At 59.9% G+C, this 57,671-nt stretch carries 50 protein-coding genes (2 of these 50 cut by a window edge); 42 read left to right on the forward strand and 8 right to left on the reverse strand.

Annotated features, from left to right (window positions below; translation table 11 throughout):
• The 4 genes from efeO to lpxO form a co-directional block, all read left to right on the forward strand.
• On the forward strand, positions 1-2 hold a 2-nt sliver of the coding sequence (gene efeO / locus ACYF6X_RS05695) for an iron uptake system protein EfeO (RefSeq protein WP_063990241.1). 1,135 nt of this gene lie to the left of the window's left edge; only 2 of the gene's 1,137 nt are visible here; its start codon lies beyond the left edge, outside the window; the stop codon is cut by the window's left edge — 2 of its three bases fall inside, at positions 1-2.
• An 11-nt stretch (positions 3-13) separates the two neighbouring features.
• Positions 14-1,312 carry an iron uptake transporter deferrochelatase/peroxidase subunit gene (gene efeB / locus ACYF6X_RS05700; protein WP_130018233.1) on the forward strand — a complete coding sequence of 433 codons (1,299 nt, stop codon included), beginning with the start codon at positions 14-16 and terminating at the stop codon, positions 1,310-1,312.
• Between the two features lie 718 nt (positions 1,313-2,030).
• Entirely contained in the window at positions 2,031-2,819 is a 789-nt protein-coding gene (phoH, locus tag ACYF6X_RS05705; protein ID WP_015378226.1) for a phosphate starvation-inducible protein PhoH, read from the forward strand.
• Positions 2,820-3,053: 234 nt separating this feature from the next.
• Complete coding sequence (gene lpxO, locus ACYF6X_RS05710; RefSeq protein ID WP_063990238.1) at positions 3,054-3,956, forward strand: lipid A hydroxylase LpxO; 903 nt, start codon at positions 3,054-3,056, stop codon at positions 3,954-3,956.
• Between the two features lie 37 nt (positions 3,957-3,993).
• On the opposite strand, the gene chaA is transcribed toward lpxO, so the two are convergent.
• Together chaA and ACYF6X_RS05720 are read right to left on the reverse strand one after the other, a co-directional pair.
• Complete coding sequence (chaA, locus tag ACYF6X_RS05715) at positions 3,994-5,097, reverse strand: sodium-potassium/proton antiporter ChaA (RefSeq protein WP_063990237.1); 1,104 nt, start codon at positions 5,095-5,097, stop codon at positions 3,994-3,996.
• A 294-nt stretch (positions 5,098-5,391) separates the two neighbouring features.
• Positions 5,392-6,210, reverse strand: coding sequence for a siderophore-interacting protein (locus ACYF6X_RS05720; RefSeq protein ID WP_063990236.1), 819 nt, complete (start codon positions 6,208-6,210; stop codon positions 5,392-5,394).
• A 130-nt stretch (positions 6,211-6,340) separates the two neighbouring features.
• On the opposite strand from ACYF6X_RS05720, the gene chaB reads away from it, so the two are divergent.
• The 10 genes from chaB to ACYF6X_RS05770 all read left to right on the forward strand — a co-directional run bounded on the left by chaB (position 6,341) and on the right by ACYF6X_RS05770 (position 17,474).
• Entirely contained in the window at positions 6,341-6,568 is a 228-nt protein-coding gene (gene chaB, locus ACYF6X_RS05725; protein ID WP_130018234.1) for a putative cation transport regulator ChaB, read from the forward strand.
• A 251-nt stretch (positions 6,569-6,819) separates the two neighbouring features.
• Positions 6,820-7,515: a gamma-glutamylcyclotransferase gene (locus tag ACYF6X_RS05730; protein WP_063990234.1), complete on the forward strand. Its 696-nt coding sequence runs from the start codon at positions 6,820-6,822 to the stop codon at positions 7,513-7,515.
• Between the two features lie 301 nt (positions 7,516-7,816).
• Entirely contained in the window at positions 7,817-8,770 is a 954-nt protein-coding gene (gene cbl, locus ACYF6X_RS05735) for an HTH-type transcriptional regulator Cbl (RefSeq protein WP_033634950.1), read from the forward strand.
• Between the two features lie 176 nt (positions 8,771-8,946).
• A complete protein-coding gene (locus tag ACYF6X_RS05740) occupies positions 8,947-10,515 on the forward strand; it encodes an ABC transporter substrate-binding protein (RefSeq protein ID WP_130018235.1) in 1,569 nt (522 codons plus the stop codon).
• Complete coding sequence (locus tag ACYF6X_RS05745; RefSeq protein WP_130018236.1) at positions 10,515-11,570, forward strand: ABC transporter permease; 1,056 nt, start codon at positions 10,515-10,517, stop codon at positions 11,568-11,570. Before ACYF6X_RS05740 ends, ACYF6X_RS05745 begins: the two co-directional genes overlap by 1 nt.
• Entirely contained in the window at positions 11,567-12,436 is an 870-nt protein-coding gene (locus tag ACYF6X_RS05750; RefSeq protein ID WP_049202024.1) for an ABC transporter permease, read from the forward strand. The genes ACYF6X_RS05745 and ACYF6X_RS05750 overlap by 4 nt, the downstream gene beginning before the upstream one ends.
• Positions 12,426-13,268 (forward strand): ABC transporter ATP-binding protein, encoded by an 843-nt coding sequence (locus tag ACYF6X_RS05755; protein ID WP_130018237.1) that lies wholly within the window; start codon positions 12,426-12,428, stop codon positions 13,266-13,268. The genes ACYF6X_RS05750 and ACYF6X_RS05755 overlap by 11 nt, the downstream gene beginning before the upstream one ends.
• Entirely contained in the window at positions 13,265-13,936 is a 672-nt protein-coding gene (locus ACYF6X_RS05760; RefSeq protein ID WP_063990230.1) for an ABC transporter ATP-binding protein, read from the forward strand. The genes ACYF6X_RS05755 and ACYF6X_RS05760 overlap by 4 nt, the downstream gene beginning before the upstream one ends.
• Before the next feature lie 132 nt (positions 13,937-14,068).
• Positions 14,069-15,643: an ABC transporter substrate-binding protein gene (locus ACYF6X_RS05765; protein WP_130018238.1), complete on the forward strand. Its 1,575-nt coding sequence runs from the start codon at positions 14,069-14,071 to the stop codon at positions 15,641-15,643.
• Between the two features lie 220 nt (positions 15,644-15,863).
• Positions 15,864-17,474 carry a hypothetical protein gene (locus tag ACYF6X_RS05770; RefSeq protein ID WP_130018239.1) on the forward strand — a complete coding sequence of 537 codons (1,611 nt, stop codon included), beginning with the start codon at positions 15,864-15,866 and terminating at the stop codon, positions 17,472-17,474.
• Here ACYF6X_RS05770 and ACYF6X_RS05775 read toward each other — a convergent pair.
• On the reverse strand, positions 17,471-18,139 hold the full coding sequence (locus tag ACYF6X_RS05775; protein WP_107226363.1) for a prepilin peptidase: 669 nt from the start codon (positions 18,137-18,139) through the stop codon (positions 17,471-17,473). The two genes, ACYF6X_RS05770 and ACYF6X_RS05775, sit on opposite strands and share 4 nt — an antisense overlap.
• 429 nt (positions 18,140-18,568) lie before the next feature.
• Between ACYF6X_RS05775 and ACYF6X_RS05780 the strand changes: the two genes are divergently transcribed.
• Positions 18,569-20,080: a YchO/YchP family invasin gene (locus ACYF6X_RS05780; RefSeq protein ID WP_130018240.1), complete on the forward strand. Its 1,512-nt coding sequence runs from the start codon at positions 18,569-18,571 to the stop codon at positions 20,078-20,080.
• Here the strand turns inward: ACYF6X_RS05780 and narL are convergent.
• Both narL and narX read right to left on the reverse strand, forming a co-directional pair.
• Positions 20,077-20,727 (reverse strand): two-component system response regulator NarL, encoded by a 651-nt coding sequence (gene narL / locus ACYF6X_RS05785; RefSeq protein WP_016927346.1) that lies wholly within the window; start codon positions 20,725-20,727, stop codon positions 20,077-20,079. The genes ACYF6X_RS05780 and narL overlap by 4 nt on opposite strands.
• A gap of 10 nt (positions 20,728-20,737) precedes the next feature.
• Positions 20,738-22,522: a nitrate/nitrite two-component system sensor histidine kinase NarX gene (gene narX, locus ACYF6X_RS05790; protein WP_130018241.1), complete on the reverse strand. Its 1,785-nt coding sequence runs from the start codon at positions 22,520-22,522 to the stop codon at positions 20,738-20,740.
• A gap of 350 nt (positions 22,523-22,872) precedes the next feature.
• Here narX and ACYF6X_RS05795 point away from each other — a divergent pair, with 350 nt between their 5' ends.
• The 27 genes from ACYF6X_RS05795 (at position 22,873) to ACYF6X_RS05925 (ending at position 55,438) form a co-directional block, all read left to right on the forward strand.
• A complete protein-coding gene (locus ACYF6X_RS05795; RefSeq protein WP_130018242.1) occupies positions 22,873-24,267 on the forward strand; it encodes a NarK family nitrate/nitrite MFS transporter in 1,395 nt (464 codons plus the stop codon).
• Positions 24,268-25,038: 771 nt separating this feature from the next.
• Positions 25,039-25,938 carry a winged helix-turn-helix domain-containing protein gene (locus ACYF6X_RS05800; protein ID WP_063990225.1) on the forward strand — a complete coding sequence of 300 codons (900 nt, stop codon included), beginning with the start codon at positions 25,039-25,041 and terminating at the stop codon, positions 25,936-25,938.
• Between the two features lie 180 nt (positions 25,939-26,118).
• A complete protein-coding gene (locus tag ACYF6X_RS05805; protein WP_063990224.1) occupies positions 26,119-27,081 on the forward strand; it encodes an NAD-dependent epimerase/dehydratase family protein in 963 nt (320 codons plus the stop codon).
• A gap of 174 nt (positions 27,082-27,255) precedes the next feature.
• On the forward strand, positions 27,256-28,305 hold the full coding sequence (gene wecA, locus ACYF6X_RS05810) for a UDP-N-acetylglucosamine--undecaprenyl-phosphate N-acetylglucosaminephosphotransferase (RefSeq protein ID WP_130018756.1): 1,050 nt from the start codon (positions 27,256-27,258) through the stop codon (positions 28,303-28,305).
• 45 nt (positions 28,306-28,350) lie between these two features.
• Positions 28,351-29,484, forward strand: coding sequence for a polysaccharide export protein (locus tag ACYF6X_RS05815; protein WP_130018757.1), 1,134 nt, complete (start codon positions 28,351-28,353; stop codon positions 29,482-29,484).
• A gap of 27 nt (positions 29,485-29,511) precedes the next feature.
• The gene (locus ACYF6X_RS05820) at positions 29,512-31,692 is read left to right on the forward strand and encodes a polysaccharide biosynthesis tyrosine autokinase (protein ID WP_063990221.1); all 2,181 of its coding nucleotides are present in this window, start codon (positions 29,512-29,514) and stop codon (positions 31,690-31,692) included.
• Between the two features lie 4 nt (positions 31,693-31,696).
• On the forward strand, positions 31,697-32,995 hold the full coding sequence (locus ACYF6X_RS05825; RefSeq protein ID WP_107226359.1) for a flippase: 1,299 nt from the start codon (positions 31,697-31,699) through the stop codon (positions 32,993-32,995).
• Positions 32,976-33,824 (forward strand): ATP-grasp fold amidoligase family protein, encoded by an 849-nt coding sequence (locus tag ACYF6X_RS05830; RefSeq protein WP_063990219.1) that lies wholly within the window; start codon positions 32,976-32,978, stop codon positions 33,822-33,824. The genes ACYF6X_RS05825 and ACYF6X_RS05830 overlap by 20 nt, the downstream gene beginning before the upstream one ends.
• 6 nt (positions 33,825-33,830) lie before the next feature.
• The gene (locus ACYF6X_RS05835; RefSeq protein ID WP_130018758.1) at positions 33,831-34,985 is read left to right on the forward strand and encodes a hypothetical protein; all 1,155 of its coding nucleotides are present in this window, start codon (positions 33,831-33,833) and stop codon (positions 34,983-34,985) included.
• A 3-nt stretch (positions 34,986-34,988) separates the two neighbouring features.
• Positions 34,989-35,894 carry a glycosyltransferase family 2 protein gene (locus ACYF6X_RS05840; protein ID WP_063990217.1) on the forward strand — a complete coding sequence of 302 codons (906 nt, stop codon included), beginning with the start codon at positions 34,989-34,991 and terminating at the stop codon, positions 35,892-35,894.
• Position 35,895: 1 nt separating this feature from the next.
• Positions 35,896-36,951 (forward strand): glycosyltransferase family 4 protein, encoded by a 1,056-nt coding sequence (locus ACYF6X_RS05845; RefSeq protein WP_063990216.1) that lies wholly within the window; start codon positions 35,896-35,898, stop codon positions 36,949-36,951.
• A 7-nt stretch (positions 36,952-36,958) separates the two neighbouring features.
• Positions 36,959-37,702, forward strand: coding sequence for a glycosyltransferase family 2 protein (locus ACYF6X_RS05850; protein ID WP_063990215.1), 744 nt, complete (start codon positions 36,959-36,961; stop codon positions 37,700-37,702).
• 11 nt (positions 37,703-37,713) lie between these two features.
• Positions 37,714-39,573 (forward strand): carbohydrate binding domain-containing protein, encoded by a 1,860-nt coding sequence (locus tag ACYF6X_RS05855; protein WP_130018769.1) that lies wholly within the window; start codon positions 37,714-37,716, stop codon positions 39,571-39,573.
• Positions 39,574-39,865: 292 nt separating this feature from the next.
• Complete coding sequence (locus ACYF6X_RS05860) at positions 39,866-43,627, forward strand: nitrate reductase subunit alpha (RefSeq protein ID WP_107226356.1); 3,762 nt, start codon at positions 39,866-39,868, stop codon at positions 43,625-43,627.
• The gene (gene narH, locus ACYF6X_RS05865) at positions 43,624-45,168 is read left to right on the forward strand and encodes a nitrate reductase subunit beta (protein ID WP_130018759.1); all 1,545 of its coding nucleotides are present in this window, start codon (positions 43,624-43,626) and stop codon (positions 45,166-45,168) included. Before ACYF6X_RS05860 ends, narH begins: the two co-directional genes overlap by 4 nt.
• Positions 45,165-45,887 (forward strand): nitrate reductase molybdenum cofactor assembly chaperone, encoded by a 723-nt coding sequence (gene narJ / locus ACYF6X_RS05870; protein ID WP_063990212.1) that lies wholly within the window; start codon positions 45,165-45,167, stop codon positions 45,885-45,887. Before narH ends, narJ begins: the two co-directional genes overlap by 4 nt.
• Before the next feature lie 2 nt (positions 45,888-45,889).
• Positions 45,890-46,567: a respiratory nitrate reductase subunit gamma gene (gene narI / locus ACYF6X_RS05875; protein WP_025303199.1), complete on the forward strand. Its 678-nt coding sequence runs from the start codon at positions 45,890-45,892 to the stop codon at positions 46,565-46,567.
• Between the two features lie 273 nt (positions 46,568-46,840).
• Complete coding sequence (locus tag ACYF6X_RS05880; RefSeq protein ID WP_130018760.1) at positions 46,841-47,848, forward strand: 3-oxoacyl-[acyl-carrier-protein] synthase III C-terminal domain-containing protein; 1,008 nt, start codon at positions 46,841-46,843, stop codon at positions 47,846-47,848.
• Positions 47,845-48,861, forward strand: coding sequence for an NAD-dependent epimerase/dehydratase family protein (locus ACYF6X_RS05885; RefSeq protein ID WP_130018761.1), 1,017 nt, complete (start codon positions 47,845-47,847; stop codon positions 48,859-48,861). Before ACYF6X_RS05880 ends, ACYF6X_RS05885 begins: the two co-directional genes overlap by 4 nt.
• Complete coding sequence (locus ACYF6X_RS05890; RefSeq protein ID WP_130018762.1) at positions 48,854-49,660, forward strand: MBL fold metallo-hydrolase; 807 nt, start codon at positions 48,854-48,856, stop codon at positions 49,658-49,660. Before ACYF6X_RS05885 ends, ACYF6X_RS05890 begins: the two co-directional genes overlap by 8 nt.
• On the forward strand, positions 49,657-50,943 hold the full coding sequence (locus tag ACYF6X_RS05895; RefSeq protein WP_130018763.1) for a F390 synthetase-related protein: 1,287 nt from the start codon (positions 49,657-49,659) through the stop codon (positions 50,941-50,943). Before ACYF6X_RS05890 ends, ACYF6X_RS05895 begins: the two co-directional genes overlap by 4 nt.
• On the forward strand, positions 50,940-51,557 hold the full coding sequence (locus ACYF6X_RS05900; RefSeq protein ID WP_063990207.1) for a phosphatase PAP2 family protein: 618 nt from the start codon (positions 50,940-50,942) through the stop codon (positions 51,555-51,557). Before ACYF6X_RS05895 ends, ACYF6X_RS05900 begins: the two co-directional genes overlap by 4 nt.
• Positions 51,554-52,687, forward strand: a complete 1,134-nt coding sequence (locus ACYF6X_RS05905; protein ID WP_130018764.1) for a sterol desaturase family protein — start codon at positions 51,554-51,556, stop codon at positions 52,685-52,687. Before ACYF6X_RS05900 ends, ACYF6X_RS05905 begins: the two co-directional genes overlap by 4 nt.
• Positions 52,680-53,762 carry a fatty acid desaturase family protein gene (locus tag ACYF6X_RS05910; protein ID WP_130018765.1) on the forward strand — a complete coding sequence of 361 codons (1,083 nt, stop codon included), beginning with the start codon at positions 52,680-52,682 and terminating at the stop codon, positions 53,760-53,762. Before ACYF6X_RS05905 ends, ACYF6X_RS05910 begins: the two co-directional genes overlap by 8 nt.
• Positions 53,759-54,844 (forward strand): fatty acid desaturase family protein, encoded by a 1,086-nt coding sequence (locus ACYF6X_RS05915; RefSeq protein ID WP_130018766.1) that lies wholly within the window; start codon positions 53,759-53,761, stop codon positions 54,842-54,844. Before ACYF6X_RS05910 ends, ACYF6X_RS05915 begins: the two co-directional genes overlap by 4 nt.
• A gap of 106 nt (positions 54,845-54,950) precedes the next feature.
• Complete coding sequence (locus ACYF6X_RS05920; protein WP_025303190.1) at positions 54,951-55,175, forward strand: hypothetical protein; 225 nt, start codon at positions 54,951-54,953, stop codon at positions 55,173-55,175.
• Positions 55,172-55,438, forward strand: coding sequence for a hypothetical protein (locus ACYF6X_RS05925; RefSeq protein WP_055313318.1), 267 nt, complete (start codon positions 55,172-55,174; stop codon positions 55,436-55,438). The genes ACYF6X_RS05920 and ACYF6X_RS05925 overlap by 4 nt, the downstream gene beginning before the upstream one ends.
• Before the next feature lie 9 nt (positions 55,439-55,447).
• Here ACYF6X_RS05925 and ACYF6X_RS05930 read toward each other — a convergent pair whose 3' ends face one another.
• The 3 genes in view from ACYF6X_RS05930 to ACYF6X_RS05940 are tightly spaced (at most 14 nt apart) and all read right to left on the reverse strand, a layout consistent with a single transcriptional unit that may run on beyond the window.
• Positions 55,448-55,600 (reverse strand): DUF2474 domain-containing protein, encoded by a 153-nt coding sequence (locus ACYF6X_RS05930; RefSeq protein ID WP_071605360.1) that lies wholly within the window; start codon positions 55,598-55,600, stop codon positions 55,448-55,450.
• 14 nt (positions 55,601-55,614) lie between these two features.
• The gene (gene cydB / locus ACYF6X_RS05935; RefSeq protein ID WP_406879990.1) at positions 55,615-56,622 is read right to left on the reverse strand and encodes a cytochrome d ubiquinol oxidase subunit II; all 1,008 of its coding nucleotides are present in this window, start codon (positions 56,620-56,622) and stop codon (positions 55,615-55,617) included.
• A gap of 2 nt (positions 56,623-56,624) precedes the next feature.
• A protein-coding gene (locus ACYF6X_RS05940) for a cytochrome ubiquinol oxidase subunit I (protein ID WP_130018768.1) crosses the window boundary here: on the reverse strand, positions 56,625-57,671 show its 3' portion. 354 nt of this gene lie beyond the right edge of the window; only the last 1,047 of its 1,401 coding nucleotides appear in the window; its start codon lies off the right edge, out of view — the gene reads right to left on this strand; the stop codon is at positions 56,625-56,627.

The following is a 57,671-nucleotide window of genomic DNA, read 5'->3' on the forward strand; positions in this document are numbered from 1 at the left end:
GAGGCATACGGTTATGAGCAACAAGGCAGGCCCGCACAGCGGGCCGCATCCGCAATCGCAGGGGGCGGCATCGCCTTCGCGGCGCCGTTTGCTGCAGGGGCTGGGGCTGGGCGCACTGGCGCTGGGCGGCAGCCGCCTGGCGCAGGCGGCGGGCAACACAGCGGAGCCGTTGGCGACGCCGCAGGATGAGCGCTGGCAGAAACAGCCGTTTTATGGCCGCCATCAGGCCGGGGTGCTGACGCCGCAACAGGCGGCGATGATGCTGGTGGCGTTCGACGTGCTGGCGACCAATAAAGCGGAGCTGGAGCGGCTGTTCCGGCTGTTGACCGATCGCATCGCCTTCCTGACCCACGGCGGCAAGGCGCCGGAGGTGGATGCCAAGCTACCGCCGCTCGATTCCGGCATCATGGGGCCGGAGATTTACCCGGACAACCTGACCATCACCGTCTCAGTCGGCGCATCGCTGTTCGACGAACGCTTTGGCCTGCAGGCGCAAAAGCCGCTGCGGTTGCAGAAAATGACCCGCTTCCCCAACGATGCGTTGGACGCCGCGCTGTGCCACGGCGACCTGTTGCTGCAGATTTGCGCCAACACCAATGAAACCGCTCTCCATGCGCTGCGCGATATCATCAAGCACTCGCCGGATCTGCTCAGCGTGCGCTGGAAGCGGGAAGGGTTTATCTCCGCGCATGCGGCACGCAGCAAAGGCAAAGAGACGCCGATTAATCTGCTGGGCTTCAAAGACGGCACCGCCAACCCGAAAACCGACGACAAACCGCTGATGGATAAGGTGGTGTGGGTCGGTGACAACGTGGGTGAACCTGCGTGGACGGCCGGCGGCAGCTACCAGGTGGCGCGCATTATTCGCTTCCGCGTGGAGTTTTGGGATCGCACGCCGCTGCAGGAGCAGGAAACTATTTTCGGTCGCGAAAAGCACAGCGGCGCGCCGTTAGGCATGAAGCATGAACATGACGAGCCGAACTACGCGAACGATCCCGACGGCAAGGTGATACCGATGGACGCGCACATCCGGTTGGCTAACCCCCGCACGCCGGAAAGCCAAAGCAACCTGATGCTGCGGCGGGGCTACAGCTATTCCCTTGGCGTTTCCAATGCCGGGCAGCTGGAAATGGGGCTGTTGTTCGTCTGCTATCAGGCCGATCTGGAAAAAGGCTTCCTGACGGTGCAAAAAAGGCTCAACGGCGAAGCGCTGGAAGAATACATCAAGCCGATCGGCGGCGGATATTTCTTCGTATTGCCGGGCGTAAAAGAGGGCGGCGACTATCTGGCCAGCGGCCTGCTCAAGGCCTGAGTGCGCAATGACGAGGCGGGATCTTCCGCCTCGTTTTACTTTGGCTTGCCTATTGCGCGGGACATTAAGCGACGGAGTTCAATTCAATCCTTCGCCTGCAGATTAAAAAATCTGAACGGCCCGCCGACTTTGAGTTGTGCAAATTTTAATCGGGAAACCAAAGTGTCATTCACGGTTTTTAATTTTAATTTATTGATATTTGTATGAATAAAATTTTTATGGAATGACGTGACGAGCGTGATATAGTGTTTTTGCGCTAACTGAAAACAAAAGATATAAAATTTTTTTACATTTTAGTAACGCGACAGGATTGAATGTCATTATACTGTAATCATCTGGCGGTAGTTTTCACACGGTGCACAGCTTGAAGCTGTAAATATCACTGCGGGGATCGCTAATGGTAAAGTCCTTGGCTGGGCTGGAAAGAAAAAATAACACATCTCCCCTGATTTCTCGTTGTAACGAGGGTTCTCTCTCCGACTCTCTTTTACCGGCAACTCCGCACCCTTATCGCTACCGAATCTCATCACTTTTTACTCCACGTTTATTGATGCAGTCCGCGTTGTCCCGTGAAAAAACGGCGCTTAAGCGTTGCCGTCGATTCACGTTGTCCCTTGGCTCTTATTGGCTCGGAGGAGGCCAAAACCTAATACGTGTGTGAAACATAATCGCGCGGCCTGGCCGTTGCGGTAGGTGAAACAAACTGTAAGGTGCCACTATGGGTAGACAGAAAGCAGTGATCAAAGCACGTCGTGAAGCGAAACGCGTTATTCGTCGTGACGCTCGTAGTCATCGCCAGCTGGAAGAAGAGTCTGTGACCTCGCTGGTGCAAATGGGGGGAGTCGAGTCTATCGGCATGGCGCGAGACAAGCGCGATAGCTCACCCATCGAGGCTAGAACCGAAGCTCAGGGTCATTACTTATCAGCCATAGAGAATAAGCAGCTGATCTTCGCCACCGGCGAAGCCGGCTGTGGCAAAACATTCATCAGCGCCGCCAAGGCGGCGGAGGCGCTGATCCATAAAGAGGTGGATCGGATTATCGTTACCCGTCCTGTTTTGCAGGCGGACGAAGACCTCGGTTTCTTGCCGGGGGATATCTCCGAGAAGTTCGCCCCTTATTTCCGCCCGGTGTATGACATTCTGGTACGTCGTTTAGGCTCTTCCTTTATGCAGTACTGCCTGCGCCCGGAAATCGGTAAGGTAGAAATTGCGCCGTTCGCTTATATGCGCGGACGCACCTTCGAAAATGCGGTCGTTATCCTGGATGAAGCCCAGAACGTGACCGCCAGCCAAATGAAAATGTTCCTGACCCGCCTGGGCGAAAACGTGACGGTTATCGTTAACGGCGACGTGACCCAGTGCGACTTGCCACGCGGCGTGAAATCCGGTCTCAGCGACGCGCTGGAGCGCTTCGAAGAGGACGAGATGATCGGCGTTATCCGCTTTGAAAAACAGGACTGCGTGCGTTCCGCTTTGTGCCAGCGCACGCTCAACGCTTACAGTTAACCTATCCGCTAATGGAAAGGCCGCTTCTGCGGCCTTTTTTATCTCCGCAATTTCCCCTCTCGTTTAACCTTTGTGTAAATTATTGTGGTTTTTTGTATAGATTTTCGTTGAGTTAGCGTTAATGATTAATGGGTTCCAGATTGGCGTGCAATTTGCCTGCGGCGCCAAAAGGACATTATCTGGGGTGTGCGCCGCGCGGCGCATAGCGTGTAGGTTCTTTGATGCGATTCAAACATGAAATACATCATTCTGATTTTGCTTATTTTATGCGTCGTCTATGTGCATTACCGCGGACGGGTGCGCTACAACGTGTGGCGGCAGCTGTCTGACCATTCCACCTTTACCGCACCGTTGAACGTTTTCATGTATCTGTTTTCCCGTGTGCCGACCACGCCGTATCTGAGGCCGGAGCAGTTTCCTGAGCTGGCGGTGTTGAGAGATAACTGGGAGACCATCCGCGACGAAGGACAGAAGCTGATGGAGATCCAGCAGATCAAGGCGTCCGATCAATTCAACGACGCCGGTTTCAACTCGTTTTTCAAGACCGGTTGGAAGCGCTTTTACCTGAAATGGTATGAGGACAGTCATCCTTCGGCCATGACCCTGTGCCCGCAGACCACGGAACTGCTGCGCCGCCTGCCTTCGGTCAAGGCGGCGATGTTCGCCGAACTGCCGGACGGCAGCCGTTTGCCGCGCCACCGCGATCCTTACGCCGGTTCGCTGCGTTATCACCTGGGGCTGATGACCCCCAACGATGACCGCTGCTTTATTGAAGTGGACGGCGAGCGCTACAGCTGGCGCGATGGGGAAGGCGTGATGTTCGATGAAACCTATCTGCACTACGCGGAAAACCAGAGTGGGCAGAACCGTCTGATCCTGTTCTGCGACATCGAACGGCCGATGCGTTATCGCTGGGCGCAGGCGGTTAACCACTGGCTGGGGCGTAATCTGATGAGCGCCGCCACCGCGCCGAACGAAGAGGGCGATCGCACCGGCGGCGTCAACAAGATGTTCAAATACATCTATGCGATACGCCGGGTGGGGAAACGCCTGAAGGCCTGGAACCGCACCGGCTATTACATCATCAAGTGGATTTTGTTCGGGGGGATCGCCGCGGCGATATTCTTCTCGGTATAAACGAAGACAGGGGCGCACGGTGTGCGCCCCTTTTTGATCAGGCGAAGATAGTCATCATGTAGGCGGCGAACAGCGCCAGGTGGGCGGTGCCGTTCAGCACGTTGGTACGGCCGGTCGAGAACGACAGCTGGCACAGCAGCAGCACCGTCAGCATCACCACGATATGCGGCGTCTGCAGGCCGAAGATCAGCGTTTGCCCGGTCAGGGTGGCGATGATGGTGACCGCCGGTACCGTCAGGGAGATGGTCGCCAGCACCGAGCCGAAGAACAGGTTCATGGCGCGTTGCACCTGGTTGTTCAACACGGCGCGCAGCGCCCCCAGGCCTTCAGGCGACAGGATCAGCAGCGCCACCAGGAAACCGGTGAACTGCGCCGGCGCGTTCATCTTGGTCAGCAGGCCTTCCAGCGGATTGGCGTTGAACTTGGTGACGGCGATAACCGCGATCAGGTGTACGACGAGCCAGGCGGCATGCCAGGCACTGCTGTGGGAAGAGGGCTTGCCGTGATGCGGGTCGCCATCGTCGTCTTCATGCTCGTACACGAACAGACTCTGGTGAGTTTTGGTCTGGATCACCAGGAACACGCCATACATGGCGGCGGAGATCAGCGCGACCAACAGCGCTTGCCCGGTGCTGAAGTTGCCGCCCGGCAGCGCGCTCGGGAACACCAGCACGATCACCGCCAGCGGGAAAATCGCCATCAGATACTGTTTGATGCCGCCCAGGTTGACGTACTGGGTGGCGAACTTGCGCCCGCCGAGCAGCAGCGCGAACCCGACCAGGCCGGCGGAAACGATCATGATGATGGAGTACAGCGTGTCGCGCATCAGCGCCGGTGCGGCGTCGCCGGTGGCCATCAGCGCCGAGATCAGGCTGACCTCGAGGATCACCACCGACAGGCTGAGGATCAGCGAGCCGTAGGGTTCGCCCAACCGGTGGGCGAGCACGTCGGCGTGGCGCACCACGCTGAAGGCGCTGCTGAGGATCCCCACCAGCGCGAGAATGTTGATGCCGACGATCAGCGGAAAGTGAGTGGTGCTGCTCCACAGATTCAACACCACCAGCGCGGCGATGGGGAAGATCAGCGAGTATTCGGTATGGCGAGACTTGGTGGATCGGCCAGGATCGTGTTGCGACTTCATGAGGGTGGCACTCCTTCTCAAACAGCGTAGCCCGTCAGCGCCGGTCGCCGTGATGCGGCAACTCTGCGTTTCCAGTAGGTATTTTATATTAGGATACACCCACGGCGCCGGTGTGATGTTGTTTTTATCTGAGAAAGCAATTGCTTGCTTTATGTGATCAGGGTAACAAAAAAACCGCACGGGGTGCGGTTTTATTTACTTACTTTTACGCAGTAACGCCAATTTTTAACGTTAGATTTGAGAAAAGTCGTGTTTACTCATTTACCACTTGGTTAATCAAGGAAAATGAGACCGTCAGTCATCAATGTTATCCATGATTTCATGCCGTTTATTGTGGTAACCCTCTTCATTTAGCCCTTCACGCCAGTAAGGTACGGCATAAAGGCGATTGCGATCGCATTGGCGTTCACGGCGCAGGTATCGACGCAACCCCACCACCAGGCGATCTTCACCGGCGAGCCAGAAGTGCGCTTCGCCCTGCGGCAGGGACTGCGCGCGGAACTGAGCGATCAGTTCCTCGGTTTTCTCCGTGCTGCCGACGATCCAATTGACTTCAACATCGGCGGGTTTTTTCAAGTCAATCACGTCAGCGGTGCTGTCGACGCGGACGAAAGCGCGTCCGGCGCTGTGCGGCGGCAGGTTTTCCAGCAGCGCGGCCAACGCAGGCAGCGAGGAAGGATCGCCCGCCAGGCAGTAGAAATCGGCCGCCGGCAGCATCGGTTTGGGGCCGCCCGGGTTGCTGATGCCGATTTTATCGCCGGCTTTCGCCTGGCGCGCAAAATCGACCGCCGGTCCCTGGTGATCGTGAATCGCGAATTCGATGTCCACTTCCGCCTGTTCCGGGCGCACCGCGCGAATGGAATAGGTGCGTACGATCGGGCGCACGGCGTCCGCGGCCCAGCGCGGACCGTTTTCGGTCAGCGTCGGCAGATCCGGCTGGGTTTGGCCGGCGAGCGGCAAAAAGACCTTGATGTGCGCAGCGGCGGCGTTGGCCGGGTAGTAGCGCAGATCGGGCGCGGTAAAGGTGATGCGGCGCAGGTGCGGCGTAATGTCCTGTACGGCGCTGACGGCGATCAGGTAGGGGGCGCGTGAGCGAGGGGCTTCGGTAGTCACGGGGATCTCCTTATAGTTCGTTTGGCGGTGAGTATATCATGCCGTTTGATAATGAGAATTGTTTGCTCATTGAGGCGCAACTGCGTGTGAGCTAGGCTTAAGGTTCACGGAATACGCACGGGAGGACGTGATGCCCTATCAAGACACGAACGACTTGCCGGACAATGTGAAGCATGTGCTGCCGTCCCATGCGCAGGCGATCTATAAAGAGGCGTTCAACAGCGCCTGGCAACAATACCGGGATCCTGAAGACCGACGCGGTGACGACAGCCGGGAGGAGACGGCGCACAAGGTGGCCTGGGCGGCGGTCAAGCAAAGCTATCGCAAGGGCGACGATGAGCGTTGGCACAAAAAGTAACGCCTTTATGGCCTGCTAAAATCGCACAGACGTTATGCTGACCTCGGCAATTAATATTATTGCTGCTCAGTACAAATACTTTTCCACGTTAACGCCGCTTTGCAACTTGATTGCGCGGTGGGAAAAGAATATGGTCATTATTAATCGGCGCGGTTATTGAATTAATAAAATTCCGCACCAAAAAATAAAATTGCAAAGGTTCAGTAGTGGCGAGGGAGGACGAGAAATCGTATTCCCGGGAGGTTGTAACAGTGTTAACGCGAGATTTTCTGCAAAAAGCGGATTGCAAAACCGCCTTTGGCGCTATTGAGGAATCGCTGTTGCTGACGCCTGAGCAGCGCGCAGCCTCGTTGGAGTGCACGTTATCGCGTAGGCCGAATCACAGCCCGGTATGGGTGTTTGGTTACGGTTCGCTGATGTGGAATCCGGTTTTCGAATCGGAAGAAGTGCGGCCTGCCATGCTGCAGGGCTGGCATCGGGCGTTCTGCATGCGTTTGACCGCCGGGCGTGGCACGCTGCATCAGCCGGGGCGCATGCTGGCGCTGAAAGAGGGCGGCCAGACCACCGGATTGGCGTTTCGTCTGCCGGAAGGCAAGCTGCGCGAAGAGCTGGAGCTGCTGTGGAAGCGCGAGATGATCACCGATTGCTATGTGCCGACCTGGTGTGAACTGCAGTTGGATGGCGGAGAGACCGTTACGGCGCTGGTGTTCGTGATGAACGCGCAGCATCCGCTGTTTGAAGCAGACACCAGCCACCAGGTGATCGCGCCCTTGATCGCCAGCGCCAGCGGCCCGCTGGGCACCAACGCGCAATACCTGTTTGCGCTGGATAACGAGCTGAAGCACCACGGCATGCAGGATGATTGCATTGGCGATCTGGTGCGCTATGTACAGCAATGGTTGCAGCAGAACCGCCCCGGCGCTTTCGGAGCCGAGGCCACGGCCTGAGGCGTTGGTAATGTGGCAGGCAGTAAAGGGCTCAGCATGTTGAGCCCTTTTTCATATATCTAATACCTCTATTTAATAACTTTATACTGCATGATTATTTAAGGCTTCTTTTTTGTATGGTTATTTATCTCGTTATTTTTAAAGCCATTCATCATTTTCCTCCGTCTTCCCACCCCGAGAGTCACGATAAATAATTCACTTAGTATTAAATTGCATAACTAAAGGTTATTTCTTATTTGTTCAGCCCCGTGGGACTCCGTATCAATAGGGCGACGCTACCGCAAGAAACAGGGAGACGGGGATGAACTTTCAACAATTAAAAATTATTCGCGAATCGGCGCGCTGCAACTACAACCTGACCGAGGTCGCCAATACCTTATTTACTTCGCAGTCCGGCGTCAGTCGGCATATTCGCGAGCTGGAAGAAGAGCTGGGCATTGAAATATTCATTCGCCGCGGTAAGCGGCTGCTGGGCATGACCGAACCCGGCAAAGAGCTGCTGGTGGTGGCGGAACGCATTCTCAACGACGCCAACAACATCCGTCGCCTGGCGGACGTCTTCAGCAGCAACGATTCGGGGCAGCTGCATATCGCGACGACGCACACCCAGGCGCGCTACAGCCTGCCGGGGGTCATCAAAGAGTTTCGCGCGCTTTACCCGCGGGTGCGGGTGGTGCTCAATCAGGGCAGCCCGGAGGAGATCGTCTCGATGCTGGCCGCCGGCGAAGCCGATATCGGTATCGCCAGCGAACGGCTGATGAGCGACGAATCGCTGGCGGCGTTCCCTTACTATCGCTGGCATCACACCATTTTGGTACCGGAAGGGCACGAGTTGACGCGCCAGCCGCAGGTGACGCTGGAGATGCTCAGCACCTTGCCGCTGATCACTTACCGCCAGGGCATTACCGGGCGCGCGAAGCTGGATGCGGCGTTCAAAGCGGCGGGCCTGACGCCGGACATCGCGCTCAGCGCGCAGGATTCCGACGTAATTAAAACCTACGTCGAACTGGGATTGGGCGTGGGCGTGCTGGCGGACATGTCGTATGAAAAAGAGCGCGATCGCGGGTTGGTGAGCCTCAACGCCGAGCACCTGTTTGAACCCAATACGGTATGGTTGGGGCTGAAACGCAGCCAGCTGCAGCGCAACTATGCCTGGCGCTTTATCCAGCTGTGCAACCCGACGCTGTCGCTGACCGAAATCAAGGACAAGGTCTTCTCGTCGCAGCTGGATGCGGTGATTGACTACCAGATTTAATCGATAAGCGGCAGGCAACGCCTGCCGCGCATTCTGCATCGTCCCCCCTAATAATCAAAATCCCATCTATATACATAAAAAGAATATCTATAGTGATTTAAGTACCTTCAGCTGCCGATCGTGCTCGCATACACTCGCGAAATTATTATAAATTCCATCCGCTTGGAGAGTTTCAGATGAAAGCGCTCGTTCCTTCTTTACTGTTTTTGGCCGTGGCGGCCGGCGTTAACGCGCAGGCGGCGACGCCGGCCAACACGCTGGTGATCGCGCAGTCTATCGATGACGTGGTCAGCTTTGACCCGGCCCAGGGATTTGAGTTAACCACGGTGCAGTCGTTCAACAGCCTGTATCAACGTCTGGTCCAGTCCGATCCGCACAACCCTATCGATCTCAAGCCGACCCTGGCCAGCAGCTGGCAGGCCGGCGCCGACAATCGCAGCCTGACTTTCAGCCTGCGCCCGGATGCCAAATTCGCCAGTGGCAATCCACTGCGGCCGGAAGACGTGATCTTCTCGCTTTCGCGGGTGGTGAAACTGAATCTGGAACCGTCGTTTATCCTGACGCAGCTGGGCTGGAACGCGAAGAATGTGGAGCAACACCTGAGCAAGGTGGATGACCACCAGGTGAAAATTAGCTGGAGTGAAAACGTCAGCCCGGCCTTCGTGCTCAGCCTGCTGTCGGCGCCGGTATCGTCGATCGTCGACGCCAAAGAGGCGCTGGCGCACCAGCAGGGCGACGATCTGGGGCACCAATGGTTGAACAGCCACTCCGCCGGCAGCGGCCCTTATAAAATCCGCACCTATGTGCCGCACGAAGTGGTGGTGCTGGACGCCAACCCCGGTTCGCCGGAAGGGGCACCGACGCTGAAAACCATCCTGATCAAAAACGTGCCCGATCCGGCCGCGCGCCGCTTGCTGATCGAACAGGGCGATGCCGATATCGCGCGCAATCTGGGGGCAGACCAGATGGCGGCCCTGAAGGGCAAGCCGGGCGTCAAACCGTTGGCCATTCCTTACGCCTCACTTTATTTCCTGCAGTTCAACGCCAAGGCGTCGCCGGCGCTCGGCAATCCGGCGTTCTGGGAGGCGGCGCGCTGGCTGTTCGATTACAAAGGCATCGCCGACGATCTGCTCAAAGGGCAGTTCCAGAGCCATCAGGCATTCCTGCCGGACGGTTATCTGGGCGCGCTCAAGGATCAGCCGTACAGCTTCAATCCACAGAAAGCCAAAGAAATACTGGCCAAAGCGGGGCTCAGCAACGTCAGTTTCCGTCTGGACGTCAACAACCAGCCGCCGTACCTGGATATCGCCCAGGCGCTGCAGGCCAGCTTTGCCCAGGGCGGCGTGAAGGTCGAACTGGTGCCGGGCATCAGTTCGCAGGTCTCTACCAAGGTGAAAGCGCTTAACTACGATGCGACGCTGACTTCCTGGGGGCCGGATTATTTCGACCCTAACACTAATGCCGCAGCCTTCGCCTACAACCCGGAAGACGGCAGCAAGACGCTGGCCTGGCGCGCCAACTGGCAGATCCCGGCGCTGAGCAAGCTGACGCTGGCCGCCACTGCGGAAAACGACACCGCCAAACGGGTGGCCGATTACCAGCAACTGCAGAAACAGGTGCAGCAAAGCTCGCCGTTCGTCATCGGCCTGCAGGCGCGCAGCCTGATTGCGGTGCGTGACAACCTCAAGGGCTATGTGCAGGGCATCAACCCTGACATGGTGTTCTACAGCAAGGTCAGCAAGTAATGGCCGCTGAAGTGTCCGCCAGCGCCGGGGCTGCCCGGCGGTATTGGCGCTGGGGCGGGCGGCTGCTCGGTGGCGCGCTGTCGCTGGCGCTGACGTTGCTTGGCCTGCTGCTGTTCACCTTCATGCTGTCGCACCTGGCGCCGATCGATCCGGCGCTGCAGGTGGCGGGCGATCACGCCAGTGAAGCCACCTATGCGCAGGTGCGGCACGAGCTGGGGTTGGATCAACCGTTGCCGGTGCAGTTTTGGCGTTACCTGGTGCACCTGGCGCACGGCGATTTGGGCATTTCGCGCATCACCGCCCAGCCGGTGTTGAGCGATCTGCTGCGTACCTTCCCGGCGACGGTGGAGCTGGCCACCTGCGCCATTATCCTCGGCGCCCTCGGCGGCATTACGCTGGCGTTTTTGGCGGTGCTCAAACCGGGCAGTTGGCTGGATAACGCGGCGCGTCTGCTGTCGCTGATCGGTTATTCGGTGCCGATTTTCTGGCTGAGCCTGCTCGGGTTGCTGCTGTTCTACGCCACGCTGCACTGGTCGGCGGGGCCGGGGCGGCTTGACGACATCTACTTGTACAGCATGGAGCCGCGCAGCGGTTTCGTGTTGATCGACAGCTGGCTGTCCGGCGATCGCGAGATGTTCTACAACGCCATCAGCCACCTGTGGCTACCGGTGGTGGCGTTGGCGTTGCTGTCGATGGCGGGCATCACCCGGCTGCTGCGGGCGGCGATGCTGGAAGAGTGCAACAAGGAATACGTGACGCTGGCGCGTTCCAAGGGCGCCGGACGCCTGCGCATTCTGCTGCGCCATGTGTTTCCCAACGTGCTGGGCACGCTGATCACCGTGCTGTCTCTCTCCTACGCCAGCCTGCTGGAGGGGGCGGTATTGACCGAAACGGTGTTCGCCTGGCCCGGCGTCGGGCGTTACCTGACCTCGGCGCTGTTTGCCGCCGACACGCCGGCGATCCTCGGCGCCACGCTGCTGATCGGCACCTGTTTCGTGCTGTTGAATGCGCTGGCCGACGCCTTGACCTATTTAGTGGATCCGCGAACCCGATGAGCCAATATCTCTCTGAACACGAACCGCAAAGCGAGCCGGCCGTCGGTTACCGCCGCGGTCGGCGCCTGACCACGCTGACGCTGGGCGCGGCGCTGGTGGCGATTCTGATCGTCACCGCGCTGCTGGCCCCGTGGCTGGCGCCTTTCGATCCCAATCTGCAGCATATCGAGCTGCGGTTATTGCCGCCTTCCGCCGTACATTGGCTGGGCACCGATGGCTTTGGCCGTGATTTGCTCTCCCGCGTGATTTACGGCGCGCGGCCGACGCTGATTCTGGTGTCGCTGATTCTGGTGTTGACCATTCCCATCGGTCTGCTGGTCGGCATTGGCGCCGGTTATCTTGGCGGCTGGGTAGAGCGCATTTTGATGCGCCTGACCGACATTTTCCTGTCGCTGCCGAGCCTGGTGATCGCGCTGGCGTTCGTGGCGGTCATGGGGCCAGGGCTGATGAACGGCGCGCTGGCGCTGGCATTGACCAGTTGGCCGGCCTTTGCCCGCCAGGCGCGGGCCGAAACCCTGGCGCTGCGCCGCAGCGACTACCTGGCGGCGGCGCGTATGCAGGGCATCAACGGGCTGCGGCTGATGGTCGGCCACATTTTGCCTTTATGCCTGCCGAGCGCGGTGGTGCGCGCGGCGCTGAGTCTGGGCGGCATCATCCTGTCCGCCGCTGGTCTGGGGTTCCTCGGCATGGGCGTCGCGCCGCCGACCGCCGAATGGGGCTCGATGGTGGCCGAAGGCAGTAAAGTCATTTTCGACCAATGGTGGGTCGCCGCCGCGCCGGGCGGGGCGATCCTGTTCGCCAGCCTGGCGTTTAACCTGCTGGGCGATGGCCTGCGCGACAAAATGGATCCTCGTCATGGGCACTGATAACACCTTATTGACCGTCGAACGGCTGGCGATCGGCGTGCCAGGGCCACAGCCGGTGGCGCTGGTGAAGAATATTTCGTTCAGCATGGGGCGGGAGCGGCTGGCGCTGGTCGGTGAGTCCGGCTCCGGCAAATCGTTGACCGCGCGTGCGCTGATGGGGCTATTGCCGACGCCGTTGCAGCTGCAGGCGCAGCGCCTGACGCTGGGCGATGAAGACTTAACGCGCCTGAGCGAGCGCCAGTGGAGCCGGCTGCGCGGCGACCGGGTGGCGATGGTGATGCAAGATCCCAAGCATGCGCTGAATCCCAATCAGCCTATCGGCCGTCAGGTGGAGGAGCCGCTGGTGCTGCATGCCAAGCTGAGTCGCGCCGAGCGGCGTGAAAAAGTGCTGGATATGTTGGCGGCGGTGGGCTTGCCCGAGCCGGCGGCGCTGTGCCGCCGCTATCCGCATCAGCTCTCCGGCGGCATGGGGCAACGGGTGATGCTGGCCATTGCATTGATCAACGATCCGCAGTTGCTGATTGCCGACGAACCGACTTCGGCACTGGATCACCAGATGCGCGATCAGGTGCTGCAGCTGATAGACAACCTGGTGGCGCAACGCAATATGGGCCTGATCCTGATCAGCCACGATTTGCAGCAGGTGGCGCGCCACTGCGAGCGGGTACTGGTGATGTACAAAGGCGAGCTGTTGGATCAACTGCCGGCGGCAGCGCTGGCGCAGGCCACGCACCCTTATACCCGCACGCTGTGGGCGTGCCGGCCGAGCCGCGAGACGCGCGGCAAACCGTTGCCGGTGCTGGATCGCGCGCTGTTGGAGACCTTGAAATGAGCGTGATTGCACTGAAAAACCTGAGCGTCAGTCACCGCCAGGGTTATGAACTGCGCACCGTGGTGCATGAGGTTAACCTGCGCATCGAACCGGGCGAGTGTTTCGGGCTGGTGGGGCCTTCCGGCTGCGGCAAGTCCTCGTTGCTGTGGGTGCTGGCCGGGCTGAATGGCAGCTGGCAGGGTGGCTTTGAGTTGCTGGGGCGGCGGCTGCAGCCGGGGCAGGCGTTTACCGGCGAACTGCGGCGCGAGGTGCAAATGGTGTTTCAAGATCCCTATGCTTCGCTACACCCGAAACACCGGCTGTTGCGTACGCTGTCGGAGCCGCTCAAACTGCTGAAGGAAAGCGACATCGAACGTAAAATCAGCGCGGGTTTTCACCAGGTGGGGTTGGATCCGCGCCTGCTGGATCGCTACCCGCATCAGCTGTCGGGCGGCCAGCGGCAGCGCGTGGCGATCGTGCGCGCATTGTTGCTGCGGCCGAAGCTGCTGTTGCTGGATGAACCGACTTCGGCGTTGGACATGTCGGTGCAGGCGGAGATCCTCAACCTGCTCAACGAGCTGAAACAGGCGGGCGATCTGACTATGGTGCTGGTCAGCCACGATGCGGACGTGATCGACCACATGTGCGATCGTTCGGTGGCGATGGCGCACGGCCGCATCATCGTTTGACCCTATGCCCGCCAACGCGGCGGGCATATCCATCGTGGTAATAAATAAAGCAATTTATCGTCGTTCTTCCGTTAATTCTTACCCCCTACACTCGACAAACAGCGCAACCGCGTGATTGTGGAGAGTGTAGCGATGAAACGGTTAATCCCAACCTTATTATATGGCGCGCTGGCGGCCGCTTCCGGTGCGCAGGCCGCTACCCCGCAGGATACCTTGGTGGTGGTCAGTTCGCTGGAGGGCATTATCAGCCTCGATCCGGCGGAGAGCTTTGAAACCGTCAGCTCGGCCAACCTGGTCAACCTCTATCAGCGCCTGGTGGCGCCGGATCGCGCCGCGCCGCAAAAGCTGGCGCCGGACGCCGCAGGCAGTTGGCAAGCGGGCGCCGATGGCCGCAGCCTGACCTTTACCCTGAAAGCGCAGCAACGCTTCGCTTCCGGCAATCCGCTACGGCCCGAAGACGTCATTTTCTCGCTGGTTCGCGCGGTGAAGCTGAACAAGGCGCCGTCGTTTATTCTCGGTGAGTTTGGCTGGACGCCGGATAACGTTGAGCAGCAGTTGAAGAAGGTGGGGGATAACCAGGTGCAACTTCGTTGGCCCGCCAACATCGGCAGCGAGCTGGCACTGCGGCTGCTGACGGCGAACGTGGCCTCGATCGTGGATGAGAAGCTGCTGAACGAGCACGCACAGCAGGGGGACTACGGCAATGCCTGGCTGCGCAGCCATTCCGCCGGCGGCGGTCCGTATCGGGTAAACAACTATGTGCCGCACGAGGCGCTGCTGTTTGGCCGCAACGACTATGCGCCGTCGCCGGCCCGGCTGAAAACGGTGTTGTTCAAGAACGTCAGCGACGCCGGTACCCGCCGCTTGCTGTTGCTGAAAGGGGATGCCGACGTGGCCTACGATCTGGGCGCCGATCAGTTCGACTCGCTGCGCAATGCGTCTGGTGTGCGCATTGAGCAGGCCGATGCGCCCCGAATCTATTACCTCGGTTTCAACACCGGCAGCAAAGACAACCCGGCGTTGAGCAATCCGGCGCTGTGGCAGGCGGCGCGTTGGCTGGTGGATTATCAGAGCATCGCCGAGCAGTTGCTGAAAGGGCAATATCGCGTGCATCAGGCCTTCTTGCCGGAGGGATTGGACGGTGCGCTCGACGATCGGCCGTTTAAGCTCGACGTGGACAAAGCCAAACAGATCCTGCGCGAGGCCGGCATTGCTGAAGGTACGCGCATTGATCTTATCGTCATCAACCAGCCGCCGTACACCGATATCGCGCAGGCGTTGCAGGCCAGCTTTGCGCAGGCCGGGCTGCGGTTGGATATCCATCCGGTGGTGGAAAGCGATCTGTGGGGCAAGATGCGCGGCCGCGATTTTCAGGCGATCTTCACCTACTGGGGCGCCGACTACCTGGATCCGAACACCAACGCCAGCGCCTTTGCCTACAACGTGCCTGGTGGGCCGAAAACCCTGGCCTGGCGCACCCAGTGGGGCATTCCCGCCATCAGCGCGGAAACGCGTGCCGCGGCCGCAGAGGGCAACAGCGCCGCGCGCAGCGCTCGTTACGTCACGTTGCAACGGGAACTGCAGGCCAGTTCGCCCTATGTGGTCGCGCTGCAGGGGCAAACGCTGGTGGCATTGCGCGACAACGTTGAAGGCGCCCGGCTGGATATCGCCAACAGCATGCTGTATCTGGACCGGGTGAGTAAGTAGCGGCAGCGCCCCGCGCCTGGCCGGGGTTTCTGGCGCGCCAAAGGCCGACAGCGTGTGAAATCGCATGCTGTTGCAACCACGAAGCGCGAGATGTTGTATCAAGGTGAAATAAAATGAAATTTCATAACGTGCTCATGTGACGGTGATAGATTGGCGCTGAAAGGCGGCGTTTCAGCGCGGTCGTTCGCAATGATGCGGACACATCACGTCAGGAGATATTATGGACAATAACGGAAACGCTTCAGTGGAGCGCGCCGCAACCTTGCTCGCCACCGGTGAGGTTGTGACGCCGGAACAGTTTTATCAGGACAGCGACGGAAGCAACTGGGGGCCGGCGATCAACAAAGCGGCGGCGGCGGCGCTGCAAGCCGGCGGTACGTTGTCCCTGGGCAAACGGGTGTATACGGTCGCCGGGCACGTACTGATTCAGACGACAACGGACATCTACGGCGGCATCGGTTTGCGGGTGGTCGGATTGGGGCGGGCGACCAAAATCGTCAAGACCGCGGACAGCAGCTATACCAATGAACAAGGCGAAACCAAGAAAGCGGTGATCGTGGTGAAAGGCTTCGCCAATCTGACGCTGCACGGCTTGACGTTGCGGGATGATACCGGCGCAGACGATACCCACGGCGTGTGGTTCAGCGATCTCAATATGACGAAGTTTGATATCCGTGACATCTACACCAAGGTTGGCGGTTATTCGCTGTTTGTCTCGGGCGACATGTTCATTAACTGGCTGGTGAACGTGCAGATGGAAGCTAACGCCAATCGCCCGGGCGATGGGGTGCTGTGGATGAACAAGTCCGGCACCACCAATTTTATCGACGGGCTCTACGCCGCTCGCGCCAAAGGCACTGCGTTCAGAATTTCAGGGTTCTACTCTACGGTCGGCTCATTGGCCGCAGATGACTGCATCGGCGATATCTACTATTTCAAAGATTTTAACGGCACGATCAATTCGTTGGGCTGCGAGAACCGCAACACGCAGCGCCCCGCCAATGTCAGCGTGTTGTCCACCAACTTTGCCCAGGGCACGATAGGCAATATCAATATCCAGGACGCGCAGAATGTGGAAAGCGGAGGTGCGCTGTGCCGATTTATCAACGAATCCCGTTGGGATATCGGTCAGTTGAATCTTTACAGCGGTTCCAAGACGCCTTTCCCGGTGGCGATTGCCACCTGCAACAACAATACCGAGGTAACCTTCAGTAACGTCTATAACGGCGGCGTCCCGGTGGCCGGCAAAAGCACCGTCGACGTTACGTCGTTTTTAAGCGGTGTCGAAGCGATGTACAGCCTGGGCGAGCGAGGAATTGCCCCTTATTCCACCAGCAATCATTTGCCGCGCAACATCTCGAAGCAGCCATCGTGGACTTTTTTAGGCACCCTGACCGCGCCGGATCGGCAACCCACAACGCACATTACGCTTCAACAGGGCGTAAGCACCAAGGTGCTGGCGTGCGATTTATATATCACGTTCGATCTGTCTTCGCAGGCGACCGCCTTTGTCGTCAATAAAGGCAGCTATAGCGCGAAAAGCGCCTTTATGTTGCGGCGCACCGGGCCGTTGAGCTGCGAAATATATTACCGTGTCGAGAAAGATTTCGGTTTTGGCAGTTATCAGGTGCAGACTACGCGCGGCAGCTACTGGCGGCCGGACGGCGCTTCGTTGAGCGCGCCCCCCTCCGATGCGTTGGAAATTCGCAGCGATGAGGTGTTATCCACGACCAGACTCGCGGTGATCCAGCCACTGGCCAATCCGGCAACGGCCAGCACGGCAGAAGTAGCCGGGTTGCTCAATCGGCTGCTCGAGACGCTGAAGACCTAACCGAACAACGTCTGCGCGTTCTGGCCGGCGTCTGTCAACAGCAGCAGCCAGCCGGCCGCCGCCAGGGCGATACCGAAAGGTTGCGGCGCTCGCCAGCCGCGGCGCTGGCGCAGGCCGCGCGCCAATGCCATGCCTAACCCGAACGCTGCCGCCAGACAGACCAACAGCGGCAACAGCGTCCAACCGAGCCAGGCGCCCAGCGCCGCCAGCAGTTTGAAATCGCCCTGGCCGATGCCGTCACGCCGCCGCACCTGACGATAAAGCGCGTTGAGTAGCCACAGCGCCCCGTAACCGGCCGCAGCGCCGATAACTGCGTCGTCCAGCGGCGCCCAGCGAGCGTCAAGATTGCACAGCAGCCCGCCCCACAGCAGCGGCTGGGTTAGCCGGTCCGGCAGCCACCGGTGGCGCCAGTCTAGCCAGGCCAGGGCGATCAGCAGCGCCGCGGCCGGCGGTAACCACAGCCGATGTGCTGTCGGCAGGTCAAAGGGCAGCGCCGCCAACGCCAAACCCAGGGCCGTCAGCAGCAGGCTGCGACGGCGCAATCTCGGCGGGCTGGCGCGCACGGCCGCCGTTCGCTCCAACCGGGTGATGAGCGCGAAGGCGACCACACCTGCCGAAATCAGCGCGGTGAAAAACAGCGCGTGCCAGAGTGAGGAAAGAAACATCAAGGCTCCGTCAGTTGTGAAACAGAGGGTTAAAATAACGGCAAAATGCGTATTTCATCGGGGTGAAATGCGGTGGGTTGTGAGGAATGCGCAGTCGTACGCATCGCCACTTTACGTGTTGCAGAGTGATACACTGCCATGCGCGGTGGCGCGCAGCAGCAGGTTGCCGTGCTTTTTATCGGCAAAATCGGTGCTAAAAAGATGTGAATTCACCTGGCGGCCGGAAGGGATCGGTAAATGGCGTAAGTGACGACGTCACTCAGGCTGATTGGGGTTTATCCTATTGTTTCTGCTCGTCAAGCCGTTAGGCTTTAAGAAAGAGGCGTCCCCGCCAGGGCGGGACGTAAGGTTTTTCAGAACTGTCGCGGGAAAGGCGATAGCAAAGCAGTGGGTTGGCGAGATCCAGGAGGGAGAAAAGCCAACGGTGTCATGAAAGACGTGATTCAGGCTGAATTTATCAAGACTCAAAAACGATTTTGGCGCCGTCGCCAAACGGTGTGGCTGGCCGGGCCGCTGATGTGGCTGGCCGGTGCAGCGCCCGTGCGCGCCGAATCCCCGCCGGCGCCGGACGCCGTTATCGTTTCTCAGCAGCAAGCCGCAGATCCGGCCGAGAACTTGCCGGAGCTGGGCGGTGCGCCCGACGATGCCGCGCGCGAGAAGCAGTGGGCCGAGATGGCCAAACAGCTGGGTGAAAAAGAGTTGAACAACGTTTCACGTCAGCAGATGCGCAGCCGCGCCGAGGATTATTTGTTGGGCCAGGCGACCGACACGCTGCAGCAGCAGGCGCAGGAACTGTTGTCGCCGCTGGGCACCGCGCGGCTATCGTTGAAAATGACCGGGGAGGGTGACTTTACCGGCAGTAACGGGCAGTTATTCAGTCCGTTGTACGACGTCGACGGATTGCTGACCTACAGCCAGATCGGCTGGCTGCAGCAAAGCGCCGGGGCGCTCGGCAATTTTGCGCTGGGGCAACGCTGGATCGCCGGCGACTGGCTGCTGGGGTACAACACGGCGCTCGACAGCGATTTCGCTCGGCAGCGCAATCGAGGCAGCGTCGGTGCGGAAGCCTGGGGTGATTACCTGCGTTTCTCCACCAACTATTACTACCCGCTGTCGGCGCTGTCGCAACAGCCCGGCGATGGGGTATTTTTCAGCCGTCCGGCGCGCGGTTACGACATCACGACGCAAGGCTACCTGCCGTTTTATCGCCAGATCGGCGGTTCGCTCAGCTATGAGCAGTATCTGGGCGATAATGTCGATCTGTTCGGCAGCGGCAAAAAACAAAACGATCCGCGCGCGATGCAGCTGGGGCTCAATTACACGCCGGTGCCGCTGGTGACGATGAAGGCGCTGCATAAGATTGGCGCGGGCGGGCAGAGTCAGGATCAGGTCGAACTGGCGCTGAGCTATCGGCTCGGGGTGCCGCTGGTGAAGCAGATTTCGCCGGAGTATGTAGCGCAAGCCAAGTCGCTGCGCGGCAGCCGCTACGATCCTATCGAACGCAAGAACGTACCGGTGCTGGAGTTCCGTCAGCGCAAGACGCTGCAGGTGTTCCTGGCCACGCCGCCGTGGAGCCTGCAGGCGGGGGAAACCGTGCCGCTGGTGCTGGAAATCAAGGCGTTGAACGGTATCGCTCACGTCAGTTGGCAGGGGGATACGCAGGCGCTGAGCCTGACGCCGCCGCATAACGCCAACGATCCGCAGGGCTGGACGGCGATCGTGCCGCCGTGGGACGACGCGCCGGGTGCCGCCAACAGCTACCGGCTATCGGTCACGCTGGAAGACGATAAACAGCAGCGCGTGACGTCCAACTGGATAGAGCTGAAAGTGGCGCCGCCGCTGACGGCGACCGCCGGTGATGATGCGGGCCTGCCGCCGATCAAAACCCTGACGCCGCCGCCGATCCCGGCGCAAACCGGGCCGCTGTACGACGGCGATTAACCGTTTTTACCCTGCAGTACCCATACGGCGGCCTCGACGCGGGATTTTAGCTTCATCTTTTTCAGCAGGTGTTTGACGTGTACCTTGACGGTGCTTTCGGTGATGGTCAGGCGGCGGGCGATCAGCTTGTTCGGCAGCCCTTGGGCGATCAGCTTCAGGATATCCCGTTCGCGCGGCGTCAGTTGCTGAATATCGCGATCGGCGCTGGGGCGGTTTTCCCGCAGGCTGGCGGCGAGGATCGGCGTCAGCGTTTCGCTCAGCACCATCTGCCCGGCCGCCGCCTGATGCAGCGCCTTCAGCAGATCCTCCGGCTCCATGTCTTTCAACAGATAGCCGTCGGCGCCGCGTTTGAGCGCGCTGACGACGTCGTCTTCATGGTTGGACACGCTGAACACCACGACGCGCCCCGACAGGTCGGTTTGGCGCAGGCGATCCAGCGTTTCCAGCCCGTTGATGCCGGGCATGTTCAGGTCGAGCAGGATCAGATCCGGATCGTGCTGCTCCGCGAGCGTGACCCCTTGTTCACCGTTGCTGGCTTCGGCGATGACCTGCAGGCGAGCGTCCATGCCAATCAGCTGTTTTACGCCGTTGCGCAGCATCGGGTGGTCGTCGATCAGTAAGATTGTGGCGGCGGTTTCTGTCGTCATGGTGTCTCCGTTAGTCGATGGCGTGGTTATCCGGCGTGAAGCTGACCCGCACCTCGGTGCCGCCGCCGCTGCGCGGTAAAATGTCGCAGCGGCCGTGCAGGCTCTTGGCGCGATCGCGCATGATGATCAAGCCGTAATGATCGGGGCGAGACGTCTCGGCCGGCAGGCCGCGTCCGTTGTCGCATACGCTCAGGGTCACTTCGCCCCGTTTATTGATGACCTGAATGCTCACCTCGCTGGCGGCGGCGTGCTTAAGGATATTGCTGAGCGCCTCGCGGGCGATCTGCAGCAGGTGAATGGCCTGGTAGGCCGGCACCGTGCGTGGCCCCAACTGGTAATCGAGGCTGATGTTCAGGCCCAGTTTGGGATTGAACTCTGCTACCGTCGATTGCAGTGCCGCCAGCAGGCCCGGTTCGGTCAGCTGCAGGCGGAAGGTGGTCAGCAGCTCGCGCAGCTGGCGATAAGCGCCGTTCAGCTCTTCGCGCATCTGCTGGACCAGCGCCTGGCTGGCGGAGGAGAGCGTTTCGCCCTGCATCTGCAGGCAGGCGATTTGCATTTTCAGGCAGGAAAGCGATTGGGCGATGGAGTCGTGCAGCTCGCGGGCTATCGCCGCCCGTTCTTCCATCAGCATCAGCTGCTGTTGGTGGTCGACCTGACGCTCGATGGCCAGCACGCTGGTCAGCTGCTCCACCAGGGTGTTGATCAGCTGGCGGTGCTCATCGTTCAGCGGCTGTTGCGGCGCATGCTGCGCCACGATCACGCCGTAGTCGCCAAGCTTGTCGCTCAGGCTCCAGCTCAGCGACGGATTGTCGGGATGCTGTCGGTCGCTGTCGTTCAGACAGGCGCTGCACACCGGATTATGGCAATGCTCCGGCCGCAACGGCTGGTTGCCGCTCAGCTGCAGCAGCGGTTCCCGGCTGTCGTTTTCATACAGCCGCACCTGAATGGCGCGCAGCGGCGTCAGGGTTTGCAGTTGGTTGAGCAGCGGCGTCAGGCGGCTGCACAGCGGCTCGCTGGCGTGCAGCAGGCGGCTGGCGCGATAGAGGAAGCTCAGCACCTGATTTTTCTGCTGCAGGTCGGCGGTTTTCTCGGCCACGCGCTGCTCCAGCCCGCTGTAGGTGGCCGACAGTTCGTCGGACATGGTGTTCAACGCGCCGCCGAGCGACGCCATTTCATCCTGGTGGCCGCGCTGCGCGAAGCGCCGGCTAAAGTCGCCGCGGCCCACCGCCAACGCCATCTCCACCAGCTGTCGCCACGGATGCAGCAACCGGCGGCGCAGGTAGCAGGTGGTGCCGATCAGCAGCAGCAGGGTCAGCGCGATGAAGCCGGCCTGCACCAGCGTCACCATCAGCAGGCGGCGCTCGGTTTGCCTGTCGATATCCGAGACCAGCTTATCCAGCAGTTGCACGAAGTGCGCCACCTGTGGCGCGGCGTCGGCCGGGCGCTGCGCGCTGCGCAGGCGCGGTTGCAGAGTCTGTTGCCAATAGTCGCGCAGGGCGTCGAAAGGTTGCGTCAACCCTTCCTGTTCCACCGAACGCTGCAGATCGGGGCTGTTTTCGTCGCGCTCCAGTTCGCGGATCAACGCTTCATGCCGTTCATCCAGCGGCACCTGCGCCAGCAGACGGTAGCTTTGCATACGCAGCGAGCCGGCCTTGTTGATGGCGTGCGCGTTGCCCTGAATGCTTTGCGACATCCAGGCGGAAATCCCCATGCCGGCCACGCCCAGAATGCCCGACAGCAACATCAACAGGGCGACCTGATTCACGATCGAAAGCGGGGCCAACAGGCGTTTCATAAGCACGGATTCCTGGCGTTTGGCACCGCTGAAGCTCAGGGGCGAAGGCGGCGACGGGATAAACAAGTAACGATTCAGCTGTATTTTTGATTATCCCTGAGCATAACCCCATACCTCGAATGAAGTACCCATTAGTTTCCGGCGGGGGGCAGGACGATAAAAGTGATGCGGATTTTATTTTTAATCCGTTGATTTCAATGTATTTAATTTTTAATTGTGGCGTACCCCTAAGGGGATGAGGGCGCTATTTGCGCCGCCAACTACTTGCATTCGGGTTGATATACATCAACTTTGCCGCCGGGGCCGCCCCCTAGGGTGTGCGGAATGATCCCCCGTGTCTGAGGTTTTTTATGTCGCAACTTGCAACGCCTTCATCAAAGAAAACCGGTGCGCTGATTCAGGACTGGCGTCCTGAAGACAGCGCCTTTTGGCAGCAGCGTGGCCATCGCATCGCCACCCGCAACCTGTGGATTTCCATTCCCTGCCTGCTGCTGGCCTTCTGCGTCTGGATGCTGTTCAGCGCCGTCGCGGTCAACCTGAACAAGGTGGGCTTCAACTTCACCACCGACCAGCTGTTCCTCCTGACGGCGTTGCCGTCGGTGTCGGGCGCTATTTTACGCGTGCCGTATTCATTCGTGATCCCGCTGTTTGGTGGCCGCCGCTGGACCGCCATCAGCACCTGCTTCCTGCTGGTGCCGTGCCTGTGGCTAGGGTTTGCGGTGCAGGACAGCAGCACGCCGTACAGCGTGTTCGTCATCATTTCTCTGCTGTGCGGTTTCGCCGGCGCCAACTTTGCCTCCAGCATGGCCAACATCAGCTTCTTCTTCCCGAAAGCGCGCCAGGGCGGTGCGTTGGGGCTCAACGGCGGGTTGGGAAATCTGGGCGTCAGCGTTATGCAGCTGGTCGCGCCGCTGGCGATTTCTTTCAGCCTGTTCGGCCTGTTTGGCGGCACGGCGCAAAATCAGGCAGAGGGGGGGCAGCTGTGGCTGGAAAACGCCGCCTGGATCTGGGTGCCGTTCCTGCTGGTTGCCACCCTCGCGGCCTGGTTCGGCATGAACGATCTGGCGGCGGCCAAGGCATCGCTGCGCCAGCAGCTGCCGGTGCTCAAGCGTGGGCATTTGTGGATGCTGAGTTTGCTGTATCTCGCGACCTTCGGTTCTTTCATCGGTTTCTCCGCCGGTTTCGCCATGCTGTCGAAGACGCAATTTCCGGACATCGTGATCCTGCATTACGCATTCTTCGGGCCGTTCCTCGGTGCGCTGGCACGGCCGGTCGGCGGCGCGCTGTCTGACCGTTTCGGCGGCGTGCGGGTGACGTTGATCAACTTTGTGGTGATGGCCGTGTTCGCCGCGTTGTTGTTCCTGACCTTACCGACGGCGGGTGAGGGCGGTTCTTTCATCGCCTTCTACGGCATCTTTATGGTGTTGTTCCTCACGGCGGGGCTGGGCAGCGGGTCGACTTTCCAAATGATCGCCGTCATTTTCCGTAAAATCACGGTCGATCGCGTGAAAGCGGCCGGCGGCAGTGATGAGAGCGCGCAGCGTGAAGCGGTGACGGACTCCGCCGCCGCATTGGGCTTTATCTCGGCGATCGGCGCTGCCGGCGGCTTCTTTATTCCCCAGGCATTCGGTACCTCGCTGGCGCTGACCGGTTCGCCGGCGGGGGCAATGAAAGTATTCCTGGTGTTTTATATCCTGTGTGTGGTCATCACCTGGGCGGTGTATGGCCGCAAGAAAAAGGCCTGAGTATCACACTGCTTTCTCAATCCCTCCCGACAGGGGAGGGATATTTCGCTCATTCCGAGTCATCTCTCCTTGCTTCCTCAGTGAAATTTTCTGTCTTTAGGTAAAATTCTCATCTCCGCTTGCCGTTTTTTTCTTTTTTTATAGCACTATCTCTCAATGTGGGAATATTTTCGCCAAAACGGATTATATTATTTGCACGCTTTTTCCGTTTTATTGAGAGTATTCTTACATTAAGGCGCTAATGTCTTTCCGAAGATTAAATGAAATTTTCGGGAGGGGAAGGCATAATTAGTGCGATTGTTATAAAATCAGTAATAGGCTTTTGTCTTAGATGCTGCACACACCGAGTGGAATGTGTCACGGGGTTAAATCAGATAACTCTCATTCTGTTTTTTTCGGCTTTTTGTAGTCTATCTGACAATCAGATTAGGTGGAAAAACACAATGAATTCACGGATAAGAATGAAATTTCACAATTTCATTCGATTAACAATTGAACGATGCCGCTAATTTTTTCTTTTTAAATCAATGAGGTGGTCATTTGAGCTTTACGGTAGCCATGAAAGAAATCCATGTTGCCAACAGGGAAAAAGAGTCATTTGGATAAACGGAACATCCTTAATAAGGCCTAATGTAAAAAATGAAATCAGAAAATTTTTATAAAGGCCAATATCCGATGAATGCAACCTGTTGAGTTTACATTTAATTTCTTGAACATTTTTTGATATTTCTATACAAAGTGTGCAGGACAGGCACGCTAAGGAAATTAAAAGTGAATCTTGATAAAAGAATAAAGATTAGGAATCTCGATGTTCTGACTCCTGCCGGGGAGAAATTTCGTCTGCGTTGGAAGGAGTATCAAATTCTTTCGCTGCTTGTCGCCAGATCACCAGAACTGGTTACCCGAACGGAAATTATAGAAAATATCTGGAAAGGAACTTACTGCTCAGATTCAACGATAAATCAAACAATTAAATCTATTCGCCAAAAAATTAGCGACACGGAACATACGCTTATCAGAACCATTCCTCGCTTGGGTTACAAGGTGGAAAATCAAGCGGCTTTTCACTTTATATCCGAGGATGAAGACTACGCTGATGATGATATATTAAATGGCGGTGAAGATATTAGCGTTGATATTCAAGCGGAACTTTCTGAAAGTGAAAGTGAGTCTTCTGAAACAAACGATGAAAAAATAGATAAGCCGCGTAAATCGACGCTGGTTGCTGCGCCTGTTGCTACGCTAGAGTCATCCCATGAACCCACTCGTGAAAAAAAGCCGACGACGGTGCGTCGCTTTTTCAGCATGCCCGCCAGTCGCGTAGTGAAATACCTGACGGTATTCGCTTCATTGCTGGTTATTTCACATTTTTCATATGTGCTCGGCAACCAAACTCGTCCGCCAGTGATCAATGACATTCAGAACAACACGCGCGTGGTGTTGACGCTGACGCTGAATAATCCTCATACCAACAGCCCGCAAACCCTGTTCTGCCTGTACCAGGGCGAGAGCATGGAGCAGGCGACCATCGAATGTGTCGACCCTAAGCAAGGGCAGCTTAAATTGCCGGTAAAATATGAGACCTCTTCGACGCCGGGCAAAGGTCGGATTAATCTCATATTGCCGAATAAAACCTTGCAATATCAAGTTGCTTACGATGTTAAAAATTAGTGCTGAATGAGGTTTTATCTTTAGCGATAATTTTACATTTGATGAAATCTTTTATTTCATTATTTGTTATTTGAAAGCCAGGTTCGATTTGTCCAGTCTGGAACTCATTACCTAACGCATATTAGCGTCCTGTTTCCATCGCGGTGACAGGAATAATGAGAACCTGCTGAGTGACAAATTATGGATAAGCGTAAAGTAGCTATTATCGGGGGTTCCGGTTTTATCGGAACACGCCTGGCGAAACGTCTCAGTGCGCGCGATGATCTGACGTTGGTCATCGTGGATAAGCAACCCAGCGCACATTTTCCGGCGCTCTATCAGTATGGCGACGTGACGCAACCCCAGACCTTGCAAGAACCGCTGGCGGGCTGCGACGCCATCATTAATCTGGCGGCGGAGCATCAGGACAACGTCGATCCCATTTCGCTCTATTACCAGGTCAATGTCGAAGGCGCACGCCATGTCTGCATGACCGCCTCCGCATTGAATATCCACCAAGTCATTTTCACGTCGTCGGTTGCCGTTTATGGGTTCGTCAAGCAGGAAACCGGCGAAGAAGGACGTTTCGAGCCTTTCAACCATTACGGCAAGTCCAAGCTCGAGGCGGAATACGTCTATGAAGCCTGGCGCAAGGCCGACGCCGAAAATAAATTGACCATCATCCGCCCGACGGTGGTGTTCGGCGAAGGCAACCGTGGCAACGTGTATAACCTGTTCCGCCAGATCGCCAGCGGACGTTTCGTGATGATTGGCAGCGGAAATAATATGAAGTCGATGGCTTACGTTGAAAATATTGCCGCGCGGCTGGAACATGCGTTGGATCAACAGTCAAGTTATCAGGTCAGCAACTACGTCGATAAACCGGACTTTACGATGAATCAACTGGTCGACGTTATTTCCTCTTCATTGGGGAGGGAAAATAAGACGATTCGCATTCCCTATGCCGTAGGCATATGCGGTGCAACCGCATTGGATGTCGTGAGTAAAATAAGTCGCAAGAAATTCCCAATCAGTCGCGTCAGGGTGCAGAAATTCTGCGCCAGAACGCAATTTAAAAGTAATGTGCAAAATAATTTCGTGGCACCGGTTGACCTTGATTCGGCAATCGAAAGAACCATTAAACATGAGTTTTCTGATAGATAACTTAACCGCACGCTGACGTTATTTAATTATTTCCGCCGACAAGCGGATAAGTCTGTATTTTTCAGGATTAATTCATGCTGACTTATATCCTGGCAGGATCAATTTTGTTTTTGTTAATAGCGCATTGGGAGCTGTAACTCAAGGGCGGTAGCGTGCTTATTCGCTGGAGGAACGATGTTATATCAACTGAGCGTGATATTTGTACTGGCGGTCGCGTGGGTCCTTATTGCCCGCCGGGCCGCCTTGACGGTGGGATTAGTGGATAAGCCCAATGCGCGCAAGCAACATCTGGGACATATTCCGCTGGTCGGCGGCATCGCCGTGTACCTGACGCTGATGCTGATGACGCTGTGGCAACCCGCCTGGCTGCCTGACAGCACCGTCTATCTGCTGTGCATCACGGCGCTGGTGGTGTTGGGCGTGCTGGATGACCGCTTTGATCTGCCCGTGGCGCCGCGCGTCATGGTGCAGGGAGGGATCGCGCTGGCGATGATGCTGGCGGCAGGGATGCAGCTTTCCTCATTGGGCTATGTTTGGGGGCATCAGGAAGTGATGCTCGGTTATGGCGCGTTGTTACTCACGCCGCTGGCGGTATGGGGAGCGATCAACGCCTACAACATGGTGGATGGCATCGACGGGCAACTGGGCGCCTTGTCCTGCGTTACCTTCGTCGCGTTGGCCATCGTGTTCGGGTTGGGCGGCCGGGAAGACCTGGCGCTGTGGTGTCTGGGCATGATCGTCGCGCTGTCGGCTTATCTGCTGTTCAACCTGAGCCTGTTCGGCGCGCGTAACAAGATCTTTATGGGGGACGCCGGCAGCATGGTGATCGGCTTCAGCGTGCTGTGGCTGGTGTTGCTGGCGACGCAGGGGCAGCAGGCGGTAATGCGCCCGGTCACCGCGCTGTGGCTGATCGCCATTCCGCTGATGGACATGGTGACCGTGATGGTGCGCCGCCTGTTGCGCCGCCAAAGCCCCTTCAAAGCGGGCCGCGATCATTTGCACCATATTCTGATGCGTCGCGGGCTCAATGCGCGTCAGGCACTGGCGATGAGCACCATGCTGGCGGTAACGCTGGCCTGCATCGGCATTTGCAGTGAAGTGTTGCAGCTGCGGGAAAGCCAGATGCTGGTGGCCTTTTTGTTCTGTTTTTGCGGTTATTTCGTCATGTTGCGCGAACCGCGTCAGGCGACGGTGTTCAGCGATAATCCGACCGTCGGCCGTTAATCCCCCCACGGGCTGCGGCGGCAGCCCGTTTATCACGGTACTTCCATGAATTTTCATTTGCCTCTTTTGATGCCGTTGGCCTTCACCTCCGCGCTGTTGAGCGGGTGTACGGTGGTCCCCGGCTCACATTTACCGACCAGCGGAAAAGCCATCGTCGTGCAGCAGGACGACGACTTCGATTTGAATGACCAGGTACAGGTCTACCGTATGTCGCCGATGCTGCTGCAGAAAATGCGGCGCGTAGAACCGGTCGCCCGACCGAATCCGGCGCTGGATCAGCGGTTGCAGAGCTATCAATACCGCATCGGCGTCGGCGACGTGTTGAATGTCACCGTCTGGGACCACCCCGAGTTGACCACGCCGGCCGGCCAGTACCGCAGCGCCAGCGACACCGGTAACTGGGTGCATGCGGATGGCACGATCTTCTATCCCTATATCGGGCGAGTGGCGGTGGTGGGCAAGACCGTCACCGAAGTGCGCAGCCTGATCGCCGGCCGTCTCGCGCAGTACGTGGAAAGCCCGCAGGTGGACGTCAGCATCGCCGCTTTCCGTTCGCAGAAGGCTTACGTGACCGGCGAAGTGAAAACCTCCGGCCAGCAGGCGATCACCAACGTGCCGTTGACCATTCTGGACGCGATCAACGCCGCCGGCGGCCTGACGGACAATGCCGACTGGCGCAACGTGGTGCTGACCCATCAGGGCAAAGAGCAGGTTATCTCGCTGCAGGCGCTGATGCAGCGCGGCGACATCAGCCAGAACGCGCTGCTGCAGCCGGGCGACATCCTCTACATCCCGCGCAATGACGAACTGAAAGTGTTCGTGATGGGCGAGGTGGGCAAGCAAGCGACGCTGAAGATGGATCGCAGCGGCATGACCCTGACCGAAGCCCTCGGATCGTCCGAAGGGATCAGCCAGACGGTGGCGGATGCGACCGGGGTGTTCGTGATCCGGCCGAGCGGCGGTAAAACGCCGCAGCGGCTGGCGACGCTGTATCAGTTCGATCTCTCCGACGCCAGCGCGCTGGCGATGGGCGCAGAATTTCAACTGCAGCCGTACGACGTCGTGTACGTCACTGCGGCGCCGGTCGCGCGCTGGAACCGTTTGATCGGTCAGCTGGTGCCGACCATCAGCAGTTTTAACGATCTCAGCGAGGCGACCTTGCGCGTGCGCAATTGGTAACTCCGCAGGGTGAATAAGGAACAGAAGATGAAAAACAATGCGCTGTCCGTGATGGTGGCCGAACAAGATGAAAAGCTGGAGTGGGAGCGTCTGATCGGGCCGCTGTGGGATAACCGTTGGCGGATCGCCGTCGTGACCGGTTTGGCCGGCGTGCTGGGCGTCGCCTATGCCCTGTTGGCGACCCCGGTGTATCAAGCCACGGCGGTGGTGCAGGTGGAGAAGCAGCTGTCTGGCGAGTCGCTGCTGCGTGAAACGCTGGACAGCTCGATGGGGCAAAATTCGGCGACGCAGGATGAGGTGACGCTGGCCAAGTCACGCTACGTGCTCGGCAAAACGGTGGACGCCCTCGGCTTGACGGTGCGCGTCAGCCCGGACTATTTCCCGGTCTTCGGCAAAGGCTTTGCCCGGCTGAGCGGCGAAAAGCCGCCGGTGCTGGACATCACTACGCTGACGACGCCGCCGGAAATGGAGGGCGAAGCGCTGACGCTGACGGTGCACGAGGGGCAGCATTACGAATTGAGCCATGACGGCGACAAACTGTTCAGCGGCGTGGTCGGGCAGCCGGTGGCACAAGGCGGATGGAACATGGCCGTCTCGGCGCTGGACGCGGCGCCGGGCGCCAGCTTTACCGTGGTCAAAGTCGCGCGTCAAGAAGCGGTGGACGATCTGCGTAAATACCTGGATGTGACACCGGGTGGCAAGGACAGCGGCATCATAACCTTTACGCTGCCGAGCGAAGATCCGCAGCGCGCCGAGGCGGTGCTGAAGAGCATCACCGACAATTACCTGCAGCAGAATGTGGATCGCAAAACGGAAGAGGCGCAGCGCATGCTGGCGTTCTTGCAAGAGCAGTTGCCGCAAACGCAAACCGCGTTGAATAACGCCGAAACCCAACTCAATCAGTTCCGCCAGCAAAACGACTCGGTAGATCTGTCGCTTGAAGCCAAATCGGTGCTGGATACCCAAGTGCAGCTCGAAGCCCAGCTCAACGAGCTGACCTTCAAGGAAGCGGAAATCTCCAAACTCTACACCCGCGCGCACCCGGCCTACCGGGCGCTGCTGGAAAAGCGCGCCACGTTGGAGGTGGAAAAGGCGCGTCTGGGTAAACAGGTGCAGACGCTGCCGAAAATGCAGCAGGAGATCCTGCGCCTTACCCGCGACGTGCAGGTGGATCAGCAGGTTTACATGCAGCTGATGAATAAGCAGCAGGAGCTGAGCATCAGCAAGGCCGGCACGGTAGGCAATGTGCGCATCATCGACGAGGCGGAAACCGCTATCCGGCCGATTAAGCCGCAAAAGGGGTTGATCGTGCTGTTGGCGCTGTTGCTGGGCGCGGCGGGCGCCGCCTCGGTGGTGCTGCTGCGCGCGGCTTTCCATCGCGGCATCAATGATATCGATACCCTGGAGAAGCGGGGCATCAACGTCTACGCCACCGTGCCGCTGTCGCCGTGGCAGGTGAAGCGCAACCGCGAGCAGCGTCATTTGCTGCCTAAATCCGGCGGCCGGCGTTTGCCGATCCTGGCGGTGGCCGAACCGACGGATCTGTCGGTGGAAGCGATCCGCAGCCTGCGCACCAGTCTGCATTTCGCCATGATGGAGGCCAAAAACAACATTCTGATGGTCTCCGGTGCCAGCCCGGAAAGCGGCAAGAGCTTTACCAGCACCAACCTGGCGGTGGTGGTGGCACAGGCCGGGCAACGGGTGCTGTTGATCGACGCCGATATGCGCAAAGGTTTCCTGCACCGCTGGCTGGCGGATGATGGGCATCAGGGCCTGTCCGATCTGCTGGTGGGCAACGTGATGACGGAACAGGCGGTGCGGAAAACCGCCATCGCCAATCTGGACTTCGTGCCGCGCGGCCAGGTGCCGCCGAACCCGTCCGAACTGCTGATGCACCGCCGTTTCGCCGATTTTCTGCGCTGGGCCGGGCAAAACTACGATCTGGTGCTGATCGATACGCCGCCGATTCTGGCGGTGACGGACGCGGCGATCGTCGGCAACCACGCGGGCACCTCGCTGCTGGTGGTGCGTTTTGAGGTCAATACCGTCAAGCAGATCGAAACCAGCATGCGCCGTTTCGAACAGAATGGGGTGACGATCAAGGGCGTGATCCTCAACGGCATGGTGAAGAAGGCGGCAACCGACATGAGCTACTACAACTTCGCCTATCCAAGCCACCGGGAAGATCGCCCGCAGGCAGGGGAATAAGCGGGTGAAGGCCATTATCACCAATGCCCTGTGGCTGATGCTCGAACGCGTTTCGCTCAGCCTGTCCGGCATCTTCGTCTCCATTTACGTTGCGCGCTATCTGGGGCCCGCGCAGTTTGGCACGCTCAACTATCTGTTGGCGACGATCGCCATCGTGGTGCCACTGGTGCAGTTGGGCGCCGACAGCATCATTTTCAACCGCGTCGCCCGCCGACAGCCGAGCGGCATTCGCCTGATGCTGGCGTCAATACGCCTGCGTCGTCGGCTGTTCCTGGTGGTGGCATTGCCGATACTGATATGGAGCTATTTCAGCCAATCGCCCGCCAGCCAACTGATGACGCTGTTGCTGCTTATCAGCGCCTATTTCTCGATTCAGGACGTGTACAAAATTTATTACGATGCCCGCCTGCAGTCGAAACGCAATACGCTGATCAACAACCTGGCGCTGCTGCTGTCGATCGGGCTACGGCTGGCGCTGGTGAGCGCCGCGCTGCCGCTGGTGTGGTTCGCGGTACCCTACATCCTCAGCAGCGCCGTACCTTACCTGGCGCGCCTCTGGTTATTCCGTGGGGAAGCTGCGGCCTCGCCGCGGGTTACGCCGCGCCAGGCCGGGCGCTACGGCCGTTATTTGCTCAAGGTGGGCCTGCCGTTGGCCATCTCCAGCCTGTCGATAGTGATCTATACCCGCATCGATCAAATCATGCTGGGCAATCTGATCGGCGAGCAGGCGGTAGGCTGGTTCAGTGCCGCCACCACCCTCAGCCAAGGCTGGGTTTTCGTGCCGATGGCGCTGATCACTTCGTTGATGCCGGGCATTGCCAGCTGTCGCGATCCGTTGGAGCAGGAGTACCGTATCCGGGTGCTTTATCTGGTGGTTCTGGGCCTGTCGTTGCCGGTGTTGCTGGGCCTGTGGTGGTTTGCCCACCCGGCCATTGCGCTGCTGTACGGTGCCGCTTTCCAACCGGCCGCCAGCATCCTGGCTATTTGTACGTTGACCTCGCTGTTCTCGGTCATGGGGACGGTTTCGTACCGCAGCATCGTGCTGTTCGCCGGCTATCGCTTTATCGCCATCAAGATGCCGTTGGTGGCTGTGGCGAACGTGGTGATGAATCTGCTGCTGATCCCGCGCTACGGCCTGATCGGTGCGGCGGTATCTACGCTGCTGGCGGAATTCATTTCGTTCTTCGTGCTGAACAGTTTATTCCGTGGCGGAAAAATTACCCGACTGCAGCTGACCTGTTTTTACTGCTTGCCGCGTCTTGTCAGCAAATTAAGGAGAGAGCATGTTAAACATCCTGGTTAAAAACATTTCCAAGCGCCTGCCCGATGCCTGGCACCATCAGGTTAAATACGCGCTCTATTTCAAGAAGCTGCCGCACCTGTCAAAACCGACCGGCTTCAGCGAAAAGATCATGCGCCGCAAAATTTATCCGCGCAGCATCTACACCACCTTGTCGGACAAGTTCAAAGTCCGTGAATTTATCGCCGGTCTGTGGGGCGAGGAGTATCTGGTGGAGCTGTATGCGCATGGCACTGAACTCAGTTACGAGATGTTCAGGCAATTGCCCAATGCCTTTGTGCTGAAGGCCAACCACGGCAGCGGTTATAACCGGTTGGTGTTCGACAAGCGGCAGGTTAGCTACGCGGAGTTGTACGATCTCAGCAACGCGTGGATGCGCAGCAACTTTTACGAGCAGAGTCGCGAAAAGCATTATCTGGATATCGAACCCTGCATCATGGTGGAGCGCATGTTGCTGGATGGCGAACAGGTGCCGAATGATATCAAGTTTCATTGTTTCAACGACAATCATGAAATTCGTATGTTCATCCAGGTGGATTACCAGCGTTTCGGCACCCATCGGCGCGATATTTTTGATATCGACTGGAACCGCACTGAAATCCGTATCAGCTTGCCGAATGCCGACGAACCGATGCCGCGCCCTACGCGGCTGGATGAAATGATACGTTTGGCTCGCCAGACCGCGCAGCAGTTCTCTTATGTCCGTGTGGATTTCTACCAGGTCGGCGAGAAGGTGTATTTCGGTGAGCTGACGTTTACGCCTGGCGCGGGGTTAAGCAAGCTGAAGCCGAAAAACATTGAGCAGGAATGGGGCAGTTATTTTACTGAGTAAACGCTTATGCTAAGAGTCGCCTCCAATTTTCAAATGCATGCCAATGCGGGTTATCATCAGTCTCGAGATTTAGTCAATCAATCAATCGTATTGACCTTCTTGCTGATGTTTTTCGTGAAAACGTTCCTGACCTCGGGATCGTTCAACAGCGAGCTGATTAATAAAGCCGTGCTGGGGCTTAATGGCCTGATGTTGCTCTATGTCGGCTATGCATTTTTTATCGCTACGCTGGCGGAAAAAGCGGTTGCGGGTTTTTTGGTTCTGCTGTTTCTTCTTAATATTGCCACCGGGCATGGTGATTATCTGTTTGGTGCGGTATTCAGCACGGCGGTGATAATTTTATTTCGTCGCATCGAAATGGAGCGTGGTGCTGAAATGTTTGCCATCGCCTTTGTGGTGGCAGGGTTGCTGGTGGTTATTCCTTATACCTTTTACACCGAGGGATTTGTTTACCTTGATGAACGTTACGGCAACCGATTAACGCTGGGGTTCGATAATCCGAATACCCTGGCGTATTATTCTTTTGCCCTGTTCGCCACACTGCTGTGCCTGATCGACCATGCGAAATTAACGCGTGGAATGAAAAATATCGCTTCGTTGGCAGTATCGGCGATCATTCTCCCGGTGCTGATGTATTCCTATTCACGCACCTGTTTTATGCTGGCGTTGTTGATGTTGCTGCTGTTTTGGCTGGCGCCGCTGCTGCGTGTCGCGCCCAACAGAAAAGTCTGCATCGCGCTGACGTTGGTCATTGTCGGCTTTCAATTCGCCAGCGTTATACGCTGGGGGAGTAATCCGGCGTTGGACGTCCTCTTGAACCAGGCGTTGACCGGGCGGATCTGGTTCTCCTGGCAGATGTTTCAGGCGGTGGGGCTACCCAATCCGCTGTTCGGCATGAATATAGAGCCTTATAAGCCAGTCGATTTCTTCTTCATCGCTATGTTTTATTCGGCCGGTGGCATCGCCTCTGTCGTCATGCTTTTTTGTTATTTTCACTTGTTGGGCAATATGCGCAGGCTGAGTCGATTCATGCGCTGGGTGGTGGTCGTTTTCCTGCTGACAACCTTTACGGAAACCTATTTTTTGGTCCCGGTATTTAACGTGTCATTATTGTTGCTTTGCCGTGGAAAAGAAATGATAAATTCTAATTTGGAGGGTTAAGAAATGGATTTCTCGATCGTGATCCCTATTTATAATAGTGCGCGCTACCTGCCGAAAACGCTGAAGCGGATTTTCAACGCTTGCCAAGGGTTCGACTATCAGGTGATTTTGGTTGATGATTGCTCTGACGAGGATGACATCAAATATATTCGCCAGATAGCGGCAACTAATAGCAACGTGATGCTGCATGAGAAAAAACAGAAGAGCAATGCGGCGGTATCGCGCAACTTAGGTACCAAGTTAGCGCAATCGGAGATCGTGTTTTTTCTCGATTCGGATGATTATTTCACGACCAACTATATTATTCGCCGCATGAAGAAGCATGAAGATCGCCATATTGATATTATCTTCGGCAACTATGCAGAGGTGAGCGGCGATTCGGTACGCGACTTCAACTTCCACTACAAATCCGGTTCTTCCGGCGAGGATTTTCTTTTTCTGGAAATGGGCGATATTCGGTCATCCACCATCAGCATGCGTAAAAAAAGCGATCGGCGCTTTTTATTTCCCGAGTTTCTCAACAAGCATCAGGATTGGGGCTTTCTGGTCAACGCCACCAATTTGGGTGCGCAAGTGGCGCATGACGCCGGCGGCGGGGTGTTTCTCGACGTGGGGCGCTACGGACGCATGACGGCGAAACTTAATCTGGAGGCCAGCGACCGCTTTATCAATACCTTCCTCAGCCCCAGCGATCGCCATATCAGCGGATTCGCCTGCAAGCACCTGCTGGCCTCGCTGTATTCGGAAAATGCCCAGGCGTTCAATTATTACTCGTCGCGCATCGTGCGGCACAGCCTGAGCGGCAAGTTCAAGGTGATCAAATGGTATGGCGATTGTCTGGCGCGACTGGGGTTGTTCTCGGTTGGCGGCCGGCTGCTGCGCAATGTGCGCCAGGGATTCAGGAGATGATATGCAACCACGCAAGGTAATCATCGTTATCGAAAATATGGCGGGCAAGGGCGGCACTGAACGGGTCGCCAGCGGTTTGGCCAATGCGCTGGCGCATCTGCCGGGTTACGAGGTGGCGGTATTTTCGCTGTTTGGCGAGCGGAGTTTCTTTCCGCTGGCGAGCGACGTCCGGCTGCGCTGCGGCGGCGGCGATTCGCTGTTCTGGCCATGGCGGTTGGCGTTGGCGCTGCGGCGTGAACGCGCGGACGTGATCATTACCGTTTCCATGGGGAAACTGTCGGTGGTGATGACGCCTTTTCTGCGTTTGTTCTGTGCCCGCAGCCGGCTGCTGTTGAGTGAGCACGTCAGCTTTCACCAGTATCCGCGCGTATTTAAATGGTTGAAGTTGCTGGTTTACCGGCTGGGCGATCGCGTGATTTTCCTGACGCGGCAAGATAGCGACGCCATCGCTCGCTGGGTGGGGGCCGGGAAGTGTCGGGTGATCGAGAACGTTTCGCCGTTCGGCGCGCAGGCGCCGACGCCGGCGCTGCAGAAAAAGGTGGCGCTGGCGGTGGGGCGATTGAGCAATCAGAAAGGCTTCGATCGTCTGATCGCGTTGTGGCGAGGCGTCGTGGCGCAGGTGCCGGATTGGCGACTGCTGATTATTGGCGACGGTCCGGAGCGCGACGCATTGCAGCGACAGATTGAAGACGCCGGGTTGGAGCGGCAGGTGAGCCTGCTGCCGGCCACCGCCGACGTGGCGGCCTATTATCGCCAGGCCAGCCTGTATCTGATGACTTCTCGCTATGAGGGACTGCCGATGGTGCTGATCGAAGCCATGAGTTTTGGCCTGCCGCTGGTGGCCTACGACTGCAAGACCGGCCCGGCCGAGTTGATAGACGATGGCGTCAACGGCTATCTGGTGCCCGATGACGACGCCGCCGCCTTCAGCGAAGGGGTGATCAAACTGATGCTCGATCCGGGTTTGCGTGAGCACTTTTCTATCGCCGCGTTAGAAAAGTCTCGTCGTTTTTCTCCCGAACGTATTTATCCCCAGTGGCAACAGCTCACCGAGTGAGGACAAAATGGAAAAGATATCCGTAATCATGCCGGCCTACAATGCGGCGAACTCTATTAAAGAGTCGATTCTAGGCGTGCTGAACCAGCGATTTACCGATTATCACCTGTATGTGATCGATGATGCGTCCACCGACGATACTGCCGAGGTGGTGCGGCCGTTTATCCACGATCGTCTCACCTACATACGCAATGAGCACAACCAGGGCGTGGCGGAAACGCGCAACATCGGCATTGAGGCGGCGAGCGGCGACTATATCGCCTTCTGCGACAGCGATGACGTATGGCTGCCCAACAAGCTGTCGCGCCAGGCGAGCATTTTGCAAACCCGCCGCTACGACGTGGTGTGTTCCCATTATTACACCTTCGAAGACGATCTGAAATTGATCAAAAACACCCGTGGCGCGGATGAGCTTATCGGCTATCAGGACATGTTGAAAAGCAACTGGATCGGCAATCTCACCGGTATCTACAACCAAAAGCGCATCGGTAAGGTGTATCAGCAAAAAGTGGGCCATGAGGACTATTTGATGTGGCTGGCGGTGCTGCAGAAGGCGCGTAACGGCCTGGCCTACTGCATTCCCGAACCGCTGGCCTGTTACCGATTGTCTACCCATTCGCTGTCGGGCAACAAAATCCGCGCCGCGGACTGGCAATGGCGGATTTACCGTCAGCATTTGGGGCTGTCTTACCAGAAATCCTGCTATCTGTTCGCCACCTATCTGTTCAATGCCGTGGTGAAAAGGAAATGACCATGAGGGGGATGTATCAGAGGGTGGCTCTGGGCTGTTGCGCCTTGTGGGGCGTTTCGGCTCTGGCGCAGAGCTGCCAACCCAATCTGTTGACCAACCCCGGCTTTGAGCAGGGTCTCAGCGGCTGGCGAGCGCAGGGCGCGCAGGCCGACGGCGATGCGCACAGCGGCAGTGGCAGTCTGCGTTATGACAATGCAGATGCCGCGCAGTACCGTACCTTCAACCAGGCGCTGCAGGTTGTGCCTGGGCAGACGATCGATTTCGGCGTCTGGCTCAAGACCCAGGACGTACGCGGGCAAAGCCGCGACGGCGGCGCCGGGGTCTATTTGCAGAGCTTTGATGCGCAGGGGCGCTTTCTGGAAGGCAGCTATCCGGCTGGGGTGACCGGCGACAGCGGCTGGCGGCAGGTGAGCGCCAGCTATACCGTACCGCCGCAGGCGGCGCGAATCACTTTTGGCGTTTATCTGCGCAAGGGGAGCACCGGTACCGCCTGGTTTGACGACGCCTATGCGTGTGCTCGAGCGCCTACGCCGGCGTTGTATCAGCTCGGCGCGTCGGCGCAGGGGAGGGTCGACACGCTGGTCGTCACTTCGCAGCCGCAGCGTTTGCAGGTCGACAGCGAATTGCTCAATGCCGAGGGGCAGGTTGTTCACCGTAGCCGCGACCGTTATCAGGTTGAAGGGCAGCGCCGTATCGAATACCCACTGCCGACCGGCCTGGCCCAGGGGGAATACCGGCTGCGTCAGCAGGTCACCGGGCAACAATCCCAGCCGGCACAGGGCAGCGAGCTGTCTTTTCGCGTCGGGCAGCCTGCGGCCAAAGTGGCGATCGACAGCGAAGGCTTTACCCTGCGCGACGGTCAACGGCTTTTCCCGTTGGGCATTTACGCCAACGTGGCGACCGATGAGCATTTGGCGCGCATCGCATCGGCGGGATTCAACACGGTGCTGAACTATGATTACGGGGAAAAGAAAGATCCTTACGCCTTTTTCCGCAACGCACGCAAGCGCGGGCTGCTGGTCATTTACTCCGTCAAAGATCAGTACCGCGGCAGCCGTTTCGCGCCGGCCGTCCGCGGTGGCGACTACGCGGCGATGACGGCCTGGTACGTGCAGCGCTTGCGCGCTCAGCCCAACCTGCTCGCCTGGTACATCAACGATGAGCTGGGGCCGGAATATCTCGATAAGATCGAGGAAAAAAACCTGCAAATAAAGCGGCTTGATGGCGATCATCCCACCTTCCAGGTGTTGAACAAAACCGGGGAGTTGGACGCCTACTTTAACAGCAGCGACATTTTGGCGACCGATCCTTATCCGGTGGGGAACGATAGCGATCTGACGCGCACCACGCGTTATACCGAACTCACGGTGCAGGCCGCCCGCCAGGCGCGCGGGGCCTGGGTGGTGATGCAAATCATGGATCACGCCGCTTATGACGCCCGCCGCAGGCCATATCCGCCGTCAGAGGCAGAAATCCGCAATCAGGCCTGGCAGGCGTTGATCGGCGGCGCCAAGGGGCTGCTGTTTTATTCTTATACCGATCTGTTTTACAAGCGCAAAACCGGCCGCTTCGACCAACGGGAGTTTGACGCCGCCTGGCGTGGTGTGGCTGCCGTGTCTCAGCAAATCGCCGCTTTCACCCCGTATCTGCTGACGGGAAAATCGATGCCGCTGGCAGGAAGCGATCCGCAAATGTCGGCGCGGATGTTTGTTCTGGGCGATCGCGCCTTGCTGCTGGTAGCCAATCCTTACTATCGAAAGGGAAGCACCCGATTGCGCCTTCCGGCGGGCTGGCGGCAGCAGGAAGGGGGGGCGGAGATCACGCTGGCGTTGCCCACCGTGGGCACCGCGACGCTGTGGCTCCAACGCTGAAAGCGCCGAGTTATCGTCACGCGGGAGGTTTCTCCCGCGTCCTACCCCCAAATACCCCGTCTTGTCTCCTACCTGCCCGCTCTCCTCTTGATTTCCTTGTTTATTCGTTATAATTCAATAGATTAAATTAATTTTCCGCACCTATACTTTGGTGGTATTTCTCACCCGGCGCGCGCGTCGCCTCCCGCTTTCTCTTGATCGCAATCAATTTGCCGCCGGTTGGCCGTCAGTAGGCTGGCGGCAGATTGAGCATGTCTTCTTATAACGACAAGAGCCTTCAGGAGCATTCCGGATGAGCAAATTTTTAGACCGTTTCCGCTATTTCAAGCAGTTGGCGGAGCCTTTTTCTGGCGAGCACGGCCAGACCTTGAACACCAACCGCGACTGGGAAGACGGCTACCGCAGCCGTTGGCAGCACGACAAAGTGGTGCGTTCCACCCACGGCGTAAACTGTACCGGTTCCTGCAGTTGGAAGATTTACGTGAAGAATGGTCTGGTGACCTGGGAAACCCAGCAAACCGACTACCCGCGCACCCGGCCCGATCTGCCCAACCATGAACCGCGCGGCTGCCCGCGCGGCGCCAGCTACTCCTGGTACCTGTACAGCGCCAACCGGCTGAAATACCCGCTGATGCGCAAGCGTCTGCTCAAGCTGTGGCGCGAGGCGAAAGCGCAGCACAGCGATCCGGTCGCGGCCTGGGGGTCTATCGTCGGCGATGCGGAAAAAGCCAAAAGCTACAAGGTGGCGCGCGGCCGCGGCGGCTTCGTCCGATCCAGCTGGCAGGAGGTCAATGAACTGATCGCCGCCGCCAACGTCTATACCGCCAAAACCTTCGGCCCGGACCGTATCATCGGCTTCTCGCCGATCCCGGCAATGTCGATGGTGTCCTACGCCGCCGGCGCCCGCTATCTGTCGCTGATCGGCGGCGCCTGCCTGAGCTTCTACGACTGGTATTGCGATCTGCCGCCGGCCTCGCCGATGACCTGGGGCGAGCAGACCGACGTGCCGGAATCCGCCGACTGGTACAACTCCTCCTACATTATCGCCTGGGGCTCCAACGTGCCGCAGACGCGCACTCCGGACGCCCACTTCTTTACCGAAGTGCGTTACAAGGGCACCAAAACCGTGGCGGTGACGCCGGACTATGCCGAAGTCGCCAAGCTGTGTGACCACTGGCTGAATCCGAAGCAGGGCACCGACAGCGCGATGGCGCTGGCGATGGGCCACGTGATGCTGAAAGAGTTCCATCTCGATCGCGAAGTCGGCTACTTCCGCGACTATGTGCGCCGCTATACCGATATGCCGATGCTGGTGCTGCTGGAAGCGCGTGAAGGCGGCCATTACGCCGCCGGCCGCCTGCTGCGCGCCGCCGATCTGGTGGACGGACTGGGCCAGGAAAACAATCCCGAGTGGAAAACCGTCGCTATCGACAGCCGCAGCGGCGATCTGGTGGCGCCGCAGGGCTCCATCGGCTTCCGCTGGGGCGAGAAGGGCAAGTGGAACCTGGAACAGCGCGAGGGCAAGTCGCAACAGGAAGTCGAGCTGCAGCTCAGCCTGTTGGGCATGCATGACGACGTTGCCGAGGTGGGCTTCCCGTACTTCGGCGGCGCCGACAGTGAGCATTTCAACAGCGTGGCGCTGGACGAGATCCTGCTGCACAAACTGCCGGTGAAACGCCTGCAGCTGGCGGACGGCAGCGAAGCGCTGGTGACCAGCGTGTACGACCTGACGCTGGCTAATTACGGCCTCGAGCGCGGGCTGGGCGACGCCAACTGCGCCGCCGACTATGACGAGGTCAAGGCCTACAGCCCGGCCTGGGCCGAGCAGATCACAGGTGTGTCGCGCCACAACATCATCCGCATTGCCCGCGAGTTCGCGGAAAACGCCGAGAAGACTCACGGCCGTTCGATGATCATCGTCGGCGCCGGCGTCAACCACTGGTATCACATGGATATGACCTACCGCGGCTTGATCAACATGCTGATCTTCTGTGGTTGCGTCGGCCAGAGCGGCGGCGGCTGGGCGCACTACGTCGGCCAGGAAAAACTGCGGCCGCAAACCGGCTGGCTGCCGCTGGCGTTCGGCCTCGACTGGCAGCGCCCACCGCGCCATATGAACAGCACCTCGTTCTTCTACAACCATTCCAGCCAATGGCGCTATGAAACCGTCGGCACCGACGAGCTGCTGTCGCCGCTGGCGGACAAGTCGCGCTTCGGCGGCAGCCTGATCGACTTCAACGTGCGCGCTGAGCGCATGGGCTGGCTGCCGTCGGCGCCGCAGCTGGGCACCAACCCGCTGCGCCTGGCGGAGCAGGCCCGCGCCGCCGGCCAGTCGCCGGTCGAGTTCACCGTCGACAGCCTGAAGAACGGCACGCTGGGCTTCGCCGCCGAGCAGCCGGACAATCCGCAGAACTTCCCGCGCAACCTGTTCGTCTGGCGCTCCAACCTGCTGGGCTCCTCCGGCAAGGGCCATGAGTACATGCTCAAATACCTGTTGGGCACCGAAAACGGCATCCAGGGGAAAGATCTCGGCCAGCAGGGCGGCGTGAAGCCGCAGGAAGTGGAATGGCGCGAGCAGGGCGGCGAAGGCAAGCTGGATCTGGTGGTGACGCTCGATTTCCGCATGTCGAGCACCTGCCTGTACTCCGACGTGGTGCTGCCGACCGCCACCTGGTACGAAAAAGACGACATGAACACCTCCGACATGCACCCGTTCATCCATCCGCTGTCGGCGGCGGTCGATCCGGCCTGGGATTCGAAGAGCGACTGGGAGATCTACAAGGGCATCGCCAAGGCCTTCTCCGAGGTGTGCGTTGGCCATCTGGGCCAGGAAACCGACGTGGTGACGCTGCCTATCCAGCACGATTCCGCCGCCGAACTGGCACAGCCTTACGGCGTGCAGGACTGGAAGAAAGGCGAGTGCGATCTGATCCCGGGCAAAACCGCGCCGCACATCATCGCGGTGGAACGCGATTACCCGGCCACCTACGAGCGCTTCACTTCGCTGGGGCCGCTGCTGGACAAACTGGGCAACGGCGGCAAGGGCATCAGCTGGAACACCCAAACCGAGGTCGACTTCCTCAAGCAGCTTAACTACGTCAAGGCCGACGGCCCGGCGGCGGGGCGGCCGAAGATCGAGAGCGCGATAGACGCGGCGGAAGTGATCCTGTCGCTGGCGCCGGAAACCAACGGCCAGGTGGCGGTAAAAGCCTGGGAGGCCCTGAGCAACGTCACCGGCCGCGATCACCGGCATCTGGCGCTGAACAAGGAAGACGAGAAAATTCGCTTCCGCGATATTCAGGCGCAGCCGCGCAAAATCATCTCCAGCCCGACCTGGTCCGGTCTGGAAGACGAACACGTTTCCTACAACGCCTGTTACACCAACGTGCACGAGCTGATCCCGTGGCGCACCCTCAGCGGCCGTCAACAGCTGTATCAGGACCACGAGTGGATGCGCGCCTTCGGTGAAAGCCTGCTGGTATACCGGCCGCCGATCGACACCCGCGCCGCCCAGCCGTTGCTCAACAGCAAGCCGAACGGCAACAAGGAGAAGGCGCTGAACTTCCTGACGCCGCACCAGAAGTGGGGGATTCACTCCACCTACAGCGACAACCTGTTGATGCTGACGCTGTCGCGCGGCGGCCCGATCGTCTGGCTGAGCGAAGACGACGCCAAAGATCTGGGCATCGCGGACAACGACTGGATCGAGGCCTTCAACGCCAACGGCGCGCTGACGGCGCGCGCGGTGGTCAGCCAGCGTATCCCGGCCGGTATGACCATGATGTACCACGCGCAGGAGCGCATCGTGAACCTGCCGGGCTCGGAGATCACCAGCCAGCGTGGCGGCATCCACAACTCGGTGACCCGCGCCTGTCCGAAGCCGACCCACATGATCGGCGGCTATGCGCAGCTGGCCTACGGCTTCAACTACTACGGCACCGTCGGCTCCAACCGCGACGAGTTCGTGGTGGTGCGCAAGATGAACCGCATTGATTGGTTGGACGACGAAGGCAACGACTACGCGCAGGGCAGTCAGCAGGAGAACAGCAAATGAAAATTCGTTCGCAAGTCGGCATGGTGCTGAATCTGGACAAGTGCATCGGTTGCCACACTTGTTCGGTCACCTGCAAAAACGTCTGGACCAGCCGCGAGGGTATGGAATACGCCTGGTTCAATAACGTGGAAAGCAAGCCTGGCGTCGGGTATCCGCACGCCTGGGAAGATCAGGAAAAATGGAAGGGCGGTTGGATCCGTAAAATCAACGGCAAGCTGGAACCGCGCATGGGCAACCGCGTCGGCGTGCTGGCGAAAATCTTCGCCAACCCGGACGTGCCGGCGCTGGACGACTACTACGAGCCGTTCGATTACGACTACCAGCATCTGCACACCGCCAAACAGGGCAAGCACCAGCCGGTGTCCCGCCCGCGCTCGCTGATCACCGGCCAGCGCATGAACAAGATCGAAAGCGGCCCGAACTGGGAGGAGATCCTCGGCGGGGAATTCGAAAAACGCTCGCAGGACAAGAATTTCGACAACCTGCAGAAGGCGATGTACGGCCAATTCGAAAACACCTTCATGATGTACCTGCCGCGCCTGTGCGAGCACTGCCTCAACCCGGCCTGTGTCGCCACCTGCCCGAGCGGGGCGATCTACAAGCGCGGCGAAGACGGCATCGTGCTGATCGACCAGGACAAGTGCCGCGGTTGGCGCATGTGCCTGACCGGCTGCCCGTACAAGAAAATCTACTTCAACTGGAAGAGCGGCAAGTCCGAGAAGTGCATCTTCTGCTACCCGCGCATCGAAGCCGGGCAGCCGACGGTGTGTTCGGAGACCTGCGTGGGCCGCATTCGCTACCTCGGCGTGCTGCTGTACGATGCCGACCGCATCGAGCAGGCGGCGGCGGTGGAGAACGACAAGGATCTGTATCAGAGCCAGCTCGATATCTTCCTCGATCCGCATGATCCCAAGGTGATTGCTCAGGCGCTGGCGGACGGCGTGCCGCAGGGCGTCATTGAAGCTGCCCAGCAGTCGCCGGTGTACAAAATGGCGATGGATTGGAAGCTGGCGCTGCCGCTGCACCCGGAATACCGTACGCTGCCGATGGTGTGGTACGTGCCGCCGTTGTCGCCGATTCAGTCCGCCGCCGACGCCGGCGAGTTGGCGCACAGCGGCGTACTGCCGGACGTCGAGAGCCTGCGCATTCCGGTGCAGTATCTGGCGAACCTGCTGACCGCCGGCGATACCGAACCGGTGTTGCTGGCGCTGAAACGCATGCTGGCGATGCGCCATTACAAACGGGCGGAAACCGTCGACGGCGTGGTGGACACCAGCGCGCTGGAGCAGGTTGGCCTGAGCGAAGCGCAGGCGCAGGAGATGTACCGCTACCTGGCGATCGCCAACTATGAAGATCGCTTTGTGGTGCCGTCGAGCCACCGCGAGCTGGCGCGCGAAGCCTTCCCGGAAAGCAAGGGTTGCGGCTTCAGCTTCGGCGACGGCTGCCACGGCAGCGACGGCAAGTTCAACCTGTTCAACAGCCGCCGCATCGACGCCATCGACGTGACCGCGAAAACCGCGCGGTCGGAGGACGCCTCATGATCAGCCTGAAAGTGATCGCCCGCCTGCTGGATTACCCGGAGCAGGTCCTGTTTGACCATCAGCAGGCGCTGATCGAGGCGCTGGAGCCGGCCAGCGAGCTGGATCTGCACCACAGCGCGCAGCTGATTCTGTTTATCCGCCGCCTGTGTGCACGCCCGCTGCTGGACGTGCAGGCCGACTATTGCGAGCTGTTCGATCGCGGCCGCGCCACCTCGCTGCTGCTGTTTGAGCACGTGCACGGCGAGTCGCGCGATCGCGGCCAGGCGATGGTCGATCTGATGGCGCAGTACCGCGCCGCCGGGCTCGAGATCGACAGCCGCGAGCTGCCGGATTTCCTGCCGCTGTACCTGGAGTATCTGGCCAGCCGCAGCGCGGCGCAGGCACGGGAAGGGCTGCAGGACATCGCGCCGATCCTGGCGCTGCTGGGCGCGCGCCTGCAACAGCGCGAAAGCCCGTACGCGGTGCTGTTCGATCTGCTGTTGGCGCTGTCCGGCAGCGAGGTGCAGGCCCAGACGCTGGAGACCCAGGTGGCGCAGGAGGCGCGCGACGATACGCCGCAGGCGCTGGATGCGGTGTGGGAAGAGGAGCAGGTCAAGTTTCTCGGCGAACAGGGCTGCGCCTCCGCCCAGCAGACGGCGCACCAGCGGCGCTTCGCCGGCGCGGTGGCGCCACAGTATCTGGACTTGACGGATGCGTTAACCGGAACCAAAGGACGCTAATCATGCAATTTTTGAATCAGTTCTTCTTCGATATCTACCCTTATCTGGCCGGCGCGGTGTTCCTGATCGGCAGCTGGTTGCGTTATGACTACGGGCAGTACAGCTGGCGCGCCGGCTCCAGCCAGATGCTGGATAAAAAGGGCATGCGGCTGGCGTCCAACCTGTTTCACATCGGCATTATCGGCATCTTCGCAGGCCACTTCCTCGGCATGCTGACGCCGCACTGGATGTATGAGGCCTTCCTGCCGATCGATGTGAAGCAGAAGCTGGCGATGATCGCCGGCGGCGCCTGCGGCCTGATGACGCTGATCGGCGGCGCGCTGTTGCTGAAGCGCCGGTTGACCAACCCGCGGGTGCGCGCCACCAGCAGCTTCGCCGACATCATGATCCTGACGTTGCTGGTGGTGCAGGTGTGCCTCGGTCTGCTGACCATTCCGTTCTCCGCCCAGCATATGGACGGCAGCGAAATGATGAAGCTGGTGGCCTGGGCGCAGGCGGTGGTGACCTTCCACGCCGGCGCCTCTGCGCACCTGGAGGGCGTGGCGATTATCTTCAAACTGCACATGGTACTGGGTATGACGCTGTTCGTGCTGTTCCCGTTCTGCCGCCTGGTGCATATCTGGAGTGCGCCGGTCGAGTACCTGACCCGCCGTTACCAGCTGGTGCGCAACCGCCGCTGAGCCTGACCCCGCCGCCGCCGATCGCCAGCGGCGGCGCTATTCCGATAATTCTCCCGCCACCTGCCCATTCTCGCCGCCTTGCCGTAAACTGAATATCTCAGTAATGTTACGCTTATGCTTCCGCCGACGGATGTCGGCCCGTGGTAGCCGATAACAAGAGATACCGCCTTGATGAAAGGCCTTTTGGGACATAAAAACCGGGGATGATCCGCATGGCCTTAACGCCGTGCGGGAGAATCGCTTTATGGATAGTCAGGTTAATCAATAACAATAATGACCACACAATGTCGCTCACCCGAGCTGTTGCCTCTGAAAATCATCGCCACCGGGGCCGCGTTGCCGCCCAACCGCGTGGCCTCCTCTACGCTCGATGCTCGCCTGGGGAAACCGGCCGGCTACGTTGAAAAACGCTCGGGCATCGTTTACCGCTATCACGCCGCCGACGACGCCAGCCAGGCCGAGCTCGCCGCTGCCGCGCTGCAAGACGCGCTGGCCCGCAGCGTCATGCCGGCAGCCTCCATTGACCTTTTGATCTCCGCCTCGGCGATATCTGTGCAGGCGCTGCCGTGCACCGCCGCGCATATTCTCAAGGTCGCCGGGCTGGCACCGGGTACGCCGGGCTTCGACATCAACAGCAGCTGCGTCAGCTTTATCTCTGCGCTGCAGGTGGCGGGGGGGCTGTTGAACGCCGGGACGTATCGGCGTATCGCCATCGTCTCGGCGGATCTCGCTTCGCGCGGCATCGACTGGCAGCACGAAGAGTCGTCGCTGATCTTCGGCGACGGCGCCGCCTGCGCCATCGTGGAGCGCGGTGACGGCACCGGCGGCATCCTCGCCAGCCTGGTGGAAACCTATCCCGCCGGCAGCGAGCTGTGCGAGATCCGCGCCGGCGGCACGCGCCGCAACCCGCGCGTCGGCATGTGCGAGCAAGACTTCCTGTTTCATATGCAGGGCAAGCCGCTGTTCCGTCAGGCGTCGGCGCTGATTGAGGGCTACCTCGACCGGCTGCTGAGCGCCAGCGGCTTGACCCTGGCGCAGATCGCCACCGTGGTGCCGCACCAGGCCAGCCATTTGTCGCTCGAACATATGCGCAAACGGCTGCACGTCTCCAGCGAGGCGCTGGTGGACATCTACCGTCATCACGGCAATCAGGTGGCGGCCTCTATCCCGACCGCGCTGCATGCCGCCGTGACCACCGGGCGCTTTAACCCCGGCCAGCCGGTGATGCTGATCGGCACCGCTGCCGGGCTGGCGCTGGCCGGCATGGTGTTGCTGCCATGAGGGTGCTGGTGACCGGGGCGACCAGCGGGCTGGGGCGCAACGCGGCGGAGTGGTTGCTGGAGGCCGGGCATCAGGTGCGCGCCACCGGCCGCGATGAGCGGGTTGGCGAAACGCTGCGTCAGTTGGGCGCCGAGTTTTGCGCGCTCGATCTGGCGCAGGCCACGCCGCAGCAGTGCCGGGAGCTGGTGATCGACTGCGAGTGGGTGTGGCACTGTGCGGCCAAGTCATCGCCCTGGGGCGGTAAAGCAGAGTTTCACCGCATCAACGCCGCGGCGACGGAGAAGCTGGCGGAGGCGGCCGGGCGCTGCGGCGTGCGGCGCTTCGTGCATATCTCCACGCCGGCAATCTACTTCGATTTTCAGCCGCATTACGATCTTGATGAGGGTTATCGCGCCCGGCGCTTCGCCAATCACTATGCCGCCAGCAAATATGCGGCCGAACAACGCCTGTTGGCGCAGGCGAAGATCTATCCGCAAACCACCTACATTATACTGCGGCCGCGCGGCCTGTTTGGCCCGTATGATCGGGTGATCGTGCCGCGGCTGTTGCAACAGCTCGAACGCGATCGCGGCGTGCTGCGGCTGCCCGGCGGCGGGCAGGCGTTGCTGGATCTGACCTTTGCTCCCAACGTGGTACACGCCATGGCGCTGGCCAGCCGGCAGCGCGGATTGCCGTCCGGCGCCGTGTACAACATCACCAACCACCAACCGCAGCGGCTGGCGGAGATGCTGGATGCGCTGCTGCGTCAGGCGCTGGGGCTGCGCTACCGGCTGCAGGCCGTGCCGTATCCGCTGCTGCATACGCTGGCCGGCGGCATGGAGCTGTGGGCAAGCCTGAGCGGCAAGGAGCCGCTGCTGACGCGCTACAGCGTGGCGGCGGTGCATTTCGACATGACGCTGAGCCAGACCCGCGCGATCGAAGAGCTGGGCTATCGGCCGCGTTACTCGATGGAGGAGGGGATCCGCCTGACCGGCGAGTGGCTGCGGCAGCAAGGAGGCGGACAGCATGGCTAAGGTCACCGTATTTGAAGTGGGCTATTGCACGCATATCGGCTGCATGGCGCTGCGCGGCGCCGGGTTCCGGGTGTGCAAATTCCCGGCGCGCGCCTATCTGCTGGAGGTGGGGGAGCGCCGCTGGCTGTGGGATACCGGCTACGCGCATTATTTTCAGCAGCACACGCAATCGGGGCTGTTCAGCCTTTACCGCCGCATGACGCCGGTCTACTTCGACCCCGCTGAGTCGTTGGTGCATCAGCTGCGTGACGCCGGTTACGCCGAAGGCGACATTCAGGCGCTGATCGTCTCGCATTTTCACGCGGATCACATCGCCGGGCTGCAGGATTTCAGCCACCTCGATTTTATTTGCTCCGGCGAAGGCTGGCAGCAAACCCGCGGGCTGCGCGGTTTCGCGGCGCTCAAGCGCGCCTTTATTCCCGGTCTGATCCCGGCAGATTTCGAGAGCCGCCTGCAGTTTATGGAAGCTTTTCCCTCGGTGGCGTTGCCCGCGCTGCTGGCGCCGTTCGATCTCGGTTACGCGCTGCCGGGCAGTGAAGGGCAGATCGTGCTGGTGCCGCTGCCGGGGCATGCGGCCGGCCATATCGGCGCCTTTATCCTCACCGACACCGGCTGGACGCTGTTGGCCAGCGACGCCGCCTGGTCGCCGCAGAGTTACCAGACGCTGCGCGGGCCTTCGCGCCTGGCTAATCTGGTAATGGACGACGCGGCGGCGTATACCCGCACGCTGGAGCGGCTCAACCAGCTGTGGGCGGGCGGGCAGGTCAACATTTTGCTGTGCCACGAGGGGGACCTGTGATCCCCTTCATGACCCTTTGGCACTATTTCCGCGCCCGGCGCCTGCGCTTTGGCGATCGTGCGGCGCTGGAGGCGCATCAGGCCCGGCAGCTCGTGGGCTTTGCCCGTCGGGTGCTGAGCCAGAGCCCCTATTTTCAGCGGTTCAGCCACCGGCCGTTCGCCGAATGGCCGCAGATGGACAAGGCGCTGATGATGGCGCAGTTCGACCGGATGAATACCGCCGGCCTGAGCCGGGAGGCGGTGCTGGCCTGCGCGCAGCGTAGCGAGGCGGATCGCGATTTCACGCCGAAGATCGGCCGCTACAGCGTCGGGTTGTCGTCCGGCACTTCCGGGCAGCGCGGCGTGTTTGTCGTCAGCCCGCGCGAACAGCAGGTGTGGGCCGGCGGCATGCTGGCGAAGATGCTGCCGGACGGGCTGCTGGCCGGTGAGCGTGTCGCCCTGTTTCTGCGGGCGGACAATAACCTCTATCACAGCGTGAACAACCGTTGGCTGAGCCTGGCGTTTTACGATTTGCTGGCGCCGTTCAGCGAGCATCTGCCCGCGCTGGAACGGCAGGCGCCCAGCATCATCGTGGCGCCGGCGCAGGTGCTGCGCGCCTTGGCGCTGGCGGTGCTGGCCGGGCAGGTGACGCTGCCGGTCAAAAAAGTGATTTCGGTCGCCGAGGTGTTGGAAGAACAGGATCGCCGCCTGCTGATGCAGGTATTTCCGGCGGTTGGCGAAGTGTATCAGGCTACCGAGGGGTTCCTGGCCGCGACCTGCGCGCACGGTACGCTGCATCTGAACGAAGAGTTTTTGCATATCGAACCGCAGTGGATCGACGAGCAGCGTTTCACGCCGTTGATCACTGATTTCACCCGCAGCACGCAGCCGATCGTGCGTTATCGGCTGGACGATGTGCTGGTGCTGCGCAAGGAACCCTGTCCGTGCGGGCAGCCGACGCGGGCGATTGCGCGTATCGAAGGGCGGCGCGACGATCAGCTGATGCTGCCCGATGCGCAGCGGCAGCCGCAGGCGGTATTCGCCGATGCCTGCAGCCGGACGATCGCCAATGCGTTGCCGCTGGCCAGCGATTACCGCCTGATCCAGCGCGGCGAGCACCGGCTGGAGCTGATCGCCGATTGCAGCCCGGCGGCGTTGGCGCACTGCCAGGCGCAGCTGATCGCGCTGTTCGCTCGCCAGGGCATCGCCACCGATCGGCTCGAATGGCGGTTGACGGCGCAGGCGGTTTTGCCGCAGTTCGATCGCAAGCGGCGGCGCATCGTGCGCCAGGCGGAGGAAGCATGAAAAATACGCTGTTCAGGCTAGGGCACATGTTGCTCGGCTGGGGGACGGTCGGGGTGGTGTATAGCGTGACCGATCGCCTGCAGGGGGCGGGAACCCTGTTGCCGCCGTCGGCGCTTGACCGGGCGATCCCGTTCAACCCGGCGGCCATTTGGCTCTACCTGTCGTTCTTCCTCATCGTCCCGGCGGGCTATTTGCTGGCGCCGCTGCGGCGAATCAAATGGCTGACGCTGGCGATGCAGCTGACGGCGCTGGGCGCCGGGGCCGTTTACCTGCTGTGGCCGACCACCATGGCCTATCCGCAGAACGAGGGCGTTGGGATCAGCGCGCAGCTGCTGGCGGCGTTAACGCAGGTGGATTCGCCGCAGAACTGCCTGCCTTCGTTGCACATGGCGCTGACGGTGCTGGCGGTGTGGGCGCTGAGCGACGGCGAGCGCAAAATGCGGACGGCGCTGTGGATGCTGTGGGGTGTGGCGATCGCGTTCTCCATTCTGCAGCTGCGTCGCCATTTGTTTGTCGATTTGGCAGGTGGCGCCTTGCTGGCGCTGTGCGCCGGCGGGCTGGCCCTGCGCATCAAGACTCTGCGCAGGCGCGTAGTTAAAGGAGAAATGGGATGAGCGATCTGGCGTTGCCGATAGTGTTCATGCTGTTCATCGTGGTGGCCGAGGCGGTGGCGCTGCATTGGGGGCGCCGTGAGCCGGTCAACTGGCACGATCTGGTGTTCAATCTGAACTCCGGCCATATCATGCTGTGGCTGTTCCGCGGGCTGGAGATCACCTGCTACGGCTACGTGGCCGCGCATTTCAGCCTGGGGCTGCTGGACGCCTGGCCGCCGCTGCTGATGTGGCTGTTCGCCCTGCTGGCGTGGGACTTCGGTTTCTATTGGCTGCACCGCCTGCACCACCGCTTTCGCGTGCTGTGGGCGGTACACGTGGTGCACCATCAGGGCGAGCACTTCAATCTGTCGCTGGGGGTGCGCAACTCCTGGTATTCGTCGCTGACGTCGATTCCGTTCTTTTTGCTGCTGGCGCTGGCGGGCGTGCCAGTGTCGGTGTTCGTCACGGTGTCGATTTTTCACTACAGCATTCAGCTGTTTAACCACAATGCGCTGACGCCGAAGCTCGGCGTGCTGGAAAAAATCCTGGTCACGCCGGCGCACCACCGGGTGCACCACGTCAAGGACATGGCGTATTCCAATAAGAACTTCGGCGGCAGCTTTATCTTCTGGGACAAACTGTTCGGCACGTTCTGCCCGGCGTTACCGACCACGCCGTTCAGCTACGGCGTCAGCGGCGATCGGCCGTCCGCCAACCCTTTCTGGGCGAGTAATCTGCCGTTCCTGCGCTATTTGCGCCTGACATGGCGCCCGGCGCAGGGCAGGCTGCGCGACCGCCGTTCGGCGCTCTGCGTCTTCAGCGGCGCCATGCTGTTGTTCACGCTGGTGGTCGGCTACGTCTACCAATACGGTTACGGTTACGGCGACATCAGCTGGCCGCAAATGGCGCTGCTGGTGCTGTTGGCGTTGGGATCGGTAGCGCTGGGCGGCATGACGGAAGGGCGACCGTGGGCGAGCGCCGTCTGGCTGCTGATCGCGCTGGGCATGCCGCTGCTGTTTATCGGCTATCTTGGCTGGCCGCAGCGCTATTGGCATATCGCCATGGCCGCCGTGGCGCTGCATGCCCTGTGCGTCGCGCTGGGCTGGGGGCGAGTGGCCGCACCGGCCGCCGTGGAGGAACCGCATGGCTGACTCATTACCGCCGCTGCGTTTCCCCACCGATGGCGAGCAGGCGTTTCATCGCGATCTCAAGCGCGCGGCGCACGCCTGCCTGGCGGGCGATCATCGCTATGCCGATACCGCGCGGTTGGCCAAGGCCGCGCTGTTGCTAGCGCTGTGCATCGGGTTTTATGCACTGAGCCTGATGCAGCATCAACCCTGGGCGTTTTTCCTCTGCTATTTCCTGTTCGTGGCTATGGGCATGCTGCTCAACGTCAACGTCAATCACGATGCTTCGCATAACGCCTTCTTGCGCGCGCCCTGGGCCAATCGCCTGGTGGGGCGGTTGGTGACGCTGCCGCTGGGCGTCGATCCGGACTACTGGCGCACGCGGCACGTGGATTACCACCACGTTTACGCCAACGTCGAACACTACGATCTGGACACCGAAGAGAACGGCTTTTTCCGCCAGACGCCGTTCCAGCGCTGGCGGCCGCATATGCGCTATCAGCATCTGTACTGGCCGCTGATCGCCGCGCTCTCGCTACCCTACATCGCGTGGATTTTCGATTGGTCCGATCGGCTCGATAAAACGCCGCTGCGGGAAAAACGCGTGCTGGCGGGGCGCGGCGGTTGGGCGCTGTTCGTGCTGTGCAAATTGCTCCATGTGGCGCTGGTGCTGGTGGTGCCGCTGATCCTGTGCCACCTGCACGGCATCGGTTGGGGCTGGGTGCTGTTGGCTTACGCGCTCAGCCAGATGTTTGCCTCGCTGCTGGTGGTGTTCCTGCTGCTGGGCACCCACTGGGCGCAGGCCGAGTTTTACCCGGCACCGGCGGGGGACAACATGCCGCACGGTTGGTACCGGCACAATTTCGCCACCGCCTGCGACTGGCAGCCCGAGCCGCGCTGGCTGGAGCACCTGACCGGCGGGCTGAACTATCACCTGACCCATCACCTGTTTCCCGGCTGGAATCACCGCCACTACCCGGCGCTGGCCGCCGCGGTGGCGGAGGTCGCACAGCGGCACGGCATGGCGTACCGCTGCATCGGCTATCGCGAACTGCTGGCGCAGCAACAGCGCTTCTTGCGCCGAATGGGGCAGCCATGAAGCCGCTGCGCCCGTTAGCCTATCGGCGTGACGACGGCGGGTTGCATCGCGCGCTGATGCAGGCCGCCCAGCATTATTTGGCGGCCAACGGCGATCACCGCTTCGCCGACGGCGGCATGCTGGCGAAGGTGGCGCTGCTGTTAACGCTGTGCGGCCTGTGCTACGGGCTGAGCCTGCAGCAGCAAAACGGCTGGGCGTTTTTCGCTTGCTACTTCGGTTTTATCTTTATCGGCATGTTCCTGACGGTGAACGTGGTGCACGACGCCTCGCATAACGCGTTTTTCCGTCGGCCCTGGGCCAACCGTTGGCTGAACGCCCTGGTGAGCGTCCCGCTGGGGCTGGATCCCGACTGCTGGCGCGTGCGTCACGTGCTGTTTCACCATGCCCATAACAACATCGAACATTACGACCCCGACATCGACGCCAACGGCGTGCTGCGGCAAACGCCGTTCCAGCGTTGGCGGCCCTTTATGCGCGCCCAGCGTTACTATTGGCCGCTGGTGGCGGCGCTGACGTTCCCGTACTACATCTGGCTGTTCGACTGGCTGGACCGGGCGGGTCGCACCCGCGTGGCGGCGCGCATGGCGCAGCAGGGCGTGCGCGGCTGGTGCGGGTTTCTGGCGGGCAAGACGGCACACCTGCTGCTGGCGCTGGCGATCCCGTGCTGGCTGCTGCCGCCGGCCATCGGCATCGGGCAAATCCTGCTGGTCTATTTGCTGAGCCAGATGCTTTCTTCCTTGCTGTTCGTGATGTTGATCATCGGCACCCACTGGGCCAAGGCCAATTTTTACCAGGCGCCGGCGCAGGGTGCGATGCCGCACGGCTGGTATCACCACGTGTTCGCCACCACCTTCGACTGGCTGACTCGGCCGCGCTGGCTGGGATACTGGCTCGGCGGGGCGAACCTGCATTTGACGCATCATCTGTTCCCACACTGGAGCCATCGCCATTACCCGGCACTGAGCCGCATCATCGGCGAGGTGGCGCCGCGTTTCGGCATCAACTACCGCCTGCTGGAGCTGGAGGAGCTGTTGCGCCTGCAGCAGCGCTTCCTCAGCGCGATGGGGCGCAAACCGCATTAGCGTTGCATGTGGATTGTGCGAGGCGTTACGCAGTTCACTAATTGAACGATATTTGCCCTTCCAGTAGACTTTCCCCCTGTGAATCAACGGCCACAGGAGGTGGACTATGCGCAGCTTGCCGATTCGGTTATCGAACAAAATTGATGATGATCTGAACGATATTGCCCGGCGTCACGGGATGGAAAAAACCGAGGTAATCAAAATGGCGTTTGCACTGATTACCCTTGCCGATAAGTACTGGATGAAACAGGATGGTACTTCTCTTGGCATTGTACGGGAGAAGGGTGAACAGCTTGAAGCGGTGGGGCGGGTCGTGGAGATCTTCCCATGAACATCGAAAGCCGTAATTTGCACGATGAGGCCAGCCAGGTTTATCTGGAGCAGGTCTTGGTCTTCGACGAAATGGAGCGGCTGCGCCTGGCGCGCCAGGTGCTGTGCGGGATATTTGCGGTCAGCGTGGGCGTATTCGCCGCCCACGCGTATTGGGAGAAAAATGAAGCGCTGAGACAAGCGTTCGAGCTGGTGAAGATCGGCGCCTTGCCGCTGGTCACGCTGGTGGTTTCCTTCTACTTTCCCAACAGCGCGGCCAGATAAGGCGCCGCGTCAATGCGACTTCATGCCCGCCGCGGTCATCAGCAGGCGGAACAGCGAGGCGACCACGAACAGCCCCAGCACGCTGGCGCTCCAGATGATCACCAGCCAACCGATGCGTTTCCACCAGGGCGCCGGCGCAGCGGTTGCCGTTTTATCTTGCATAGCGTCCTCCCTCCTCAGTGATAGCCGTGTTCATGGCTGATCTTGCCGCGGAACACGTAGTAGCTCCAGAAGGTGTAGACCAGAATGATCGGGATGATGAACAGCGCGCCCACCAGCATAAAACCGAGGCTCTGCGGCGGGGCGGCGGCGTCCCACAGGCTGATGGCCGGCGGGATCAGGTGCGGCCAGATGCTGATGCCAAGCCCGCTAAGGCCAAGGAACACCAGCAGCAGCGTCAGCATGAACGGCGAGTAGTGCGCGCCGCGTTTTACCCCGCGTTGAATCCCCCAGGCGCTGAGCAGCACCAGCACCGGCACCGGCAGCAGCCAGAACAGGTTCGGCAGCGTAAACCAGCGGGCGGCGATTTCTGGATGCGCGATCGGCGTCCAGATACTGACCGCGGCCAGCACCAGCAACAGGATCGCCAGCAGCGGCGTCGCCAGGTGATACATGCGCGCCTGCAGATCACCGGCGGTTTTCATCACCAGCCAGGTACAGCCGAGCAGGGCGTAGGTCACTACCAGCCCCAGCCCGCAGAACAGCGCGAACGGCGTCAGCCAGTCCAGCGCGCCGCCGGCGTAGGTGCGGCCTTCGACCGGGAAGCCATTGATCACGGCGCCTACCACCACACCCTGGCTGAAGGTGGCGAAGATTGAGCCCCAGATGAACGCCTTGTCCCAGATATGGCGTTTCTCCGGCTTCGCCTTGAAGCGAAACTCGAAGGCCACGCCGCGGAAAATCAGCCCGATCAGCATCAGCGTCAGCGGGATCGCCAGCGCGTCGAGGATCACCGAGTAGGCCAGCGGGAAGGCGCCGAACAGCGCGGCGCCGCCCAGCACCAGCCAGGTTTCATTGCCGTCCCACACCGGGGCGACGGTATTCATCATCAGATCGCGGTCGCCGCTCTCTTTCACCCACGGAAACAGGATGCCGATGCCCAGGTCGAAACCGTCCATCACCACGTACATCATGGTGCTGAACACGATGATGATAAACCAAATCAGCGGAAGATCGATACCCATGTTCAGCTCCTGTCGTCCAGAGTGTCGTTGACCGCGGACAGCGGACGCGCCGGCCGGCCCTCGGTATTGTCTTCTTGGTGTTCATGCGGCTGCGGCCCTTTGCGGATCAGGCGCATCATGTAGGAATACCCCACGCCGAACACCGAGCAGTAGACGATGATGAACGCCAGCAGGCTGATGCTCATGTGCAGGTCGCCGTGCGCGGAGACCGCGTCCTTGGTGCGCAGCAGGCCGTACACCACCCACGGCTGGCGGCCGATCTCAGTGGTGAACCAGCCCGCCAGCAGCGCCAGCAATCCGGAAGGACCCATCCACAAAATGAAGTACAGGAACGGACGCGACTGATACAGCCCGCCGCGCCAGCGCAGCCACAGGCTCCACACCCCGGCCAGAATCATCAGCATGCCCAGCCCGACCATGATGCGGAACGACCAGAACACCACGGTGGAGTTGGGGCGATCTTCCGGCGGGAAGGATTTGAGCGCCGGCACCTGCTCGGTCAGGCTGTGGGTTAGGATCAGGCTGCCGAGGTACGGCACCTCCAGCTTGAAGCGGGTCTCTTCGCGCTGCATGTCCGGCCAACCGACCAGGATCAGCGGCGTGGCTTCGCCCGGCGGGTTTTCCCAGTGACCTTCGATGGCGGCGATCTTCGCCGGCTGGTGTTTCAGCGTATTCAGGCCGTGCGCATCGCCGATCAGCGCCTGCACCGGCGCGACGATCAGCGCCATCCACATCGCCATCGACAGCATCTTGCGCATTGCCGGGGTGTCGCGGCCGCGCAGCAGATGCCAGGCGGCCGACGCGCCGACGAAGAACGCCGAGGAGAGGAAGGCGGCGGTGGACATGTGCAACAGGCGGTACGGGAAGGACGGGTTAAAGATGACCTTTAGCCAGTCGACCGGTACCACCTGGCCGTTGATGATTTCATGCCCCTGCGGCGTCTGCATCCAGCTGTTGGAGGCCAGGATCCAGAAGGTGGAGATCAGCGTGCCGAGCGCCACCATGCAGGTAGCGAAGAAGTGCAGGCCGGGGCCGACGCGGTTCCAGCC

This window comes from Serratia sp. ID 25-353 (assembly GCF_054792795.1).

Excerpts from the sequence above, each read along its gene's own strand:
- ACYF6X_RS05860 (WP_107226356.1), top strand. The coding sequence starts at position 39,866 with ATGAGCAAATTTTTAGACCGTTTCCGCTATTTCAAGCAGTTGGCGGAG.
- ACYF6X_RS05795 (WP_130018242.1), top strand. The coding sequence starts at position 22,873 with ATGTCGCAACTTGCAACGCCTTCATCAAAGAAAACCGGTGCGCTGATT.
- ACYF6X_RS05890 (WP_130018762.1), top strand. The coding sequence starts at position 48,854 with ATGGCTAAGGTCACCGTATTTGAAGTGGGCTATTGCACGCATATCGGC.
- ACYF6X_RS05775 (WP_107226363.1), bottom strand. The coding sequence starts at position 18,139 with ATGTTTCTTTCCTCACTCTGGCACGCGCTGTTTTTCACCGCGCTGATT.
- ACYF6X_RS05835 (WP_130018758.1), top strand. The coding sequence starts at position 33,831 with ATGCTAAGAGTCGCCTCCAATTTTCAAATGCATGCCAATGCGGGTTAT.
- ACYF6X_RS05840 (WP_063990217.1), top strand. The coding sequence starts at position 34,989 with ATGGATTTCTCGATCGTGATCCCTATTTATAATAGTGCGCGCTACCTG.
- narL (WP_016927346.1), bottom strand. The coding sequence starts at position 20,727 with ATGACGACAGAAACCGCCGCCACAATCTTACTGATCGACGACCACCCG.
- ACYF6X_RS05750 (WP_049202024.1), top strand. The coding sequence starts at position 11,567 with ATGAGCCAATATCTCTCTGAACACGAACCGCAAAGCGAGCCGGCCGTC.
- narX (WP_130018241.1), bottom strand. The coding sequence starts at position 22,522 with ATGAAACGCCTGTTGGCCCCGCTTTCGATCGTGAATCAGGTCGCCCTG.
- ACYF6X_RS05830 (WP_063990219.1), top strand. The coding sequence starts at position 32,976 with ATGTTAAACATCCTGGTTAAAAACATTTCCAAGCGCCTGCCCGATGCC.
- chaA (WP_063990237.1), bottom strand. The coding sequence starts at position 5,097 with ATGAAGTCGCAACACGATCCTGGCCGATCCACCAAGTCTCGCCATACC.
- ACYF6X_RS05910 (WP_130018765.1), top strand. The coding sequence starts at position 52,680 with ATGGCTGACTCATTACCGCCGCTGCGTTTCCCCACCGATGGCGAGCAG.
- ACYF6X_RS05780 (WP_130018240.1), top strand. The coding sequence starts at position 18,569 with ATGAAAGACGTGATTCAGGCTGAATTTATCAAGACTCAAAAACGATTT.
- ACYF6X_RS05820 (WP_063990221.1), top strand. The coding sequence starts at position 29,512 with ATGAAAAACAATGCGCTGTCCGTGATGGTGGCCGAACAAGATGAAAAG.
- ACYF6X_RS05765 (WP_130018238.1), top strand. The coding sequence starts at position 14,069 with ATGAAACGGTTAATCCCAACCTTATTATATGGCGCGCTGGCGGCCGCT.
- ACYF6X_RS05915 (WP_130018766.1), top strand. The coding sequence starts at position 53,759 with ATGAAGCCGCTGCGCCCGTTAGCCTATCGGCGTGACGACGGCGGGTTG.
- ACYF6X_RS05930 (WP_071605360.1), bottom strand. The coding sequence starts at position 55,600 with ATGCAAGATAAAACGGCAACCGCTGCGCCGGCGCCCTGGTGGAAACGC.
- efeB (WP_130018233.1), top strand. The coding sequence starts at position 14 with ATGAGCAACAAGGCAGGCCCGCACAGCGGGCCGCATCCGCAATCGCAG.
- ACYF6X_RS05760 (WP_063990230.1), top strand. The coding sequence starts at position 13,265 with ATGAGCGTGATTGCACTGAAAAACCTGAGCGTCAGTCACCGCCAGGGT.
- ACYF6X_RS05845 (WP_063990216.1), top strand. The coding sequence starts at position 35,896 with ATGCAACCACGCAAGGTAATCATCGTTATCGAAAATATGGCGGGCAAG.
- phoH (WP_015378226.1), top strand. The coding sequence starts at position 2,031 with ATGGGTAGACAGAAAGCAGTGATCAAAGCACGTCGTGAAGCGAAACGC.
- narH (WP_130018759.1), top strand. The coding sequence starts at position 43,624 with ATGAAAATTCGTTCGCAAGTCGGCATGGTGCTGAATCTGGACAAGTGC.
- lpxO (WP_063990238.1), top strand. The coding sequence starts at position 3,054 with ATGAAATACATCATTCTGATTTTGCTTATTTTATGCGTCGTCTATGTG.
- ACYF6X_RS05740 (WP_130018235.1), top strand. The coding sequence starts at position 8,947 with ATGAAAGCGCTCGTTCCTTCTTTACTGTTTTTGGCCGTGGCGGCCGGC.
- narJ (WP_063990212.1), top strand. The coding sequence starts at position 45,165 with ATGATCAGCCTGAAAGTGATCGCCCGCCTGCTGGATTACCCGGAGCAG.
- ACYF6X_RS05900 (WP_063990207.1), top strand. The coding sequence starts at position 50,940 with ATGAAAAATACGCTGTTCAGGCTAGGGCACATGTTGCTCGGCTGGGGG.
- ACYF6X_RS05745 (WP_130018236.1), top strand. The coding sequence starts at position 10,515 with ATGGCCGCTGAAGTGTCCGCCAGCGCCGGGGCTGCCCGGCGGTATTGG.
- narI (WP_025303199.1), top strand. The coding sequence starts at position 45,890 with ATGCAATTTTTGAATCAGTTCTTCTTCGATATCTACCCTTATCTGGCC.
- ACYF6X_RS05850 (WP_063990215.1), top strand. The coding sequence starts at position 36,959 with ATGGAAAAGATATCCGTAATCATGCCGGCCTACAATGCGGCGAACTCT.
- cbl (WP_033634950.1), top strand. The coding sequence starts at position 7,817 with ATGAACTTTCAACAATTAAAAATTATTCGCGAATCGGCGCGCTGCAAC.
- ACYF6X_RS05755 (WP_130018237.1), top strand. The coding sequence starts at position 12,426 with ATGGGCACTGATAACACCTTATTGACCGTCGAACGGCTGGCGATCGGC.
- cydB (WP_406879990.1), bottom strand. The coding sequence starts at position 56,622 with ATGGGTATCGATCTTCCGCTGATTTGGTTTATCATCATCGTGTTCAGC.
- chaB (WP_130018234.1), top strand. The coding sequence starts at position 6,341 with ATGCCCTATCAAGACACGAACGACTTGCCGGACAATGTGAAGCATGTG.
- wecA (WP_130018756.1), top strand. The coding sequence starts at position 27,256 with ATGTTATATCAACTGAGCGTGATATTTGTACTGGCGGTCGCGTGGGTC.
- ACYF6X_RS05925 (WP_055313318.1), top strand. The coding sequence starts at position 55,172 with ATGAACATCGAAAGCCGTAATTTGCACGATGAGGCCAGCCAGGTTTAT.
- ACYF6X_RS05920 (WP_025303190.1), top strand. The coding sequence starts at position 54,951 with ATGCGCAGCTTGCCGATTCGGTTATCGAACAAAATTGATGATGATCTG.
- ACYF6X_RS05880 (WP_130018760.1), top strand. The coding sequence starts at position 46,841 with ATGACCACACAATGTCGCTCACCCGAGCTGTTGCCTCTGAAAATCATC.
- ACYF6X_RS05815 (WP_130018757.1), top strand. The coding sequence starts at position 28,351 with ATGAATTTTCATTTGCCTCTTTTGATGCCGTTGGCCTTCACCTCCGCG.
- ACYF6X_RS05905 (WP_130018764.1), top strand. The coding sequence starts at position 51,554 with ATGAGCGATCTGGCGTTGCCGATAGTGTTCATGCTGTTCATCGTGGTG.
- ACYF6X_RS05770 (WP_130018239.1), top strand. The coding sequence starts at position 15,864 with ATGGACAATAACGGAAACGCTTCAGTGGAGCGCGCCGCAACCTTGCTC.
- ACYF6X_RS05885 (WP_130018761.1), top strand. The coding sequence starts at position 47,845 with ATGAGGGTGCTGGTGACCGGGGCGACCAGCGGGCTGGGGCGCAACGCG.
- ACYF6X_RS05805 (WP_063990224.1), top strand. The coding sequence starts at position 26,119 with ATGGATAAGCGTAAAGTAGCTATTATCGGGGGTTCCGGTTTTATCGGA.
- ACYF6X_RS05855 (WP_130018769.1), top strand. The coding sequence starts at position 37,714 with ATGTATCAGAGGGTGGCTCTGGGCTGTTGCGCCTTGTGGGGCGTTTCG.